This is a genomic window from Bacillus sp. A015 (genome assembly GCF_053851875.1).
The window spans coordinates 57,672-114,887 of the sequence record NZ_JBSPZB010000005.1 but is presented as its reverse complement, the minus strand read 5'-3'; the positions used below and the strand labels follow the sequence as shown (position 1 = coordinate 114,887).

Below are 57,216 nucleotides of genomic sequence, written 5' to 3'. Positions count from 1 at the left end.
GTAAATGCGGCATCATCTCCCTGTTTTGCCCGCTCGATCAATAAGGTCTCCTCTGTCTGCTCCAAACACGCCCCTCCTTTCTTTTTTCTCTTATTTATGAGACGACACGGATGATAACATCGTTTAAAATAGATCCTATTTTTTTAAAAATGTCTCCTTTTCTCCTTGCTGATCCGGTCATTGGTTCGTTTTATATCCAATTTTTTCTTATGTAATGATTATGACATTTCTTTGTCTCTAACAAAATGACGCTTTCGTAATCATCTTGATTTTCCATAGAATGGAGAACCCCTTTCCCATAATCATGATGTCACCCCAATACCTATCGTCAATGGTCCTTATCTCATTTAGATGAAAATAAAATAATCATCGCCTTGGTTTCCTAGAAAATCATGGAATACACAGCGCCAATTCTTAGCCGATGATACCTTTTTGCGTGCTATGCTCTTCCTACATTCCGAATGAGGCGATGCCGGCGAAAGAAGGAGGAGCGTTTGAATCGCAGCTTATTTTGGAAACGTTTACATTAAATCAAAATAGAATGGAGAGGTTGATTTTGAAGAAAAAAGTTCCAATGTTAGCTGGTATGTTAGCGGTTGGTCTCGTGACTTCATTATTTGCACCAAATGGGGAGGCAAATGCGGCAGCCAAATATCCAGAAAGTCCTTCTATTATGGCCAATTTTAATCAGCAAGGATTCTCCACATTGAATGGCGGCACAACAGGCGGTGAAGGCGGTAAAACAGTGACAGTAAAGACCGGAAATGAACTATTAGCCGCCCTCAAAAGTAAAGGAACAAATGAAAAATTAAAAATCGTCGTAGACGGGACGATTACCCCTTCTAATACATCTGCAAATAAAATTGATGTCAAAGATACAAACAATGTCTCAATCGTCGGTAAAGGCACGAAAGGCGAATTTAACGGAATTGGCATTAAGGTATGGCGGGCCAATAACGTGATCATCCGCAACCTGAAAATTCATCACAGCAAAATCGGTGATAAGGATGCCATTGGAATCCAAGGCGGTTCTAAAAACGTATGGGTGGATCATAATGAGCTCTACAACACATTGAACTCTGGTAAAGATGACTATGATGGTTTATTCGATGTGAAAAATGACTCTGATTACATTACGTTCTCATGGAACTATGTCCATGACAGCTGGAAAACGATGCTTATGGGCAGCTCCGATAACGATAACTACAACCGAAAAATTACTTTCCACAACAACCGTTTTGAAAACTTGAACTCTCGTGTACCGTCTATGCGCTACGGGGAAGGTCATGTGTATAACAACTATTACAAAGGCATCCATACAACTGCAATCAACTCTCGTATGGGCGCTAAAATGAGAATTGAGCACAACGTATTTGAAAATACAAACAATGCCATCGGCAGCTGGGACAGCCGTCAAGTGGGTACATGGCATGTCATCAACAACTCTTATATTAACAGCACAGGCAGTCTGCCAACGTCTTCAACAGGTACGTACAACCCTCCTTATAACTACTCTTTGCTTAACGTGAACAATGTCAAATCAGAGGTTGTATCAAATGCTGGTGTAGGAAAAGTAAACCCTTAAACCACAAAACGTTCGGGCAGAGATCACCTGTCCGAACGTTCTTGTCATTCATTTTATTTATATTGTTGAAAACGGTCGATCCATCTCATACAGCCTTTGATAACGCTGTTTTTCTCTCAATAAATCCTGATGCTTCCCCTGCATCTCAATGTAGCCATCTTCAATAAACATGATGCGGTCACACGCCTCGCAGCCAGTCAGGTGATGGGTAATCCAAATGACGGTTTTTCCTTTTAACACACGGAAGATTGTTTGAACCAATTCACGCTCTGTCCGTGGATCAAGTCCGACGGTTGGCTCATCTAATACCACAATCGGTGTGTGTTGCAGCAAGATCCGAGCTAACGCCATACGCTGTCTTTCTCCGCCTGAGAAACGAACTCCTGTCTCCTGTACACCTGTGTGATAGCCTTCTGGTAAAGATTCAATGTAATCGTGCAGCTGCACTTGTCTCGCCGCTTCTTTCACCTGCTCTTCTGTCGCGTCTGGGGATCCTAAGCGAATATTGTTTAAAACAGACGTATCGAATAAATAAGGCTGTTGATTGAGGACAGACACATAAGCTGACACGTTCTCTTGAATGCTTTGCACCGGTTTCCCCTGAATGCTGACAGCACCTTGATTTGGCACGACCGCCCCTTCTAACAATTTTAAAATGGTCGATTTGCCTGCACCGCTTTTTCCTAAGAGAGCAAGTGATTCTCCTTGCTTAAGCGAAAACGAAAATTGCTTTAGCACGTATTGATGCGCATCATATCCAAAGGACACTTGTTCAAAACAGACAGCTTGATCATGAGAAATGATTGACTGATCAACGAATTCCTTCTCAGATTCTCCTTCATACGACTGCTTTTCATAATGATGTAATCTGCTAACAGTATGCTGATAAACAGGAATGTCACCTGCCGCATCTGAAAGCGAAAGAAAGGCTTCTGTTAACGGAAACAGCACAAGCACAAAGGCCGCAATGAGCGTGTGCGGCATAGAACCTGACTGAACAACTGAGCCGCTCCAATACACCACAAGCACAACTGCTCCTCCAATGATCAGCTGCGCAAAAAATTGGCGCAGACGGATAAACCGGTGCTTGGCAGCTTCAAGCGCTAACAGCTGCGCTTCTTTCTGTTCATAGCCGTCAACAAAATCTTTCTGTCTGCCGCTAAACAGCCAGTCACTAACTCCCATGACCGCATCTGTTAAATGGCTGTACAGTTCATTTCTGCCCTTTTTCATTTGAATTTGTCTCGCCCGGTTCACAAGCACTGTGACGTATGGGAAAACAAATACGAGAAGTGCCATATAGAGCAGCATCAATCCAGCAAATGGCCATGAGAAAAGTCCAAGTGCCCCAATCGATGCTGCATATAAAAGCAGCGCACCGATGGATGGAAAGATTGTTTTTAAATACGCATCCTGTAATCTCTCCACATCTTCTGATAAGAGTCCAAGCATTTCACCTGTACCAAGCTTTGTCTGTTTGGCACTTCGTTCAGCCATGTCATACAGACGCACCCGCATTTTTTCAATCATCGTCAAAATGAGCTGATGACTCGCAAGCCTTTCTGCATAGCGAGCAGCAGAACGTGAAATACCAAAGGTACGTACAGCCACGATTGGGACGTAGACCATCAATATATTCTCAGGTCTTGTGGCGGCTTTTGAAATCAAAAATCCCGACGTATACATCAGCAGAGAAGCAGAGAACACCGCAATGCCTCCTAAAAAAAGCACCAAGGCAAACAGCTTTTGATTCTCCTTGATATAAGGTATAAACCAGCCTTTACTGACCATGTGTGACCGCCCCCATTTGCTCCTGTACCAATTGATAGTACACACCTTTTCTTCGCATTAATGATTCATGTGTCCCCATTTCTGCAATGGTTCCATGATCCATGACAATGATCTCATCCATCTCCGGCATCCAATGAAGCCTATGTGTCGCTAAGAACACGAGCTTATCTTCAAACAGCGGAAGCATCGTTTCCTTCAATTCATACTCCGTCTCAATGTCGAGATGCGCCGTTGGTTCATCTAACAGCATAATCGACCGCTGGCCCAGCACAGCTCGAGCAAGCGCAATTCTTTGTGCCTGGCCGCCGCTTAGCCCTCTTCCCTGCTGTCCGATGACCTCATCCAGTCCATTTGGTAGCTGCGCTACAAGCTGAGATAACCCAGCCGCCTGCACAGCTCTTTCCACTTCTTCGTCTGTTGCATGTGGTTCATAAAAACGAATGTTTTCTCTTAATGTCATGTGAAATAAATAGGGGTGCTGCGGCATATAGACGACTTTCTTTTGCCATTCCTTCATCTGTAAATGAACAAGCGGCTGACCGTTTAGCGTCATTTGACCTGAAGACGGTTCAACAAAGCCGCCGAGGACATCGGTTAACGTCGATTTTCCTGAACCACTGGCACCAATGATTCCGATTCTTTTCTTTCCTTTGACAGTCAAATCCACATCCTGAATGGAATAAGGAGCATGTTCATCATGCAGGACACAAATATCTTGCAGCGTAAGCACAGCTTGTTCATTCCACTCGTTTAGCTGCACTGATTGTGTCTCCTGCGCGTGGAAGCCCTTTTCATCTAAAATGACCTGAATAGCCTCATTCGCTTCTTTTCCATTTAACGTCGCATGATAATCATTTCCCACTTCACGTACTGGCAGGAAATATTCCGGAGCCAGCATAAGCGCCGTCAAAGCCGGCAATAACAGAAGTTCCCCTTCAATTAATCGCAGGCCAAGAAATACAGCAACGGTCGCAATCGATAACATAGAAAAGAAATCGAGGGCAAACGATGAAAGAAATGCGACCTTCAGCGTGCTCATGGTCGCCTTTCGATATCGCTTTGACACCTCTGCGATATTACGGGAGTGCTTTTTGCTAATACCTAAGTAACGAAGCGTTTCAAGGCCGCGGAGGGAATCAGTAAAATGATTGGATAATTTCTCATACGATCTCCATTGTTTGGCCGCTTTACGCTGAGCAACAAGACCTAACAAAATCATAAAAACAATTAAAATCGGCAGCGTCACAATCAAAATGACGGCAGATGTTTGATCTAATGTCCAAACATAAACGAGGACCATCACCGGAATAACGGCCATGTTCACCATTTTCGGCAAAAACAGCTGTAAATACTGACGATATTGGGCAATTCCCTCCATCGCTAATGTCACTAGCTTTCCTGTTCCTTTTTTCTTTGTGAAGGCTGGACCTAAACGAAAGAGTTGGTCTAACAGCTGTTTTCTGACGTCTGCTCCAATTCGGGAAGAGTAGGTGAACATCACTTTCTCCCGAATGAAGGTGAGACCGTGCCGCACCAGAAAGGCAGCAAGAAACAGCAAGACATAAGGCGTTGCCTGCGAGAGGCTTTTCCCGTCAAACAGCGTTGTAATGGCATGTGCCAGCCACTGTGCTTGGAAAATAATACTTGCTCCTTGGATGAGTGACACAATACCTAAGAGGGCAAGAAGCCCTCTCATTCCTTTTAATTGAAGCAAACGTTTATCCATTAGTAGGTCATTGGCTCCTTACCGCTTACACGTTTACGGAAGACGTAATAACTCCAAATTTGATACCCAAGCACAAAAGGCAGCAAAGAAATGGCGACAATCGTCATGACCGTCAATGAATAAGATCCTGATGCAGCGTTGTGAATGGTGAGGTCAAACGCATGGTTGATCGAACTAATCATGACCCGCGGGAACAATGCAGTGAAAAGCATTGTCACAGTCACCATGATGCCCGCACCTGTGAACAAGAATGTCCAGCCATCACGTTCTTTTTTCATAAAGAATAGAGCCGCTACGTAACAAACCACAATCAGCACGGTTAAAGGAATGGTGATGATCGGGCGCACTGTGTAAATGTCTGTTTCCATGATGGACACACCGACAAATAGGACAAGCACTGGCAGTGCAATAAGCAGGACACGCTGACCAAGCTTTCTTGCACGGTCTCTTAAATCACCCTCTGTACGAAGTGTGATAAAAATCAATCCGTGCAGGAGGCAAAGAACCGTCACTGCTACCCCGCCGATCACTGAATAAAGATTCACAAAGTCCGTGAAACCAGCGTACATGTTCATGCTTTGATCAATTGGCATCCCGCGTAAAATACTTGTGAATAGCACACCGAGTAAAAACGGTGGCAGCAGACTGCCAAAGAAGATGACCCAGTCCCATGCTTTGATCCAAGAGGCTTTCTCAACTTTCCCTCGGAATTCAAAGGCGACCCCCCGCCCAATGAGCGCTAATAGGAGAACCGTAAACGGAATATAGTATCCGCTGAACATCGTGGCATACCAGTGAGGAAATGCAGCGAAAATAGCACCGCCAGCTGTAATCAGCCAAACCTCATTCGCATCCCAGAAAGGACCAATCGTATTGATTAAAATGCGGCGCTCATGCGCATCCTTTCCAAGCAGCTGCATGGACATCCCTACACCAAAATCAAATCCTTCTAAGAAGAAAAACCCAACAAACAATACTGCGACAAGAATAAACCAAATCTCGTTAAGATATGCCATGATATGCGCCTCCATCAAATGGATCTGTAGACAGGTCCGTTTCATCCTTTTGTTCTGTATCCTCTTCAGAATGTGCACCTTTTTTAATTTCTCGAATGAATAAGTAGGCAAGCAAGATGGCAAGAATCAGATAAATGGTCGTAAAGCTAATGACTGAGAATAATAGCATGCCATAGGATACGTTTGGTGAAATCGATTGAGCGGTCGTCATCATGCCAAAGACGGTCCACGGCTGACGCCCGATTTCAGTCATGATCCAGCCGGCTGAGTTTGCAATAAACGGGAACGCAATCATCCAAACCATAAAGCGTAAATACCATTTGTTTGATTCAAGTTTCTTTCTAAAGCTCAAGTACAAGCCAATCATACTAGCAAAAATCATAAGCATTCCCGCACCGACCATGATTCTAAAGCTCCAGAACGTTGTTTTCACTGGAGGAATGTAGTCTCCTGGGCCAAACTTAGCTTCATATTCTTTTTGAAGTGTCAGCATACCTGGAACATCTCCACTGAACTTCGAATAAGCCAAATAACTTAAAGCAAACGGAATGTTGATTTCTGCAGAGTTTTCTTTTTTATCTGTGTCAATGTTGGCAAATAGTGTCCAAGCCGCTGGATCTCCACTATCCTTCCAAAGGGCTTCACTTGCTGCCATCTTCATCGGCTGTGATTTCATTAAATGCTTTGCTTGGTCATGTCCAGAGAACGCCACACCTAAGCCAGAAATTAAAGCGAGTACCATGGCAATCTGGAATGATTTTTTGAAAAAGGCGATTTCTTGTTTTTTGATCATTTTATAGGCACTAACACCTGCAATAAAGAAAGCGCCTGTTGCCAGCGCACCGAACAGAACGTGCGGGAACTCTACCCAGAGCTGCGGATTCGTGACAAGAGCGCCAAAATCATTCATTTCTGCACGGCCATTTTTAATGACAAATCCAACTGGCTCCTGCATAAATGAGTTAGCTAGTAAAATCCAAAACGCCGAAAAGATCGTACCAAGGGAAACAAGCCAAATACACAATAAATGAATTTTTTTCGGCAGACGATCCCAGCCGAAAATCCAAAGTCCAATAAATGTAGATTCAAGGAAAAAGGCCAATAGTGCTTCAATGGCAAGCGGTGCACCAAAGACATCACCGACAAACCTTGAATAGTCAGACCAGTTCATCCCAAACTGGAATTCCTGCAGAATCCCTGTCACCACACCTACTGCAAAGTTGATTAAGAAAAGGTGACCCCAAAACTTCGCCATCTTTTTATAGATGTCTTTTTTCTTCACTACATAAAGGGTCTGCATCAATGCGACGATAAACACCAAACCTATAGACATAGGAACAAAAATAAAATGAAATAATGTCGTTGAAGCAAATTGAAATCTTGCTAAAAACAGCTCACTCACAGCCTTACATCCTCCCTTACTTTCACATGCCGAATGATTCAAGATCTTTATGCTCACCATTTCACAAAAATTTCACTGCTTGTTCAATGATTCACAATTAACAGCCTATTTGAAATGGTTCACTCAATGAAAATTTACTCTTGAATTTCATTTGGTTAGTTATTTATACCTGTACTTTACACCCATACGCTTCAAAAATAAAGTAAATTTTACCTAAAAATTGGATGGTATTGTGTCAGTTGTTTGAATACTTTGTCAAAAATATGTGACGGAAAGAAAAAAACCGCAAAAAAATAGCGCTGCATCTCGGCGGCAGCGCTGTAATGAAATTTAGGCTTTTTTCTGTAAAGCTGGTCTTGTCACTTGTACTTCATAGTACGTAATTTTGTTTTTTAATAGTCCTTCAGGTTTCGCTTTTCCATGAGCGTGCGCATCACCAAACGCCTGAGATTTTGTCCAGTTCACAAAGTCTTCTGTTAATACTTCTGTTGGTGCCCCTATTTGATTTTGATGCACCTGACCACGCTTCATCGCAATGAGGCGGTCACAATACTTTGCTGCCTGCTGCAGGTCATGAAGAACCATTAAAATGGTGATCCCATGTGTCTCATTCAGCTGTTTGAGCAGCTCTAATAAATCAAGCTGATGCGCAATATCTAAGTAAGTTGTGGGCACATCCAGAATAATAGTCTCTGTTTTCTGAGCAAGCGCCATCGCAATATACGCCTTTTGCCTTTCTCCGCCTGACAATGTATGCAGCATCCTGTTTTCATTGCCGCGGCTGTTTGTCACATCAAGCGCCCACTCAATCGCTTCATGATCTGTCTTCGAGCTCTTTTTCCAGATTGAACGATGCGGACTGCGTCCAAGTGCAATCAGCTCACGTACTGTCATCGATGGGATGGCCGTTCTCGTCTGCATGAGAACAGCGATCTCCTTTGCCATCTCCTGCGCCGTCATCTGTCGGTTGAAGTGATTGGATGATTTCCATGTCCGGGCTCATTGGGTTACCGACTTCTGGCAGTCCTTTCGATCAGGAAGGGACATGTTCCCCTTTTTTGCTGTTTTTTCGCTCTAAAGACCATGCGTACATTTCACGAATAATCGGTTCTATTTTCTTCCCTTGCGCTGTTAATTTATATTCAATCCGCACCGGAATGTCGGGGTATACTTTTTTCTCAACGAGTCCTTCAGCTTCTAAATCCTTTAGCCTTTCTGATAATAATCTTCCGCTGATGTTCATTTCATTTTCAAGCTGACAAAAACGCTTGGGCCCTGTGAGAAGCTGATTGATGATGAGAATCACCCACTTCTTGCCTAGAATCTCCATGGCATCTGTAATTGGGCAGCCGTCTACTTGAGCCATACCTTACTCCCTCCTGCTTTTCTCTCTTTTTTTCATTATAACACAATTAATTACTTGAAATAAGTAACTAACTATTATATAGTTTAGTTACTAAAAGTAACAAGATATACATTTTTATAGATTTTCAAAAACATTTGAACATGCCGACGCATATATCATGAAGGAGCTGACCGAGCTTGAAGACAATTGAGCAGCTAAGATTGGGTGTAACAGAATTACATGTGTCCAACTTTGAGCGTTCTTTACCTTTTTATACAGACATTTTAGGGTTTACTATATTAGAACAGACGGATTCCGCCGTCACTCTTGGCAGCCATGCAAAGGAACCGATCCTTTTGTTAAAAGAAGATGCACAGCTGAAGGAGAAGCCTGATCATGAGCCAGGACTTTATCATTTTGCTGTTTTATTACCTACCAGAAAAAACCTGGGCACATGGCTGGCACATGTGATCAAAAAAGGCTATCCTTTAATTGGAGCAAGCGATCACTTTTTCAGTGAAGCCATTTATTTAAGTGATCCTGACGGCATTGGCGTAGAAATTTATGCTGATCGTCCTGAGGACGTTTGGGTAGGTGAGCATGGAGAACTGAAAGGTGGCGGAAATGCACCGCTTGATGGAGATGGTCTCCTGCAAGAAGCCGCTGATTCCACCTGGGAAGGACTCCCTGCTGGTACAGTCATGGGACACTTACATTTCCATCTTAACCCAGAAGAAGCTGATTCCTTTTATGTGAACACGCTCGGTTTTCATATCCGAATGGCTCCCCAAGCAAGTTTATTTATCGCTGCTGGTGTGTACCATCATCACCTTGCCTTTAATGCATGGGGACGCGGAAGAAAAGGAGCTATTGATCCACGTTTTTCAGGAATTAGAAGCTATACACTGATTTTCCCTGAAGAAGCAGACAGACAATCCGCCGTCGAACGTCTGACACAAGCAGGCATTCACGTAGAAACGACAGGAAAAAGTAACGCATTTGTTGATCCATTTGGCGTTCTCGTTCGTTTACAGATTGAAGAAACAGACAAAAAAGAAGGTGCAGAATATGGACAAACACACAGGTCTTAAAACAGCTATTTTAAAAGATAAAATCAAACGAGTACAGCAAGAAGACGGATATATATATATCACTGGTCCCATTAAACTGCCAGTAAATTTAGACGGCAGAACCGTGATGTTCAACTGGTATTCATGGTTAAAGGACGACGGAAAACAACCGTTATCAGATGAAGCTTTAATTGAAAGCCTCTCCTCCCGCCAGCTTGCCGATCATCAGCAATCAAGCGTTCTTGTGTATGGGGATTTCGAGCACGCGGATGAAGCCTGTATCCGCATGCATTCCATTTGCCACACTGGCGATATTTTCGGAAGCAAGCGCTGCGACTGCGGTTTCCAATTGAAGCAGTCCATGCGAATGATTGAGGACAATGGAGCAGGTGCCCTGTTTTATTTAGCCAACCATGAAGGGCGCGGCATTGGCCTTTTCAGTAAAGCCATGGCTTACATTCTTCAAGAGAACGGCTATGATACAGTGGAAGCAAATGAAGCGCTTGGTTTCGAAGATGATACGCGTCAATATGAAGAAGCCATTGCCGTTCTTCAAACACTTCGTACAAAGCCAGTAAGACTCATTACCAATAATCCGAAAAAGACAGATGCCATCAGTCATGCAGGTCTTTCTCTTTCTGGACGCATTCCGCTTTGGGGTGACGTCTCTGAATTCAACGAAAAATACTTGCAGACAAAAATTAACCGGTCAGGCCACATGAAGGCGGATCAAGAGGTGCATACGATTGCCACATCATGAGCGATATATGAATCTAGCCCTAGAAAATGCACGTGCCATGAAAGGACAGACATCACCGAACCCCCTCGTCGGGGCTGTGATTGTGCGCGATAATGAAATTGTTGGAGTCGGTGCTCACATGAAGGCCGGCGAACCACATGCTGAAATTCATGCACTCAAAATGGCGGGAGACAAGGCAAAAGGAGCCACGATATATGTGACCCTAGAGCCTTGTTCCCACCATGGCCGCACAGGCCCTTGCGCTGAAGCACTTGTCAAAGCCGGCGTCGAAACCGTTGTCGTAGCAGCACTTGATCCGAACCCGCTTGTCGCTGGCCGTGGGATTGCCATTTTACAAGACGCAGGTATCCAAGTCATCACGGGCGTACTTGAACAAGAATCCATTCTCATGAATGAAGTGTTTAACCACTTTATTACGAAAAAAACGCCGTTCGTGACGCTCAAAGCGGGCATCACCCTAGATGGAAAAATTGCTTCTGTTACGTCTGACAGCAAGTGGATTACGTCAGAAACTTCCCGTTATGACGCTCACCACATCCGCAGTATCAATGATGCGATTTTGGTCGGTGCTCAAACCGTCATTCATGACGATCCTTCATTAACCGCGCGGATTCCAAATGGTCATCATCCAATTCGAATTGTCCTAGATTCTAAGCTTTCGACACCGTTGGCGGCAAAGATCGTCACTGATCAGCTGGCACCTACATGGATTTTTACAACAAAGCAAGCAGATGAGGAAAAACGGGCCGCTTTAGAAGCAGCTGGCGTCAGCGTCTTTATGACAGATGGCGACACGCGAGTGCCTTTACAAGAAGTACTTCAAGTGCTCGGAGAAAGAAATGTCTCCTCCCTTATGATTGAGGGCGGCGGCCAAGTCAACGCCTCATTTTTAGAGCAGCATCTTGTAGATAAATTGGTCATCTACATGGCACCTAAGCTCATTGGCGGACGACTCTCTCCTTCCTTTTTCGGAGGCGAAGGCATACGCCTCATGAGTGATGCAATTGAACTGGATCAACTCGCCGTTGAACAGCTGGGGAAAGATATCAAAATAACGGGCTATCCCGTTTATCAATAACGGATTTTCTATAAAAAGATAAGGCTGTCGAGAAAATCTCGACAGCCTTATTGTTTTTTTGAGAATATTTCCTTAAAACATGTAGGTGTGTTTTCTACTCTATTCTCTCTAAAAATTCAATTCGATTTCCAAATGGATCATCTACATAGAACCTGATTGCTCCATCCAAGGGCTGATCTTCTCTTATACGAATATGATGTTTCACTAATATCTCTTTTAATTTTGATAAACTCTTTACACGAAAAGCTGGATGGGCTTTTTTGGCAGCTTGAAAATGATCTTCAATGCCAATATGAAGCTGCTGATGATTGCCGCATTGAAACCAAACACCACCACGTTTAACTAAATGACTAGGCTTAGGTATTTCCCTCATTCCTAAAATTTCCCCAAAAAACAAACGTGCTTTCTCTTCACTACCCTTTGGGGCAGCTAATTGAACATGATCGATTCCAAAGAAATTTGACATCGTTTATTCTTCCTTTCTTTTCTCAATATCCAAAAAACATTCTGTTTTTTAGTATCACGTTCGAGACCAAGCCTAGATTAAACCATAAAGCCATATGTTGTTGTCGATTCACTTATCTGACTGTGAAACTTGTCGTAAAATGTTTCACATGAAACATCTGTGATCTGACCTCTACGAATGTCCTTCTACCAGCCTGCCAAAACTTTCGGGTGAAAGTCCCGGTGAAATGCGAAGGCGGTGTAAGGACATCATGCCTTGTTCCTTTTTCGCATGTCCTGGTTCAGTGGTGACAGCCATCTGATATCCAGCTTTCTTCGCCAGCTTCAGCGTGTCTTCGTTATAGCGCCCAACCGGATAGCTGACCATTCTCGTACGCTGAGAAAACCGCTGATCAAAGAATGCCTTTGATCCTTTTAATTCCTCTTCCTGCTGCTTCTTTGATAAACGATTGAGCTCTAAATGATGAATCGTATGACTCTCAATGGATAGTCCATGTGCCATCATCTCATCCATTTGATCATCTGTTAAGTGATGCGGACGGCCAATGGATTGCTCAATCATAAAAATCGTTGCTTTCATCCCGTATTGCTTTAAAATCGGAAATGCCTTTGTGTAGTTGTCCGTATATCCATCGTCAAATGTAATCAGGACACACTTTTCACTTGGCTTCGTATTTGTTGTGAAGACGCGGTACGCCTCTTCCGGCGACAGTGTGACATAGTCGTTGTCCTTCAGCCATTTCATATGAGCCGCAAACTCGCTCTTTGGCACACGTAATGAGTTGCCGCTGGAAATGCTGTGATACATCAAGATCGGAAGCTCAATCGGCTCCTTTTGCTCAATCCAGTTTTGTGTATCTATCACTGTCGCTTCTTTCTGCTGAATCTGTTTTGTTTCTTTTGCTTGTAATTGACCCTTTTCCTCTTTGACTACTTGCTGGTTTCCTTCCGTTTGCTCCTTCTTTCCCATACAGCCCGAAATGAGCAGCATCATAAGGCCAACCGCAATCAACATACATATTTTTTTCATTCACCAATCCTGCTTTCTCTCTATCTACCGAATGATTATAACAGAAATTGGTTAATAGCTGACATCTATTTTGACAGGGTGTTCATTTTTTTACACATTTCTATCATCTCAATGGCGAGCAGATGAATGGTCTCTGTTGTGAGCATTTGATCTTCTGCATGTATCAGCAGTAAAGAAAAGGGAAGCTGTTCACCTGCCGCCTCTTTTTGAATGAGCGACAAGTGCAGGTGATGGATGCTTCGAAACGCTTCCTCCCCTTTTTCGATCAACTGCTGCGCTTTTTCAAAGTCATCTGCTCTTGCGAGACGAATCGCTTCTACATAATGGCTTCTCGCCTCACCTGCATGGGCAATGATTTGAAAGGCTGCTCCCTGCATTTCCTCTAATACCGTCATCCGCCTCTCCTCCGATTGCTCAAGATTCATTTGCTAGTTTCAGTGCATGCTCTAGAATTTTTTCTCCGTTCGCTGTTCCATATAATCTCACATTTACGACATCGACAGGTATTTGATAAGGTGCCGCTGTTTTTTCTGCTGCCTTTTTCATAAAGCTAACCTGCGGTCCTAGTAAAATGACCTTCACATCTTCTCCATGCTCTTCTAATTCATCAGCAATGGCTCCTTCAGGTATGGCATAAATATAGTAATCTAGCCCTTTTGCTTCTGCGGCTGCCTTCATTTTGGACACCACAATTGAGGTCGACATTCCTGCTGCACAAGCGAGAATGATTCGTTTCATATCCCATCACTCCTATTTATAGATGACATCTGCTTCAACCTTCAGTTCCCTCGTTTGGATTAATGTCTGGTACCAATACGCTGATGCTTTCAACTGACGATTCCGCTCATTCTCCAGCTGAATTTCTACTAATCCATAGCGGTTTTTAAATGCATTCATCGGTGAGACATTATCCGTAAATGCCCACAGCATATAGCCCTTGCAATTTGATCCTTCTGCTTTCGCTTGAAGTGCCCGCTTCAAATGCTGGCTGATAAATGAAATTCGGTACTGATCATCGATGATGCCATCTTCTTTTTTAAACCGCTCTTCCTTTTCTACACCCATGCCGTTTTCGGCCACAAACCACTCAATATTTCCGTATTCTTCTTTTATTCTCATCCCCATATCATAGACAATGTCCGGATAGATTTCCCAGCCTCTGAATGGATTCATCTTTCTCCCTGGAAGCTCAAACTTATCGTAATAATATGATGGGTGAAAAGGAGTCCCTTCGTTCCAAGCCTTACTCGGCGCCTTGACACGATGCGGATAGTACAAGTTGAGCCCAACGACATCCACCGTATGATCCTTGATGATCTGAAGCTCTTCCTCTGTCGCATCGAAAAGAATGTCGTGCTTTTTCAACACCTCAAGCAGTTCCTCTGGATATTCCCCTTTGATGGAGGGATCTAAAAAGACGCGATTAAAAAATAAATCATACATGCGGGCCGCTTCTTGATCATGTGGTGCAGTAGATCTTGCATACGTCACTTCTGGATTGAGGATCACCCCGATTTTTGCACCCGTTGATTCCTTCAATCCCAGCTGCCGAAACAGTTTCACAACCTTTGCTGTCGCCAAGGCTTTATGATAGTTCCACTGCATCCATTTTTTCGTATTTTGCTCAAAGGGATACCGGATTGCATCTAGATAAACACGTGTCTGGACAACAATCGGTTCATTAAAGCTAAACCAATGTTTGACTCGATCTCCATAGCGCTCAAACACCTTTTGCGCATAGAGAACAAACAGCTCGACGACATGCTTTGATGACCATCCGCCGTACTTCTCTAGCAAAACGGCAGGAAGCTCATAATGCTCTAAGCAAAACATCGGCTCTACACCTGCGGCGATTAATTCATTGATCAGATCGTCAATGTAACGAGCATATGCCTCATCCACAATCCCACTCTCGTAATCAATGAGAAACCTTGACCAATTGATCGATGTCCTGTAATGAGTCAGGCCAATCTCCTTCATTAAGGCTACATCTTCAGGATAGCGCTTGTAAAAGTTCGTTGCACCAGCCGGCCCGTACCCTTCATGCCACACGTGATACCCTTCCTTATACCACACATCTATGTACGAGTCCTGATGCGCCTGCTTTCCTTTCCATCCCTCCGTCTGCCAAGCAGAAGCCGCAGCACCTAGGATAAAATCACTTGGAATCTCAATTCTGTTCATGTCGACACCCTGCCCTTTCTTCGTTTGAATTTGAAGTCCTTCCCATACCATCTAAACTGCATGTTCATTCATGACCCTCCTTCTATTCTGAATCAGGTGCTGCTTCTGGCTTGCGGTTGGACAAGAGAACAAATGGCAAATAGATAAAGACAGCGACCACAATACAGATAAGCTGCGTGATGACAGCACCCATGCTGCCAGCAGTGGATAGCCATGCATTTACAATCGGTGGTGTCGTCCACGGCACCATCACAACCGCTTTCCCAGCAAATCCTGTAGCCGTCGCGATATAACCAATCGTACCTGTCACAAGCGGTGTGACGATAAATGGGATCGCCATCACAGGATTCAGCATGACGGGTAATCCAAAAATAACGGGTTCATTGATGTTGAACAGTCCAGGTCCTGATGAGAGCTTGGCAATACTTCGCATCTCTTCCCTTCTCCCAGCTATAAAAATCGCAATCAAGAGCCCAATGGTCACACCGGAACCACCAATACTCATATACACATCCCAAAACGGCATGGTGATGATATTCGGAATCTCTTTCCCCTCTTGAAAAGCCGTCATATTCACAGCAATAGACCCTAATAACAGCGGCTCCCGTATCGGCTTAATCATTTGGTTGCCATGGATACCAATCACCCAGAAAAATTGTGCCACAAACATCAGCGTTAAAATGCCCGGCAGCCCCTGCACAACACTTTCAAGCGGGCGCTGCACCACGTTATACACCGCTTCGTGCAAATAAATGCCTGTCAAACGGTGAAACGCAAACCCGAATGAACTGATGATCGTAATCGTAATAATCGATGGAAAAAGTGAAGAAAAAGATGTCGCAACATTCGACGGAACAGAATCTGGCATCTTGATTTGAAGCCATTTTACCTCGGTCAGCTTACAAAAGATCTCCACAGATACGATGGCAATGATCATGCCTAAAAATAAGCTTTTTGGATCGGAGAATTGTCTTGCCAGTACATCTACAACCTCACGCATCGATCCATCGACCTCAAGAAGAAGTGTCGTTGGAATAACAGATATAAATGAAATCAATGCCATTAACCCTGGGAAGAGTGACTTGTGTCCGTTGATTTTCCCAAGCTCAATCCCGATGAGGAACACAGCCCCAATCGTTAAAAAGTTCAGCGTGGCATAATTGATTGCTTTCATAATAGGCTGAAGCTCTGCTAAAAACCTGAATATCTCAAAATGAGCAAGCCCCGTTTCCGGGCTCATAATCATATTCGCCACCAGTACAGCAAAAGCCCCCGTAATGATGATTGGCATCAGTGTGACAAATGCCTGTTTAATCGCCATAATATATTTCTGATTGGTGATGCGATAAGCCACATGTCCCATGACGTCTGCCGCTTTCTCCTTGAAGCTCATGATCCGTCTCCCCCTTTACAACAACTCGTGATCATCCTCCTTTTTGATATTATTTTAAAAGCGCTTTCATTAACATCTAATCTTTTTCCTCACAGAAGCGGAAATGGGTGTCCAGTTTTTTCAACTGGCTGTTCCAATACTTGCAGCGCCGCCGTCAGCTCCTCAAATGAAGCGGCTTTGATGATTTGCTCTACCACTTCCTTCCGCTCTGTCAGCCGCACAAGAAATTGATAAAGCGACTGCAATTCTTTTTGATACGTCTTCTGGATACTCAACAAACAAACGACTTGTACTCGCTCTTCTCCCCAAAGCACCGGTTTTTTCAACGTGCAGATTGCACAAAACGTGTCATCTGTTGCCGGCTTAATCGGATGAGGAATCGCGACCAAATGACCGAACGACGTGGGTGACACTCGCTCTCTTTCCAGCAACAACTGTTCAAACTCGTCCGGGATTCGATTTTGTTCGTGTAACACGTTCACGAAAAATTGAAGAACCTCTTCCCTTGATTGGAGGTCTTGCTGAAAAAACGTCATCTTCGGACTGATATACCGCAAAACCCCTGTCTCTTGTGAATCCTGCACAAATCGTTTCAACCGCAATATATCATTGTCACTTAGGATGGTATGTACATCAATCACTGGCACCGGCAGCGTGTTCTGAAGCGGAATGGTACTAATCAGAAAATCAATGTTTCTTAGGTCATACGAAGGAAGGTCGCCGACACTCGCAGTTCCTGCAATCTCGAGCCTTCCGCTAAAAGCCGCCTTGAGCTTATGAAGAAGAAGTTGACTGCTGGCGACACCCGTCGCGCACACAATGAGGCATTTTTTTCTCACATGTTGTGTTTTTGTCCGCTCTATTGCAGCCCCTATATGGAGCGCCAAATACCCGATCTCATCTTCATGGATCTCCACGCCCTCTTTTTCCTTAAGCCATCTGCCCATATAGACACCTGCCTCAAACGCAATGGGATAATGCCTTTTAATGTCTGGCAAATAGGGGTTACGGATGTTCATATCATACCGGAAACGATGAATGGCTGACCTCAGATGAAGACTTAATCCTACGATCAGTTCCTTGTCCGTCTGAATATCAAGTGACATGTGTTCCTCTACATAAGCAAGTAATTGGTGGGTGAAACGAAAATGATTTTCATCAAGCATGTGAAATAGCGTGTGGCCGGCTTCTCCATACGCCATCATCTTTGCCCCCATTAAATGAATCGCAATGTACGCCATTTCAGATGACGGAAAATCAATGCCTAACACGTGGCGAATATCTTCTGCCATTTGTTTAGCAATCTGGAAAACAGGCTGTATTTGAATGTCTTTCAATTCCGCTTCTGGCATCATGACCAATTTTTTCTCTTCAATTCGTTTGCACGCAATGGCGATATGTGTCACTAAATTACTTAAACCGATCTCTGACACATGAAGACCGCTTGCTTTAGTACGTGAACGCACCATATCCTGAATCAATTGGTACGTTTCTTCAGGTAACAGCGCAGGGTTCGGATGCTCCTGCTGAAACACATGCTCTGCCAAACAATATCTTAATTTCATTTCATCCCCTGTCAGCCGCAGTCCATATTTAGGGCGATGAGACACAGAAAGTCCATGTAATGAAAACAAGTGCCTGACTGCTTTCAGATCATTTTTCACTGTGGATTCACTCACAAATAATTCCTCTGTCAATCCATCTAATTTGATATAGTCGTCTGACAGAAGCAGTCTTTTCAGTAAATAAGCCACGCGGTCCTCAGGCTGATTCGGAATCACCTGTTCCTTTTTCTCATTTCTTTCTCTCATCGACTTTTTCAAAAATGTACGAAATGCCCCATAATCCTCGACGTTCAATATATACCCTGCCCCGCGTTTCATCTGAAGTACTGCTCCATGTTCTTCTAATATTGATTTAAGCGCTTTTATATCTGTTCGGATTGTTCTTGATGTGACCCCAATCACGCGGGCAATTTCTTCACTTGTCAGTTCCTGTTCCGCTTGCATCAATCGTTTCAGGAGCTCCTCCTGACGTAGAGATAGCATGGATTCCCCTCCCCGGCAATTACTTTTGCCTATCATCATAAACGAAAATAGAACTCTTTGCCCAGTTTTTCTTTCAGATCGGGAACTTCGATATGGTGCAAACGTATGAATAGGAAACAAGAGGAGGGATGCATCCTGGGTTCTTTTATGTTTGTTGTCATGATCATATTGGCTTCTTTAGGAGCATTCATTGCCCACATTCTCACACCAAAGGATAAACGTACATCTTCTAAGCATTCTGCACATCACAGTTCAACGACAAGTAACTATACTGATTCCTATACTCATCATGCTTCAGATGCCTCCTGCGGGAGTGATTCAGGCGGAAGTAGCGGAGGGTGTGATTAAACAAAAAAACAGCCGCTCATAGGGCGGCTGTTTCGTTTATTGTATTAAAGAGCTTTCCAGCCCCGTTCAATCAACTGTTTAACATCCTTTGCAAAATCCTCGCCCTTTTCCATCACGTCCTGGGCTCTTCCTGCAAAATTACTGGCGACAGCCAGCTCCATTTTTTTCAATTCAAAGTGCAGGATTTTTTGGTCAATCTCAGACATATATTTTTCATACTCATTATTCACGATGTCGTGCATCACACTGTAGGCTTCTTTCCGATGGCGATGAAAGTCTATTCCTCTCTCACCTTTCCATGACGAATCTAGAGCAGGCTTTTTGATTTCCTTTAAGTCTGACTGCGCAAGATCTTGTTCTGTTCGAATATTGCTTTTGGCTGTCTTTAACCGAGAGATCATTTCGTCAAATTCTGCACGTTTGTTTTCAATTCCCATATGCAGATGGTGCAGCATCTCGGATAAACTCATGTCATCCACCTCTATCGGACCTCATACGAAAGCACTGCGTCAGAGCCTTTGGAACCGAGCAGCTCATCTGCTTTTTCCAATCCTGACATTTCTATCGTTCGCTTTCGTTAAGTATAGTATAAGGTGAAAAGCCTTAGGCTTAAATAGGAAAAAGGTGTCCTTTTAACGTAGTGATTGGAAGGAAAACGGAATAATCAAAGGACATAAATCCTGAATTATATATGAGTCTTTGTAACTACATTTCATACTATGTCAATGTAAGCAATAAATAAAACGATTGTGCTGATTTATTTCGCAGCAATCGCTTCATCCTGTTCTTTTAACGTCTTCACATTAGAGCGAGTATCCTGAACATTTTTAATCAAGGCTTCTTTAAAGCTTGAGACCAATTCGCCCACCTCTGCTTCACGTGCCGTCCACTTGGTCACAAATTCAAGGCTGTTTTCACCCGCTTGATCTGCTGCTTTTTTCATTGTTAAAGCTTCGACTGCTTGGGAGACTTCATCTAATTTATCCATGACTGTTTGGTAGTTTAACTTAATTTGTCCCATTGTGATATCCTCCAGGTTTGTTCAGCATGACACCAGCTTTACAAGCTGCTCCATGCTTTTGAGATCAAGCGTTTTGCGTCTTCTACTGCGTCTTCTCCTTTTTCAGCAAGACGTGCGGCGTCTCCAGCTAAGGAACTGGCAAAGGATAAGGCAGCTTGTTCAGCTTCTAATGTATTGATTTTGAATTCAATGCGGCTCACGTAGCGTGGGTATTTGTCGTTCACGATCGTTTTCAGCGCATCATGTGCTTCATTCCGCTCTGATTTGAAATCCTGGCTTCTCTCACCTTTCCAAGAGGTCCCAAGCTTTGGCTGCTTGATTTGCTTTAGGTCTGTTTCTGCCGCATCTTGTTCACGTTCAATCTTGCTTTTCGCCTTTTTGAGTCGAGCGATCTTCTCTTCGATCTCTGCTTTTTTATTTGAAATGCCTCCGTTAAGGGCAGACAGCATATCCGATAAGCTCATAGGGATTCCTCCTCCTGTCAAAATATAAAAACGCTGCTTAGATTCCCTCTAAACAAGCGTAATGGTGAATAGCTTTTTTTCCAATATTGTTATTATAAGGCTCAAAGACTCATGTTTGAATAGGGATTTGTGCCCTTTTTATGGTATAAATATGCTTTTATTCTCCTTCACACCACACCTTAAGACCTCTTTTATAGGGGGTCTAAAATCACAATCACCTGCTTTGTATCACATATAGTCTCTCGGTCCTAGGACAAACAAAAGCCGCCCGGTGAGGAGCGGCTTTTGCAAACGGCTTATGATGCCGATTCTTCTTTTTCTTGTTGATCTTTGACGTACCAAATGAATTTCCCAGTATATCCGTAAATAATTGCAAGACCAATGGCGACAAAGCTCAACCACATAAATGGTAAATAAGAGAATGTCGATACGCCTAGAATTCCCGCCATGTAAATCCCGTTATCTGACCATGGAACCATACCAGACGTAAGCGTACCACCGACCTCAGAGTTTCTGGATAAAACACGTCTGTCTAATTTTAATTTATCATAGCTCTTTTCCATAATTTTTGGCGTAAGAATGATTGATACATACATAGCACAGCCAAAAATATTCGCAAAGAAAGCAACAACTAGTGTGGATAGAGTGACGTTTCCTGCATTATGCAATTTCTTCTCAAACATAGAGACGATGACTTTTAATACTCCTAAATATTCAAGTACACCACCGAAACCAAGACCGAGGATAATCACCACTAAAGATCCTAGCATATTGACAATACCGCCACGGTTTAACAGGGTATTTAAGAAATCTACATCTGAGTTAATGGAAAAGCCATTATAAGCCGTAGCAAGCGCATCTGCCGGATTCATTCCTTGAAAAGCCATGGCCCAAATCGAGCCTAGGAGGGCACCAATGGCGATAACAGGCATTGAAGGTTTCTTAAATACGAGCAATAACACAACAACTACAGCCGGAATAACCATCCAGATATTAATTGTAAATGTATCATGAAGTGCATTTTTCAAAAACTCTACTTTATCTTGATCAATGTTTCGACCGCCATACATAAAGCCTGTAATCGTAAACATAATCGCTGTAATCACAAAGGCTGGTATGGATAAGACCATCATAGCTCTTACATGCGCCAGCACGTCTACTTTAGAAAGAGAAGCGGCGAGTACGGTGCTATCTGATAATGGCGATAATTTATCACCAAAGTAGGCTCCAGATAAAACGGCACCTGCAACAATTGGAAGCGGAATCCCAAGACCTTCACCAATCGCAATCATGGCAATACCTGCCGTTCCAACCGTCCCCCAAGAGGTTCCTGTTGCAATGGACATAATGGCACAAATAACAAGTGTAGCTAATAAGAAAATGTTAGGATGAATAAATTCTAGGCCATAATAGATTAATGTAGGTACAACACCACCAGCAATCCATGTTCCAACAAGTGCACCAACAGCAATTAAGATCAAGATAGCATCTAAACCATTTGATATCCCTTTTGTAATCGCATTTTGAAGATCCTTATATGAATGTCCCAATCGAATCCCTAAAGCGATCACCATAAACCATGAGATAAACAATGCTAGTTGAATATCTAATTTGAAGTAAAGAGTAAATGATAAAACAATTGCTAAAAACAAGCCAAGTACAGACACGACCTCTGTCAAAGACGGCAGACGTGGTGATTTCATTTTGTTTCCTCCCTTTGTGCGTGCGTTAAGCGTTTTCAAAATATTGTGAAAAAAGTGTGCCAATTCGAAAGAAAGTGAATTGCCTGTTTTTCTCTTTGTCACAGGCAATTCGTCATATTGATAAAATAAATTTTTTGATATTATTGTCGCTCTAGCAGCTCTTGACCCGCAATACCAGGCTTTGTCATCTCGTAAGGATTTAAGATAATATCAAGTTCTTCTTCCGTTAAAACATCATACTGCAAGCAAAGATCTCTGATCGATTGTCCCTTCAAAATAGCTTCTCTTGCAATTCTAGCGGCTGCTTCGTAGCCTAAGTGAGGGTTCACGGCAGTGATCACGCCTGCACTTTTTTCTACATATTCTTTCAAACGTTTTTCATTTGCTTCAATGTCCGCTAAACAATGATCTGTGAATGAACGGAATCCATTATTCATTATACTAATAGATTGAAGTAAATTAAAGACCAGAACAGGCTCCATCACATTTAACTCAAGCTGACCCGCTTCAGAAGCAAGACAGATGGTGTGGTCGTTCCCAATGACCTGGAATGCAATTTGGTTAATGAGCTCTGCCATGACTGGATTGACTTTCCCAGGCATAATGGATGATCCAGGCTGACGGGCTGGCAATGCAATTTCAGCAAGACCTGCACGCGGACCAGATGCCATTAAACGAAGATCATTGGCAATCTTAGACATGTTCATCATGCATACTTTTAATGCTGCAGAGACTTCTGTGTAAGCATCTGTATTTTGCGTGGCATCTACGAGATGCTCTGCGCCTACAAGCGGAAGACCTGAGATATCAGCGAGCTTTTTCACCACGATCTCAATATAGCGTGGATCTGCGTTTAAGCCTGTCCCAACAGCTGTCGCACCCATGTTTACTTCATATAAATGCTGCTTCGATTGGTTAATCCGTTTAATATCACGGCTTAGAACGCGTCTGTATGCTTCAAATTCCTGTCCCAAACGGATCGGAACAGCATCCTGCAGGTGCGTACGACCCATTTTGATCACATGATCGAATTCTTTCGCTTTCTTTTGAAATACGTCCTGCATCGCTTGCATCGTCTCAAGCAGAATGTCTAACTGCTTCAACACAGCAATATGGATAGCGGTTGGGAATGAATCATTCGTCGATTGCGACATGTTCACATGTGTGTTTGGACTTAAATGAATGTATTCACCCTTTTGATGTCCCATGATCTCTAGGGCTCTGTTACCAATGACCTCATTGGCATTCATATTCATCGAAGTTCCTGCGCCGCCTTGAATTGGGTCTACAATGAAGTACTCATGCAGCTTACCTTCAATGACTTCATCAGACGCTTGAACGATGGCATTGCCAATTCCTTCATATAAACGTCCAACTTCCATATTGGCTTGAGCTGCTGCTTTTTTGACAATGGCAAAGGCTCTGATAAGTTCCTCATGCATGCGATACCCTGTAATCGGGAAATTTTCTTTTGCACGAAGGGTTTGAACACCATAATACACGTCTGCCGGAATTTCTTTTTCACCAAGAAAATCCTTCTCGTAGCGATAAGTTGCTTGAACCATCTGATATGACCTGCTTTCTATAGAATAGTTAAATCACTAAATCTTCTGCGATTGGCGTTTCCATAATCTTTTTCACTTCTCTTGGATCTGTTGTTTTGCCTAATGCCCACATGAGTTTCGGCACGATGGCTTCTGTGTTCATGTTTCGTGAACGTGCCACCAGTTCTTGATTGATCTTGCGTCCTACTTCATACACACTCATGTCTTCTCCTTCTTCGAGACACTGAGTTGTAATGACAACAGAAATGCCTTCTTCCAGCAATTCGTTGATCTTTTCTAAAAGGTTTCTTCCTTCGAAAGGAATTCCGCCGCTGCCGTAGCTTTCGATGACGACCCCTTTGTACACACCTTTGATCGTCTCTAAAAACTCAGGCTTAAGTCCTGGGTGCAGTTTTAATAGACAAACATCCGTGTTCAAGGATGCATCTAATTTAAGCGGTTTCATTGATGTTCTTTTTACTTTGCTATTGTATTCAATTTGATGGTTTTCAATCGATGCAATATATGGGTAGTTAATACTTTCAAATGCATCGTAGCTTTTCGTTCTTAGTTTGATTGCGCGTGTTCCTTGAATCACTCTTCCATCAAACACGACGTATACGCCGCCTACACCGTCACATGCAAAACGAATCGCATCTGTGATGTTTTTCTTCGCATCTGTTTTCTTAAACGTAATCGGAATTTGTGAACCTGTAATAACAATCGGCTTATCAGGATTTTGCAGCATATAAGATAGAGCTGCTGATGTATAGGCCATTGTATCGGTTCCATGAGTGACGACAAAGCCGTCGTATTGATCATAATTCTCATAAATGGCTGTTGCGATATCCACCCAGTATTCAGGCTGCATATTTGTACTATCTATACTCATCAGGGACTTTGTGTCCATTGTGTACTCTGCATTAATTTCGTTTAAATAGCTTAAAAGGTCCTCAGCTTTAACACCTGGAGCTAAACCATTTTCACTCTCTACAGATGCAATCGTCCCACCAGTGGTTAAAAGCAATAATTTCTTCAACAGGTCCACCTCTTTCAGTAAAATTACTTCGTTTGTCACACATATTATAAGCCAGCTTGTGCTATTCTATAATATACGCTTTACGCGTACCTTCATTGTCATTATAGTCACATATCGCGAATTAATCAAGAAATTATTACGCATAACGCGTACACTCCATGTCAAAATATGATATACTGTTGATGTATATAAAGGAGCGTTCATGTATGATACTCGATCGTTTAACCACCCTTAGAAAAAAGAAAAAATGGTCTCTCCAGCATACGGCAGATCGCCTAGGTATCGCCAAAAGCACCTATGCCGGTTACGAATCTGGGTACCGACGACCTTCGCTTGAAGCAGTGAAGCTGCTGGCTGATTTGTATGATACGTCCATTGATTTTTTACTTGGTAGAACGGACGAGCCAGAGATCCAACGCAAAATCTCTGATATCAAAATTGAACTGACGGAAGCAAAAGAAGGAACCATCCTCGTAGATGGCGTTCCACTAACCGATGAAGAAATCAAACAGCTTGTTGCCTTTATTCGGGCGAAAAACACTCTGAAAGTATAAACAAAGAAAAGAGAGGTCCCTATCATACGGGCGCCTCTCTTTTCTTTTTGATATCAGCTGCTTATGAATAAGGTGAAGACAGCTGGCTTAATTCCTCTAACCGCCGCTTCGCTTCTTCTTTATTAAACGAACTATAATAGCGATAATTCTCATCATCTAAGATACGGTAATGCTGACTCAGCACATTTTGCTGGAGACGAAACGTGCCTTTTTTTATAGAGGTCCGCCACCAAACCTTTCCGCCAATTGTACGTTCAACAGATAGATGCAATTCATCATGTGCCACGACTTCCAAAATCTCAAGCGGGTCATCCCCAAGTGTCCCTTTTAACATGTCACTATCCCTGAATAATGCACATACGGCCGCAGATTGCGTCCAGTTGAGGCGCAGTCTGTTTTTTTCGACCTGCTGCAAATGCCGTTTCGATAAACCAAGTACCTCAGCCATGCGGTCCTGCGTATAATTCTTTTCTTTTCGAATCCGTGCCATTTGTTCTGTGACGAGGTCGATTACCATCTCTTTGTCCATCTCTCATCACCTCTTGAGTGTTCAGTCTTTACTGACATCATACACGATTTTTTCAAAAAAGTGGCGTCCTATCCTATGGAATCATGGCGTAAACAACCTAGTCAATCAGCTCTTCTCCCTGACCATGCTGCTGTCTCCAGTTCTCTTGGGCTGCCCGATTTAAATATGGATAGATGTCTTGTTTGACGGTTTGCTCAAATACTTCTTCATCTAAAATACTGTACGCCGGAATCTTGAGCAATTTCCCATCTATTTTCCGAATGAGCACATCCATGAAGAGAAATCCCCTTATACTGTAACGGTGCCGGCGCATGTCGATTGATTGAATGTCTTGAAAAGGGATCGTTTGCTCTCGATGCAAAATAGCACCATTCTCTCCGCGCTGAATTCGAAAAATCACATTTCCCCTCTTCGTAAAAGCCGGCAGAATCATCAAAAAGGAGATCCAGCCATACACAATACCTAATAGTCCGCCTAAAAATAATGTATAATTCGATTCAAATGTAAGAGCTTCTGAAAATAGCCAAATACCGATGATACCAAAGCCGCCCGTTGCTAAGAATGCCCATACTCTTAGAAAGGGTCTGCTCCTCACTTCTATTACTTCACTTGGATTCAAGCGTCATTCTCCTTTTCTCCATTAGAATATAGAACGTAACCCGTCTCTATGAGCCGTCTCTATGCGAAATTCGTTTTCCTTTATTCCCGACACAAGCCAGGAATGTTTCTCACCTGGTATAACAAATAACATGGACTCCACATCCGGCGTATTGTTTTTGTCATAGGCTACCTTCATAAGGGAATCCATCTTTCCTTTTCTCGCCTGCACATCGGAAACAAATGCCCTCACGAGTTCTTGATTCTCTGCTTTATTGAGAAAGGAAAACCGCTCATCTTTCGCTTCGCTTGCTTGCTCTAATAGCATTTCAAATTCCTCTGCTTGCAGGTTGATAACAGGTATGCGGTGATCACTCATGTGTATGCTCAAAAAGGCTGTCACTTGCTCCTCTGCCTGCTGATTGTCTTTCAGTTTATGGATCTGATGCACTTGTTGATCATAAAGCGTATGATGCGCATACACGCCCGCCTGCGTCGTATGAAAGGAGATACTGACTTCTTCATCTAACTCTCCAAATCTTGAAGCCTTGACGGTATGAGATGCATCATTCATGGCCTGGATGAAATGACGGTATTCTGCTTTATAACGGTATTGTCTGTTTCGAAATTCCAGCACGTCTTTTGCCAGCAAAGAGCGGCACGCAATTTCAAACAAAAACCCAAGACGTTCATCCTCTGCATCAGGATAATAGGCTTCCTTTAAGGACATGCCTTGTTCAAAATAGCCTTCACTGTAAAAACTAAAGATGAGTTCCTCGATACTTAGACTCAGCTGATCCAACTTGATCTCTCCTTATCCAAAAGAAAATACGCCCTTAAAGAAATCGCCTGCACCCTTTATAAGCGAGTCTGCGGTTTCTTTTGTTTGTTCTATCCCTTTATGTATCACCTGATTTGCTTGATCAATGGTGTCATTGATTGCTTTCACACCTTGACCCGCCAGCTCAAATGCTTTTTTCCCTTTATCCACGGCTGCATGAATCGGATCCTTTAATTTCACTGCGACCTGTTCAGCAAAACCGGATGTCAGCTTGGCGACTTTTTCTCCAATAAATTCAACTACTGCTGATCCAATGGCGCCACCGACAACTGTTCCAATCGGGCCCGCAAAGCTTCCGAGAGCGCCGCCGACAACGGCACCTGCGACAGACCCGCCAGCGATAAAGACCATATTATTCACTGCATTTCCAACAGCCTTTGCATTTTCACGCTTTCAAGCAAGTCCTTTTCAAATTGATCATAGGGTGCCGTTGTTTCCTCAAAGCTTTGATCAAATTTATTCCTCGCTTCTCCTTGCCAGCCTGATCCTACTGCTTTCAGCCGATTCTCAAGCAGCTGCTTCCTGAAACTTTTGAGCGAGTGCCAGCGTTTGATTAGAATCCAACTTTCGCACCCCTTTCTCCCAAATTAACGTACAAATGGATGATTTTATATGTCCTCATTATAAATAAAAAGACACCCAAAAAAATCACCCTAAAGAACCATTCAGCACATCGCCTAATAAAAGCAGGCCTTTTTACTCTCTAATTGCCAGAGAAAACCTTTCTTGTTATGAAGCGCATTCAAGACGTGATAAAATGAACATATTCTACAAAAGGAGTGACGTATAGATGAAAGAGGAAATGATCAAGCGTTTCACAAATTATGTGAAAGTAGATACTCAGTCTAATGCAGAAAAAGAAAGCTGCCCATCTACTGCAGGACAGCTGAACCTAGCGAGACAGCTTGTTGAAGAGATGAAATCCATCGGGATTCAAGAAGTAACAATGGATGAAAACGGCTATGTTATGGGAACGATCCCATCTAACACCGACAAAGAAGTGCCAACGATTGGCTTCCTGGCTCATATTGACACAGCTACTGACTTCACCGGCAAGAATGTGAAACCGCAGCTTCATGAGGACTATCAAGGCGGTGACATCACGTTAAATGAAGATTTACATATCGTTTTATCTCCAGCACAGTTTCCAAATTTGCAAAAGTACCAAGGACATACGCTCATCACCACTGATGGCACGACCTTACTTGGTGCAGATAACAAAGCAGGTATCGCAGAAATTATGACTGCCATGCATTACCTCATTCAGCATCCAGAAATCAAGCACGGAAAGATTCGAGTCGCCTTTACTCCAGATGAAGAGATTGGCAGAGGGCCGCACAAGTTTGATGTCGATGCCTTTGGCGCTTCCTATGCTTATACCATTGACGGCGGACCGCTTGGAGAGCTTCAATATGAAAGCTTCAACGCAGCAGGTGCGAAAGTATCAATTAAAGGAAACAACGTCCATCCAGGTACAGCGAAAGACAAAATGGTCAGTGCTGCGAAGATCGGGATGCTCTTTCACAATAAACTCCCTTCAGATGAATCTCCGGAGTATACAGAAGGATATGAAGGCTTTTTCCACCTGACGAAGTTTGTAGGAGAAGTGGAAGAAGCAGAGCTGCAATATATTATCCGTGATTTTGATAAAGAGAAGTTCAACAATCGCAAAGCACTATTTGAAAAGATTGCAAATGACTTAAAAGCGGTCTACGGCGAAAACAGTATCACCCTCAGCATTCAGGATCAATATTATAATATGAGAGAAAAAATTGAGCCGGTTAAACATATTGTGGACATTGCCCATGAAGCAATGGAAAACCGCTCAGTGACACCTGTGATCGAACCTATACGCGGCGGTACAGATGGCTCTCAGCTTTCATATAAAGGTCTCCCAACACCAAACATCTTTACTGGCGGAGAAAACTTCCACGGTAAAGATGAATTTATTTCAGTTGAGAACATGGTGAAAGCAACAGAAGTCATCGTGGAAATCGCACGTTTATTTGAAGAAAAAGCATAGACATGTTTACAACCGTTCCTGTTCGGGAACGGTTTTTTAATAAAAGTTTACAATATTCTGAAACTTTTATGACATTTAATCGTACTAATATAGACAACCCCAGAAAAAATTCTTCTTGACGAGTGAAATAATTGGAAATATAATAGTTAAAAACAACCAGTATTTTAGACCTAAATCAGCGGATCATCTAAACCTTAAGAACTAAACCGATTCTGCTGCTTATTATTTTCAGTTATAAACATCACTCACCCTGTCTACACTGAAAGAATAGGATGAATTGGAGGAATGTCATATGATGATTTTATTGATTATCGCTTCACTTTGCTGCTATTTACTTTTCTCTTTCAAAAAAGATAACCGCACCCAAAAACGAAAAAGCGCAGAGCTTTCGGAGTTTGAAATCTTTCGTATGCGCCGCCACTACAACAGCAAACGCCGCCATCCACTAAACAACGCACCTAAACAAGTATAAATTCAAAGAAAGAGCCTCATCAGGGGTTCTTTTTGTTTGTGTCAGAACATGTTTTAGACACATTAATAAACGACCACATCCAGTGGCCGTTTCTCTTTTTATTTATACACCTTTGCAGGTACTTGAATCATAGGAATTCCTTGATAGTATGGTGCGATTTCATATGGATCAAAGACAACAGCAATCCCCTTTTTCGTGAAGTAATACTGCGTGTTGTAGTTGATTTGAATATCACTTCTCTTCATGTTCGCATAGAATTACTTTTATGCTTCTTTGTATAGTTATAGATATAATCTCTTACTTTTGCTTTCTCCCCTGCTCCTCACCTGGCTGATTGCTGCTGTCCTTCGTGTGTCTTTAGGATCAGCAACTGTCGCAGGTCTCACAGCGGCTGGCATTTCTGCACCACTTATTGGATTAACGGGTGTCAGCCCGGAATTAATGGTGATCGCAACAGGTGCCGGAAGTATTACGTTCTCTCACGTGAATGATGCAGGTTTCTGGATTTATAAAGAATACTTTAACCTGTCAATGGCCCAAACCTTTAAAACATGGACATTGATGGTCACTGTTCTTTCACTTGTCGGACTAGCTGGTGTCCTCGTCGCTGATTTGTTTATGTAGGAAAATAAATTGTAAAAACCATTGACTTTTTCTCGAAAAGATTGAATAATTGTGTTTATTAAGAAAATTGAATCAAAAGGTAACCTTATTAAGAGTGGTGGAGGGACTGGCCCTGTGAAACCCGGCAACCGCTGTTCCTAGGAACAGAATGGTGCTAATTCCTTAAGCAAGCATACGCTTGTTTGAAGATAAGGCAGAGATCTCACAGTATATGATGCTCTTCCTTATCCAAGGAAGAGCTTTTTTATTTGATTTTCAACCTGTAGAAAGAAGGGATTCAGTATGACACAAGTACAAACCATTGGAAAGAGAACAACAAAGCCGCCATTTCGCGCAGATCAAGTAGGAAGTTTACTCCGTTCAGAGCGCATCAAAGAAGCACGCAAGCAAAAAGCAGACGGTACACTGACAGCAGAGCAGCTCCGACAAATTGAAAATGCAGAAATCACACGTATTGTGGAGAAGCAAAAGGAGATTGGATTAGAGGTTGTCACAGATGGAGAGTTCAGACGTGCATGGTGGCATTTTGACTTTCTTGAAGGACTTGATGGGGTCGAAGGATTTGAAGCAGATCAGGGCATTCAATTCCACAACACAACGACAAAAGCTAGAGGTATCAAGGTAACAGACAAGATCGATTTTACAGATCACCCAATGCTAGAGGATTACCGCTTCCTTCACAGCATCGCTGGTGATCATACGGCTAAAATGACGATTCCAAGTCCGAATATGCTCTTTTTCCGTGGAAAGCTTGAAGAAGGGGTGTATGACAGCTTAGAGGAATTCCACCATGATGTGGCACAGGCGTATAAGAAAGCCATCCGTGCTTTTTATGATGCAGGCTGCCGCTACTTGCAGCTAGATGATACGGCATGGGCAGTGTTCTTTTCTGAAAAAGGCCATGAACAAATCAAAGCCTTTGGCCGCGAGGAAGATGAACTTCGTGAGTCGTTTGCAAAAACAATCAATGAAGCCGTTGCCGATCGTCCAAAGGATTTAGTCATCACGATGCACATTTGCCGTGGTAACTTTAAATCAACATGGGCAGCTGAAGGTGGTTACGAAGCAGCCGCAGAAACGATTTTTGCCGGATTAGATCTTGATGGTCTCTTTTTAGAGTTCGACGATGATCGTTCCGGCGGATTTGAACCCCTTCGATATGTGAAGAATTCAAACCTTCAAATCGTACTAGGCCTTGTCACTTCAAAATACGGAGAGCTTGAGCCAGTTGAACAGATTAAAAAACGAATTGAGGAAGCGGCTCAATATGTGGACATTAACCAAATTTGTTTGAGTCCACAATGCGGCTTCGCCTCAACAGAGGAGGGCAACCTGTTAACAGAAGAGCAGCAATGGGAAAAGCTGCGTCATGTGATTGAGATTGCTGATCAAGTGTGGAAATAGGCGGAAACCTACAGAAAAAGCTTACCGTCAAAATAAAGAACCGCTTTTTGGCGGTTCTTTATTTTTTGTCATCTCAATCAACATTATACTAAGTTTAATCGTAATACTTCTATAGTTGAGTTAAGAAGATAATGAACATAAGTTATCTTCTTAAAAACCATCTTTTATACTCATAAGTTGTCTTACAACAAGTTGTGTAGATTGATATACATCTAAGTCATCTTTCTTTCTTGCCAGAATATCCCCTACTGAAATTCCCCTGAAATCGTTTGGCAAATTATTTATCATTGATTTTAATTTTTCTTCTATCTTTTTTCGTTCATTTTCATCCAAAAGATCAATATTCACCAGCTCTCTCCATTCGTCTTTTTGAATCAGTCGATTCCTTAATTCTATTAAAATTAGATCTAGCCAAGCTGGCTGACCGAAGGTAAAGTTTAATGCAATGGTTTCTTCAGAAGAACTAGTTGAATGCCAACAACCTCTTGGAAGAAATAAAAATGAGCCCGTATCTAAAAGCAATTCCCTTCCATTAGATAAATTTTCATCAGGAAATTCACCATTCCAATACGACTTTAATGGATCTGGCAAATGAGGAGCCTCGATTAATTCATAATGTTGAAGTGGATTTATTGTATTAAAATTTTCAGCCAACTTCCATTTCTTTTTCCCTTTAAGTTGAAAAATGAAATTGCAATACGCATCAAAATGTGCTGAAAATCCAGCTGATTCTTTAGCAGCGTACAATACTGCTTTTGCCATTGTTCCCTCAGGCAAACCTAACAGTGACTTTAGTTTGTTAATAGATTCACGAAGCTCTGGTATAAATATATCTGTGAAATCAAATTCTAAGGCAGCTCCTTTTTCATACCAACTCATTGCCTCTTCAGGTGGAACTAAAAACTTGTTAAGGATCCCCCCTGTCTCCTCAATTATTGCATCCCCAACAACCATTACTGGATTTTTATATATCTTTAGAATATTCTCCAAGCTGGATATACTTTCGATTCCAGGAACTGAAAAAAATCGTTCTAAACTTCCTTTGTTATGTAAAAAATAATTTGGCCAATATTCATTTAAAAACTCATCAGAATTCATCTCGTTTAAAACGTCGTCTAATATATTTCCATTTGTTATTTTCATCATTTACCTCCTATGCTTATATTTCCAAATACAATTATACAAAAAGCAAATCCAATTTCAACTAATAATCTTAATATTCAGATAAAAAGAATAGATTATCAAGAGATATCAATAAAAAATAATATGTATACAAGGATCGACAGAATTACTTTTAAAAGACCTATGGACAAATGGAGATTAAAGGTATTATTCGTTAGTACGCATAATCATCACAAACATAAAAGATTATCCTATTCCATTTAGAATACAAATTCAGTGGTTATACAACTCTCTAAAACCATAAACGTCTCTCCAGATTAAAATAACCCATGATTCTAGCCATCTTTTGAATTTTCTCCTATTTCTTTTTCACAAACTCTAATTCTATTTGTAGCAGCGATTTACTCATCACTTTTCACTTTATAGACATAAAAATTTGTCAAAAAAATCATTGTCTAAATATTGAAAAAAATATAAAAAATGTGCTATCATGACTTTCGTTAGGGTATGAAATTGAAATTTAAGACATATATAAGAGGGATATTACATGAAGAAAGTTTATAAAACTCCTCGTCTTGTTGAGATTCGTAATGTAGTTGTTGCTGGTGGACATTAATTTATAAAACCCTTTTAGAAAAGGACAATAAAGGAGGTGAATCACATGAAAAAAGTTTATAAAACTCCTCGTCTTGTTGAGATTCGTAATGTAGTTGTTGCTGGTGGACATTAATCCAATAAAACCCTTTTAGAAAAGGACAATAAAGGAGGTGAATCACATGAAAAAAGTTTATAAAACTCCTCGTCTCGTTGAGATTCGTAATGTAGTTGTTGCTGGTGGACATTAATAACTGTTTTTTCATACCCTAACACTTTATGAAAGGAGTGTACATTCTTTGCTGACTCATGATGAATGTTATTTATATAATGATTTTGTCAAAGAAAATCAACTATACATATACCCGTTGATAGGTAATAAAATTTTAAATCATACCCTTTCAGGTTCTGAAGAGACCATTGTTGATATGGGAACTGGTCCCGGTTATTTAACACATTATTTATGTAACAATTCAAATGCCACTATCTATGCTACTGACATTAATAAAACAATGTTAGAACTAGCCCAAAATCAAATAAATACATGTCTTAATAAAAAAAATGTGATTTTTGAAATACAAGATGTTCATTCATTAACGTATGCAAATGAGTCGATTGATGCACTAGTTTCTTATTCATGTCTACATCATTGGGTAGAGCCAGTAAAGGGATTAAAAGAGTGCTATAGAGTGCTAAAACCGGGAGGTAAAATCATCATTATTGATACTCACCCTATATCTTTACTCTCCTTGAATAGCCTAAAAAAACAAATAGACTCAAAGTATATAAGTATTTTGGAGGAAGCCTTCTTAGAAAGCTATACTGAAAAACATGTAGGTGAAATGCTTACACGGTCAGGTATTTCAAATTATTCATTCCATCCTTTAGAGTTCTCTGTTGAAGAGTTTATGGAAGTTATTGATGAAATTGGAGATATTCCAACAAGTATGGATACAAACGAGCCAAAGCCACAATCTTGGTACCTTGTTATAGAAAAAAAGAATGGAGGGAATTCCAATGGAAAATAATACAATTCTCATAAAGAATCCTGATAATGTTACAAGAAGGTACTTAAAAGGTATCATTATCGAACCAGGCATGTCCCTAAATCAAGTCGCTGCTGATTTTTATGAACGAATTGACGGGCAAAGAGAGTTTATTTCAATAGTAACGGAAATTGCTGAAGAATATGATACAGATGTTCAAACTTGTATCGAAGACCTGCAAGCATTGAGTAAACAATTAATTGAAAAGGAAGTTGTATATGTAAAATGAATAAACTTAATGACGATATTCTAGAAAACATCTATAAAAACATTTCAACTAAGAGAAGCAAAACAATCGTTAATTACATTGCAATGCTAATGGCACTAGCGAGAGATAATGAACTAAACGAGGATGATTTAATTAATTGGATTCACAGTAAATTAAGTGAAATAGGATATTTTCAAGAAAAAAACCGTTTATTTACTCAAAACAAATTAGATGAATTTGTCTTAGAGTTTATTGAAGGAAGAGCACTATTATATGATGATATCAGCATAACTGAAACAAAACAAAACGAATATGTCATCAGTAGCAAACTGTGGTACAAAAAGAATCCACCTGGGAGTTTTTTTTATTTTGGTATTGACCCTGAAGATTTTTCGAACTATGCACAAAAACTTGCTCAAATAAACGCCGAAAAACTAGGCATCTCAATCCATTTTTCTGAGGATCAAGTGAATGACAAAGAAATAGCCCATATCCAGCTGTCAAAAAAATGTTCGCTTTCAAAAGAATTGACAGTAACTCAGCCAAGTTCAAAAGACTTTTCGTGGTTAACATGTTTTTTCAATGAACATTGGGGTGGAACGACTATGGTGTCTAAAGGGACAACTTATAATGTTTTAAATGAAAACATTTTGTTGGCTAAACGTGGAGATTATATAGTAGGAATATTAGTTTACAAAATATTCAAAGAAGAAGCAGAAATCCTGACTTTGGAGGCTCTAGAAAAGTACCATGGTGTTGGAAGTAGATTACTTTTTGAGTTAGAACAAAATCTAAAAACACAAAATATACACTCTATTAATTTAATCACTAGTAATGATAACTTAAATGCAATTAGGTTTTATCAAAGAAAGGGATATTCTTTCAAAAACATCTATATTGGTGCAATTGATAAAGCAAGAATGGTTAAACCTACAATCCCCTCTATAGGAAATTACGGAATACATGTCAAAGATGAATTAGAATTTGAAAAAAGGTTGATACAATGACTATAAAAAGCAGATTGATTGTTATTGCGATTTCACTCGGAGTATTTGCTAGTTCGATGAGTACTACCATGTTATTTATAGCCTATCCTGAGCTAGTTCAATTTTATAATATTGATTATGAAGTCATGCAGTGGAGAAACATCGTTTTTTGGTCTTTCTTCGGGGTTTTCATGCCCTTTTTTGGCATCATGGCTAAAATGACAAATGTTAAAAAAATGTTTTTAATAGGGTTAAGCTTATTCACTATTTCTTGCTTGCTTAGTGCTTTTTCATCTAACTGGGGAATGTTCTTGGTAGGGCAATCTCTTCAAGGGTTAGCTGATGCTATGATTGTTCCAGTGCAAGCTGTGCTTATTAGAAGCATATTTAGTGAAGATAGAATTGGTTGGGCATTTGGATTACAAGGTTCAGTGATGGCCGCATCAGCGCTGTTAGGTCCATCATTAGGCGGTTTGATTATACAGAGTATGAAATGGCAAATGATATTTTTGTTACTAGGGCTAATTGGATTGATAGCACTTGCTCTAGGGTTAATGCTAGTTCCTAATATTGAAAAATCAACTAAATTTATTTTTGGAAATTTACCTATAGTAGGAACTTTAAGCTTACTTATAACCTTTATATCCATTCAAGGAATATTTATTAGTGAAAGTGACGTTTGGATTTTATTTGGTTTTGCAGGTTTTGCTTCATTTTTGTATGTTGAATTTTTCAATAAAGTCCAAACAAAAATCATACCCCAAGATTTATGGAGTAATAGGCCATTTTTGATCAATGCGCTCAGAGGTTTTTTTATTTTTTTATCCATAAATGCTATTGCTACGTTTACCCCGATTTATTTTAGGATGTCTCAAGGGTATGAAGCCAGTATAGTAGGCATGGTATTACTTGCAAGCCCTATCGTGATGATTTCACTAGGTGCATGGGGTGGAAGACGCGTGGATAAGTCATTAAATAAAACGATGATATTTGGTCTAACTTTATTATCAATATATAGTATTGGATGCATTCTCCCCGGTGAAAACTCTTTTCATTATGTATATTTTGTCTTGGTGTTCATTATAGGTGGTATTGGTGCTGTAATGGTTCTGCCGGCTCAAAATAAAGTAGCCTTAACTTCTTCACCAAAAACTGAAACAGGAACCTATATGGGATTATTTCAGATGGTTCAATTTACCACGGCAAGCGTAGCTGGTGTCTTGTTTGCTCCAATCATACAATCAACAACGAATACAGAAATATCAGTATCTGGATATCAGATGATTGGTGTCACATCTACTGTTTTCTTTCTCTGCTCAATGCTTATTGTAATTATAGAAGCGAAAATAAATAGACGAAAAATAGTAGATAATAATGGAGAAATTCAACTTAATAATAAGGAATGATCATTAATGTGCGGAATAGTTGGATTGGTTAAATTTCATTATGATGTTACTTCACATGAAGTTCTTTCTATGAAAAACATGTTGGAAGAAATCAATTACAGAGGCCCAGATGGAGATTTTTATCATATAAACGGAAGAGAAGCATTCGGATTTTGTAGACTTGCCATAAATGATATTACTCATGGTCATCAGCCCTTCGCTAATCATGACGAATCTATTATTGTCATGGTTAATGGTGAGATATACAATCATCATGATCTAAAAAGCAAACTAAAAAGAAAACGAGCTTTCCGTAGCCGGTCAGACTGTGAAATTGCATTATACTTATATGAAGATTATGGAATAAATTTCTTGAATTTTTTAAATGGAATGTTTGCAATCACTATTCTAGATAAAGTTCAACAGAAGCTTTATCTTATAAAAGATAGGTTTGGTATTAAACCTTTGTTCTATAACTTTACGGGAGAACGTATTATCTTTGCATCAGAAATTAAAGCTTTATTGCAATATCCTAATTGTCCACGCACATTTGATTGGATGGAAGCTTTAAGTGATTCTTGGTTAGCTGGGCATGTTTCTAATAACATAACGCCCGTGGGGAGCTTTTTTTCGGGGATTGAAAATATACCAGGTGGACATTACATCGAAGTAAACCTCAGAAATAAAACAGTGAATACAAAAGAATACTGGAACATAACCAAAATTCCTATACATCACCTATCGAAAAATAAAATCATAGAGAAATATATAAATCTTTTAGACTCTTCTTCAACAAAATGTTTAATGAGTGATGTAGATATAGGTTTATTTTTAAGTGGTGGTATTGATTCTGTGTCAATAGGTCATTTTGTAGCAAAACATACAGAGATCAACAGCTTTTCTGTTGTAAGTAGAAGTACCATTGTTAACGGGGATGCAGAGTATGCTTTAAAAGCCGCACAGCATTATCATTTTAATGAACACTTTGCTGATTTTAATGAGTATACTATGGACTATAGTATCGATGATTGGAAATCTCTTTTATGGTTATGTGAGAGTCCTTATTGTAGTGCCGAGCAGCTCTATAAATATCATCTTCATAAATTTGCAAAACACTCCAATCCAAATATAAAAGTTATATTAACTGGTCAAGGTAGTGATGAATTTAATGGTGGATATAGCCAACTTTTTTCTGAAAGAGATCCAGCCTGGGCCACTTTCATGCAATCGTTAAAGATTTTGGATAAAAACAAAGAAATGAATTTACTGAACGACCCGATTAATACATGGGATAATTTATTTCAAGGAAATTTATTAAAAAATAACTTTTTTAAGACCAAAAACAATCCTTACTTAAACTATGTTTATTCCAAATATAGAGATATTCAGATGTATAACTGCTGGATGGAAGACAGAATTGCTGCTGGTAACCATATAGAGAATAGGGTTCCTTTCTTAGACCACAATCTCATTGAACTAACACTTGGTGTTGAAGAAAACAAGTATGCTGATCTTTTTTTTGATAAAAACATACTTAGAGAAGGTCTTCTAAAATATACAGACATTCCCGAAACATTAGTGAAGAGACCTAAAGTTCCATTTTTTTATGGGAAAGGGGTTAAGTCTACTAGACATTTAATTTTGAATATCCTAAAGAAGAATAATTATGAAATAATTGATTATGCTTTTAATAAAAATAGTTTTGTTAATATAGATTCCATCTATCAATTTGCAAAAACCATTGAAAATCATCATGACTTAGAAAACATTGAGTTCTTAACACGGTTAATCAATATGGGAATGTTAGAACAAATGTCGAGTGATTTATCTGTAAAAGTTAAGAGCACAAATAAAATTAGCATTCCACCAAAAAGAAATATACACAAGTTACACTTAAGCCAAGACGATGCTCTAACGATTAATACATTACACGTTCCAATACTAAAAGAAAACATAGATGTTTTAATGCCTCTGCAAGAGGATAACTTATTATATATCACTATTAATAATAACATTGAATACCTTGTTGATTCACGCGATGATTATGAATGGTTTACCTTTTTAAGTCAAATCAATGGTATCAAATCCATAGAGGATATTTTATCTCAAAATAATCTAAAATTTGAAGATATAAAAGAAATACTTGAAGAATCAATATTACTAGGTATTATCGAATTGAAGATCAAAACTCCTCTTCAAAAGCTTAAATAAATATATTCGAAGAGTATATGATTTATTTGAACCACGCAACAATTTAAAGTGTGGTTTATTTTTTATTCAATTTTGTCTTTTTAATAAAAAAAGGCATTATCACCATCATGCCCCTAAAGAAGACCCAAAGAATGATAATGCCTGATTCAAATTGTTTTCGTATTATTTTCACCGTTTCAAGACACCATATGTTCTTAAAGAAACGAAACAATATTTTCTCTGTTTAGTAATCCAAATGCTCACCATTCGTAGCAATCACTTGTTTATACCAATCAAAGCTTTTCTTTTTCTTTCTATCTAATGTACCGTTTCCTTCATTATCACGGTCTACATAAATGAAGCCGTAGCGTTTTTTCATTTCAGCCGTTGATGCGCTGACAAGGTCAATTGGGCCCCAGCTTGTATAACCGATCAGGTCTACTCCGTCTGCGATCGCTTCTCTTGCCTCTAGCAAGTGGCTTCTGAGGTAATCAATTCGGTAATCGTCTTGAATTGATCCATCTTCTTCTACTTGATCAACAGCGCCCAATCCATTTTCTACGATAAACAATGGTTTTTGGTAGCGGTCATACAGCTGATTAAGCGTCGTACGAAGTCCTTTCGGATCAATTTGCCAGCCCCAATCACTTGCTTCCAGGTATGGGTTTTTCACGCCTGCAAATAGATTCCCACCTTCAGCCTGATCAAGGATGGCAGGATCTGTACTTGCTACAAAGCTCATATAGTAACTGAACCCGATATAGTCAACAGTATGGTTTCTTAAAATGTCTTCGTCCCCATCTTGGAACTCAATGTTGATGTCATTTTCAAGGAAGTAACGTTTCATGTAACCTGGGTAATAGCCTCTTGCCTGTACATCTGAGAAGAACAATGTTTTACGGTCTTGATCAATCGCAGCAAACATATCTTCTGGTCTTGAGCTGTACGGATATGTGGTCATAGCTGCAATCATACAGCCAATTTTCGCATCTGGAATGATTTCGTGTCCTGCTTTGACAGCTAAAGCACTTGCAACAAATTGGTGATGCGCTGCTTGATATTGAATGCTTTTCTCGTCTTCTCCCTCTTCAAATACAAGTCCGCCACCAGTGAAAGGCGCATGCAACACGACGTTGATTTCATTAAAGGTCATCCAATATTTCACCTTGTCTTTATAGCGAGTGAACAAAGTTTTAGCGTATGTTTCATAAAGATCGACAAGCTTACGGTTTCTCCATCCGCCGTAATTTTTCACAAGTGCGAGCGGCATTTCATAGTGAGAGATGGTGACAACTGGCTCAATTCCGTGCTTATGCAGTTCATCAAATACTTTTTCATAAAAAGCGAGGCCTGCTTCATTCGGTTCCGCATCGTCGCCATTTGGGAAAATACGCGGCCAAGAAATGGATAGTCTGAAGCACTTGAACCCCATTTCTGCAAAGAGTGCAATATCTTCTTTATAGCGATGGTAGAAGTCGATTGCATCATGATATAAGTTAAGGTCTTTCATTGATTCATCGAATGGGTGCATAATGCCATGTGGTGATACGTCAGCTGTAGATAAGCCTTTTCCACCTTTGTTATACGCACCTTCAATTTGGTTGGCAGCAACAGCGCCGCCCCATAAGAAACCTTTAGGAAATGTTTTTTCTAACTTGTTCATGTTGAATGACCTCCTCATTTTCTTTGACACTGACTGTGAGCAATGTTTCTTTCTCCATAATCGTTCCATCTGTTTTCGCATCAACACGAGCAAAATCGTTTGTGTTGGTAACGATAATCGGTGTGGTGACATCATAGCCTTCTTGCTGAATGCCCTCGATATCAAATTCAACGAGCACATCTCCTGCTTGAACAAGATCACCTGACTGCACATGACTTGTGAAATGCTTTCCGCCAAGCTGCACCGTATCAATTCCAACATGGATAAGAAGCTCTGTGCCTTGATCACTCCTTAATCCAATCGCATGTTTTGTTTGGAAAATGGTTTCAACCTTGCCGTTGAACGGTGCTACAACACGTCCAACAGTTGGAACAATAGCTGCACCTTTCCCCATAATTTCATTAGAGAATGTTGCATCATTCACTTGATTTAGCGGCTTTAGTTGACCTTCAAGCGGGCTTTGTACCACTCCATTTTGAAGCGCTGCCGTCTCTTTCTTTTCTTCTGGTTTGTCTGCTTTTGTATCATCTTTCACTGGTACATCTTTGAATCCTAGTACAAGTGTCATGATCGTTGCCACGGCAAAAGCGATAATTAAGCCAATGATTGAGTAGACAAATGTTTGTCCAATAAATGACGGGATACCTGGAAGACCTGCTGATCCAGAAATGACATATGCTTTTACTTTAAAGATCGACATGAACATACCGCCTACTGCTGCACCAATTAAAGCAGCAATGAAAGGCTTTTTCAAACGCATGTTCACACCATACATAGCAGGTTCAGTAATTCCCATTAATGCTGTGATACTTGTTGACATTGCCAATGATTTGAATATTTTGTTTCTTGATCTTAAGAAGACACCGAATGCTGCGCCTGCTTGTGCCATATTAGCTACAAACATCATTGGCAGAATGTAATCGAAACCGTTTAATGTAATGTTGTTGATCATAATTGGTAAGGTCGCATAGTGCATTCCGGTAATGATCAGTGGTGACATCAAACCACCGATTAAGATGCCAGCTAAAATACCTGCATGTTTAAACAATAAATCAATTCCGCCTGAAAGACCACTCCCGATAATCGCACCAAGTGGTCCTACAGCAATAAGCATAATTGGTACAACGACGAGAATTGTAAAAGTTGGCACTAGGATAATTTTTAATGATTTCGGACTATATTTCTCTGCAAATCTTTCAACATATGAGCCGAGCCAGATCGTGAGTAGAATTGGAATGACCGATGAAGAGTACACAACAGCAACCACTGGTAAGCCGAGAAAATCTGTATTTCCTGCACCAAGTAAAGCAGTTAGCTGAGGGTGCAATGATGCTGCTGCAATGGTTGCTGCGATATACTGATTCGTTCCAATTTTTTTAGCTACGCTTACAGCCAGCAGAATCGGTAAGAAGTAAAAGGCTCCGTCGCCGATGGCTGTTAAAATCGCATACGTGCTGCTCTTATCCGATATCCACTGGAACGTAAGCATTAATGCTACTATTCCTTTGATCATACCGGCTCCAGCAATGGCTGGAAGAATCGGCGTGAAGACACCAGAGATAAAATCGAAAAGCTTTGATAACACATTTTGTTTTGATGCTTCTTCTGTAATGCTGGACTTTACATCTGTTGACAGGCCTGAGTCAGCAATCATCGCTTGATAGACATTTGAAACATCATTGCCGATAATGACATGATATTGACCTCCGCTTTGATTCACACCCATGACGCCGTCTGTTGATTGCAGCTTCTCTTTATCCGCCTTGCCTTCATCGTATAAGTTGAAGCGAAGTCTTGTCATACAATGCGTGACGTGCTTAACATTCTTTTCACCGCCGACAAGCTCTAGAACTTCTTTTGCTGTTTGTTTGTGGTTCATTGTATTACCCTCCAATCGTTGATTAAATCATGATATAGAAAAAACCTAAACATCCATTAATGCCCGAAAAATAGCGATTCAGACATTAATCGATATTTAGGTTTTGCCTGCTTAACCAGTAACAATCCTTCATAGCGATTGATCATTATTGAATTTTATAAGTCTTTAGATATAAAAAAACCTAAATCACGCCTTATCAGAGATAGGGACAATGATTTAGGTTTTGCCTGCTTGACCAGTAACAATCCTAAAAGATTGTGGATTATTTAGTTTATAGTTATAAATTATCATGTTAATTTTGTGATGTCAACGCTTTCTTTTTGAATTTATTTTCTTTTTACCACTCTGTCGATATGCAAAGTTAAGTATAACATCTCATCTTCTATGAGACTTCGGTTGTATTCTTTTTGAACATACTCATTAATTTTTTCGGCGCATTGGAAAGCTGCTGTGTTTTTTTCTTTTACCACTTCATACAGAAATTCATTTTGATTTTCCATTTGTGTTTCGTTAAACAGACGCTGCCCAAAAAACTTTAAATGCGTGACAAAACGGAAATAATTTAATGATTCCTCGTCCAAATCAATTTGAAAGTGATACTTTACGATATTCAAAATATCTTGAATGAGCTTCGTGATTTGAATAACATTTGGCATTTCCTCATTGAGCTCTGCATTGACAATATGCATGGCAATAAAGCCTGCTTCATCCTCAGGAAGATGAATGTTGAGCTTGTCCTGTATGATACGAATCGCTTCTATACCACACATGAACTCCTCTTTGTACAACCGCTTGATTTCCCAGAGCAAAGCATTTTTGATGTCCATTCCTTTTTGGTGACGTTCGATGGCAAAGGTGATATGATCCGTCAACGTCACATAGATGCTGTCATTTAAATTTTTGTTAAGGGTCGTTCTCGCATGATCAATAATCGCCTCACACACTTGCATATACTCGATTGGAATATCATAAAGCAGGGTTTTGAATTTTTCTGATATATCTTTATTTTGAATGGAAAATACTTTTTCGATACGTTCTTCGTCAATCGGGTCTCCGCTTTTCTTTTGAAACGCGATCCCTCTGCCCATAATGACCAGCTCATGCTGCTCGTCATCATACGCACTGACTACATTATTATTGATTACTTTCGAAATGATCAATTGATCCCCCCCAGTACATTCCGCTTTTTCGAGCATTTCATTGTTGATTGATATGTCATTTTATTATTATTTTCAAAAAAGAGGACTTTAAGATGATTTTACATTTTTTTTTGATACGGTCAACTAGAAAGAATGACATATTACCTCTCAAAAATGACGAAATAGGGGTAAAAAAGGCTAAAACCATATACAAAAACACTTTATGAAGAGTGTTTTTTACAAAATTAGGAGCAATCCCAATTATAGACGATATTCTCGAAATTTTTCTGCTTGAGGTCTTCTGGTTTGATAAAAAAGTTGGCGATACCGCAATCTCCCCACATCAGGTCTACTTCATCATCTGAGTCTATCTGCAATAACAGAAGTGTATGATCTTGATCTACATATGTACGCGGGTCCTCTTGTGTAAACCCTGGATACCCGCCTAATTTGTGACCAAAGCCACTCGCTGTATCATAAAATTCATCTAGCAGGGCATCTGCTTCATCAGCATCAACATTCACATCTTCAAATAGGTCCCAGCTTTGTTTGCCTGTGACTTTTTCAAATCGAAAATCTCCTACGCTGATCGTTTCGCTTGATAATTCACCTGTAATCGCGCCTTCTTTCGTGACAGGAAAATAAAAATCATCTGGAATTTTCACAAAAGAAAAATCAGTGAATAACTCTTCTTCTGCTAAGAAAGGTTCCTCAATGAATTTGATCCGAAAATCTTTTTGCTCTGTTTTATGGTCAATATTCATCCCATAAAGATCATCATGCACAGAAATAAAGATTTGCAGAAGTCCTGTTTCTGGATAATCTTTCAGCTTCGGTAGCTGACCGAAATTCATTTGTGCCAAAAGCTTCATAGGTTGTCCTTCACCATCAAGTGGATATTCATCGTTTTTTGGGAAGTAAGGATCACCAGCTATTTTGCTGTCGTATGGTCCTGTTTTTCCTTGTTTCATCTTTAATTGAATCATTGGTTTTTCGGTTTGCTTTAACAACGGACGGTAGGGCGCGAGTATTTCTTGCAGCTTCGCTGATTGTCTCATGATGATCTTCCTCCTTATGAATAAGTCTAATGACCAAACTGGTATCTCTTTTTCTATCATACAGAAGTGTACCCTGCCTGTCAGCGATCAACCGGTCAATATCATAACAAATATCTCACCTTAAAACGTTAAAAAACCTCCGATACAACTGGAGGTTTTGGTCCGGAAGTTTTTATTTCACTTGATAGTTTACTAAGTCGTCTGCCAATGTTTTCATCGTTTCGTTTGTTTCGTGAAGTCCTTCAATAATTTTTGTAAAAGTGCCGACAAGCTCTGCTTGATGTTCAGAGGAAGCCACAATTTGTGAAATTTCTTCTTCCATTCCTTTAATAGAGCTCTGTACATCTTTTAGCGCTGTTTCGATATCAGTTGTCGCTTGCTTCGCGTGAGTTGATAGCTTTCTCACTTCTGTTGCGACCACTCCAAAGCCTGCCCCTGCTTCACCTACTCTTGCAGCCTCTATGGATGCGTTGAGTCCGAGTAAGTTCGTTTGATCAGAGATACCTTTGATGAGATTGGACACTTGATTGATTTTAGAGGAATTTTCGACAGTGGTTTTCGTATTTTGTAGAATTTGTTCACTTGTCGCTTGTAGTTCCTCTGAATGTGCGGCAACTTGCTGTACCATCGCGACTAGTTTTTCGGAAGCTCGGTTGCTCTCCGTCATGATGTGATCTAATCGTTGTTGATTGGTTTGGTCATATGCAACACAGAAGGCAGCGACAACTTGACCCGTCTCATCTGTAATCGGGACGGCTACGATATCCATAGGAATCCCGTATACTTCTTTCGGGATTTGGATAAACGATGGCTCTCTCCCATTTTTCAGCATCGCAAAGTTTTGAAATCCATCAGACACTGTATCACCAGCTTTAAATCCTAAATCAATGTTCCCATGTTGCTGATAATAAAGAACCTTCTCTTTCCCTAAAACAGAAAAGGTTAGTTGCTCTCTCATAGCTAGTCCAATGATTGGTAAAGCGTCTATTATGTTATCAATTCTCTGTGACATTCGCTCACATTCATCCTCTCTTTTTCTCAGTACACCTTCTTTATCGGTTCTTTATATGATCTATTACAGCCTGCAATGTGTACTAATATCAATCAAATGGCCTAAGACATATAAAACACCCACATTCTATCAAGAGAATGTGGGTGTTTTTAAAAAAAGAAAATGCATATGGAGACACTGACACCTATGAAAAAAAGATACAAATAGTCGATCCATGAGGTGCTGATGATATGATAATACGTCCGATCCTTCGTCCCCGTGAAGCCTCTCGCTTCCATTGCAATCGCCAAGCGTTCTGATTTTCGTACGCCCTGCGTGAAAAGGGGTAGTGCATACCGCATAAAGGCTTTCCAGCTGCTTTTTTGCTTATAGCCTCTGATTTTATGCGCAGCCTTCATTTGCTTTAATTCACTTTGAAACAACGGGATAAACCGGAAGCCGGCAAGCATTCCATACGCCCATTTTGGTGACATTCGGCATTGATGAATCAAGCTCATCATAAAGGCCGTCAAATCTGTTGTGGAGGTAAAAAGGAGACCAAATGTCACAAAGCCAAGCATTCTGAGAGATATGGTGAGTCCATTTCTTAAACTCTCCTCTGTGACATGAAACCACGCCCACTTCCAAACAGTATGATCCCCTTTGCCGAAGGCCGCCATCATCCAAAACACAAGCATAAAAAAGATCAAATAAGGGACAAATCTTGTGATAAGATACTTGATATTCCAACCGCCTAGTACAAGCCCGATGCCCAGAGCAAACAGCCAGATGATGAACGTTGTTTTAGGATCAGAAATCGCCATCAGACAGCACATTGCAAGAAGGTGAGCGAGTAATTTCATAACTGGATTTACAGTGGATAGAAAGGAGTGATTACTTTGCAATCGTGAGCACATCCTTTCTTTCAGCCACATAGCGATAATGCAAGGGCACTCTCAGCTGATAAGAATCAACGAGTTCCTGATTTGAAAATAAATCATAAGGCGTGCCATCATACACATGCTCTCCTTGGTGAAAAAGCAGCACCTGATCTGCGCACTCATCGACGAGCTCCATATCATGTGTGACCATCATAATGGTGGTGCCTTGGCGTTGGCGCTCTTTTAAACGTCTGATTAATTCCTTCGCCGTTTTTTCGTCCTGCCCGAAAGTCGGTTCATCTAATATTAATACATCCTGATCAAAAAGAAGCATTGTGGCGACACTTAATCTTCTTTTTTGCCCTAAACTTAAGGTGAAAGGATGTGCTTTCGCATGCTTCTCTAAGCCGAACTCTTCCAATAGCTGATACGTTTTTTCTTGTACAACTGATTCTGGCCAATTTCGCTGTCTTCCGCCAAATGCGATTTCATCAAACACCGTGTCTTGTATAAATTGCAGCTCTGGATTTTGAAAAACAAAGCCTGCTTTTTCATATAGTAATCGGTCAGACCACTTTTTGAGATGTTTTTCTTTTAAGAAAATGTGGCCTTTTTTGATTGGCTCTAAGCGGATTAAATGTTTGAGACATGTACTTTTTCCGCTTCCATTTTCCCCGATGATCGCCACCCAATCTCCTGCTTTTATATCCAACTGCAGGTCATTCATAATCCTTTTTTTCCCGTAGCTTAATTGAAGATCCTCTGTTCGAATGATTGTCTCTCGATCTGTTGATCGGACTTTCTCACGCCGCTCTTTGCTTGCCTCAAAGGTTTGCATAAGTGTTTGACTCAGTGGGTGAAATGGATCTTGAATAATAGTGGACCATTTCTCGGGAAATATTTTTGGACGCCAAATGCCTGCCTCTTTCATTTCTCCCTCATATGCTGTCATCACATCTTTCGGAGATCCATCTCCTAAAATGCGGCCTTGATCATCTAATAAAATAACCCGGTCCATCCATTCGATGACACCGTCTAGCACATGCTCCACAAAAATCATGGTTTGATCCTGATCAGCTGCAAGCTGCTGTAGCAGCTGAAATATCTCCATTCTGCCTGCTGGATCAAGCTGTGCAGTCGGTTCATCAAAGAACAGAACATCCGGCTCTAACGCTAGTAAACAAGCAAGCGCCAATCGCTGCTTCATGCCGCCTGATAATGTGTGAATATCTGTATTCGGATCGACATCCAGTTGTACTTTTTGCATGAGATGCTGAATGATGTCATCCATCTCTTCACGAGGTACGGAACGGTTCTCTAAGCTAAATGCAATTTCTTCATTGACTCGATGCATACAAAATTGGGAATCAGGGTCTTGAAACATGACGCCTGTATGTCTTTGTAACATCACTTCTCCCTGCACGTCTGCTTCCATATGTTCTGGAATGATTCCAGCAAGAACCGAAATGAGCGTGGATTTTCCGCTTCCGCTTGGCCCTAAAATGAGCACCTTTTCCCCTTTTTGAATAGAAAGAGATACTTCATGCAGAACGGGCTTCGACTGTTCATAAAAACGGACAGTGAGATTATTGCACGCGAGAAATGAATCCATGCTGTTCACCTTTGTTTCGCTTTTCTTTCATGATGGCATATTGATTCAGTACACCGGTCTTGGATAATGCATCCACTACAACTTTCGCTAAGCATCCCCCAAGTATCATACCGCTGATGATTTGAGTCACAAGTGTCATGAGTAAAACTTGAGGCGTGTAATAACCAATTCCATTGGCCATCAGGCTATATGCCATCGCTCCAACCGCTGCAAAGGCACCAGACAGCATAAGTGTCCACATGCGATATCGTTTATAACCAAAAAGAGCGAAGGCGATTTCTGCCCCAAGTCCTTGGCATACACCAATCAGCAGAGCTGAAAGACCGAAGTGGCTGCCTGTCAGTAATTCCACGGCGGCTGCGGCTGTTTCTGCAATGAGGGCAGCTCCCGGCTTTTGGATGATATAAGCGACAATTGGACTGGCAATCACCCAAATCCCAAACATGATATTGCCTCCTGCTGGACCCACAAGTGCTGTAATCGGTAAATAAAGAGTGGACCAACCTAAGTAGATCACACCGCACGCCACAGATAGAATCACAGCAAGGACGACTTCTTTCATCTTCCACGTCATGATGAATGCACCTCCAGTTGGACTGGCCACTCTTCCACAGTGAACGCCATTTCCCAGAATTTGTACTCAAGCTGACAGCTTAAGAAGAAGTGCTGCTTCATTTTTTCTTTTTCTTTCTCACTTGCTCCTTCCGCCCACTGATCAAGCCTTTTGCAAAGCTCAACTGTAACAGAGTCAGTTAACCCGCCATAAAACGTGATCCACTCATAAAATGGATGTGCCGGGTCAGGCTGCACGTCTGAAAGCATTCGTTTGCCTATTTCCCAATATGTCCAAGGGCAAGGAAGCAAAACAGCAATAATTTCTCCAAGTGTGCCTTCCTGTGCGACTTGCAGCATGTGATGAATATAGTGGTGAGCACTCGGCGCCAACGAAGCACCTTGGAGCTCATCATATGCTACACCTGCCACTCGGCAAAGGTTTTGATGAGGATGCGTCTCACTATCTAGTACAAAAGCCATCTGCTGATGGAAAAAGACAATGTCCTCTCTGTCTGTACACCTGCTGATCGCTGCCGCATAAATTTTAATAAATGCATGTAAGTATTCTGCATCTTGTTTGACGTAATGAATGATCTGTTCCTTTTCAAGCTTTCCTGCTGCCAGTCCTCTGACAAACGGATGCTGATAAATGGCTTCAAATAATGGTTCTGCTTCTTTCCTTAATTGCGTTGAAAATGTCATAAAAAAAGCCTCCTCTTCTTCAGTTGAATAAATGAAAAAGCCACCCCAAATGGAGCGGCCTTCTTATCAATTCAATCATGAATAAGACAAGGTCCAGCTCCACTTCCCTCCGCTAGTACGAACTAGATCAGGTTCAAAGGGTCCAAGATTTTCTCTTGTCTCAGTCATACATGACTCCCCTAGTGGACTTTTGTCATTTAATTATCTTTACTCTACACATGTGGCGATTTGATGTCAACCGCCTTTCTTAATTCAATGTTTTAATTGTTGGCAGCTTCTCGATCCCTGCAGCATAGTAGAAATTAAGGACACTGAAGAAATCAATCGGCTTTCCTGTTTTTAAATCAACGGCTAAAATATGATCGCCGTAATTTGTCAAATCATCAAGGTCTAGGCGTCTTGGTGTTGTCTTCCCGAGGGTATCAACAAAGGTATCATGATAATATTGCCCGCTTGCAAACGATGATTGATGGTACATAAACAATGTCTCCACATCTAAGTAGACGAGAATGGCCTCTGAGGAACTCGCATAAGGAGCTGAGTACGAAACTGGTGCCGAAATGCTTTTCACTTTCACACTTGAAATCGAATGGGTTCTCTGTTCATAATTTCCATCATATGAGAAATAAAACACACGCTTCCATTCATAATCTGCTGTCTTCGATTGCTTGTTATATACTTTTGTGCCATTTGCAAATACATCACCATTTGCATACTCAGCGACAAAGTATTGGAGGGTTGATGATAGGGATACAGCACCTGTGAAATTGGGTGGATTTTTTGCATTAACCTGTAACGTGTAGGAGTCTCCGAAGTCCCCACCGCTTGTGATACCAAATGCGTAATCACCAGCTGGTAAATTGGTTAACCCAAGCATACTGCCGGCCGGCTGAATGAGATCCGTCGGGTAGGCTTGTCCTGTTTCATAATCTACAACAAATAATTGGACGAAATAATCAGGATTTGAAGAGGTAATCCGGCTGATGAGTGCCTGAGGTGAAGACGTGCTTAAAAACCATAAATCAACTGGGTCTTCCTCATTTAATACAGCCGATTGATTGATTGCTAGTCCATCAATAGAGCGAACGGCAGACGTGCGCAGCTTTCCATCTGCAGCGGCTTTTCGTTTAATACTCATTCCGTTTTTCTTATCTACTTTAAATGTTTTTTTCACTTGCTTCTGTTGAATAGCGGTTCCTTCATCCTGCTTCAAAAACGACTCTTGCACTTGCTGAATGGCTTTTTCCGTCAGTGGCGACACTTTCCCATCTGATTTTGGCGCTTCTTCTGCTTTTAACGCTGGTGAAAATAAACCTGTTGTCACAAGTAAAACAGACAGTAAAGCTGCGGTGATCTTTACGTAAAATACTCTCACAGGAACATCCCCTTTTCCCTTATTTGGGTTTTTTACCCTGTTATCATTTTACCATTATTCCAGTAATTGTTTTGGTTTTTTTTAGGACATTTTTATAACAAAAAACCAGCCGTATGCGTTACGACTGGTTTTTGGTCATTTTATGCAATGGTTTTGACAAATAGTCGTGCTGTTTCTGCACTTGATCCTGGGTTTTGTCCAGTAATGATTTGTCCATCAACAACAGCGAATGGCGCAAAAGCTTCTCCTTTTTCAAACGCTGCCCCTTGCTCACGAAGCTTTGTTTCCAATAAAAATGGAACCTTTGATGTCAGCTGAACGGCATCCTCTTCCTCGTTCGTGAACCCTGTTATTTTTTTGCCCTCGATCAATGATTTTCCATCTCGATCCTTCACATCAACAAAGGCTGAAACGCCGTGGCAAACGGCTCCGACTGCACCATTTTTTTCTGAAATCGCTAAGATCGCATCGGCTACCAGTTGATTGGACGCAAAGTCGATCATTGGGCCATGTCCTCCTGCAAAAAAGATCCCATCATAATCAGCTGGGTTCTCATCTGTTAGCGCCTTTGTGTCTTGAAGTAATTCATACACATCCTGATATTGCGCTGGAACACCGTCAGGAATTGAGTTTTTATCTATCGGTACAGTTCCACCTTGAATGGAGACAATTTGTACGTCTAGTTCATTTTCTTTAAAGATGTGAAATGGCTCCGCCAATTCTTCTAACCATAAGCCTGTTGGGTGTCCGTTCATTTCCGGGCTGCTTGTCGATACTAATAAAACTTTCTTACTCAACTTGATCATCCTTTCGATTCATCATGTGGTTATTTTATATTTTGCAAAATTAAATATCAAGCAATTAGACTTGGATGCAACTCTTTATGTTATACCCGATTTTCTAAAAAATATGGCATCACTTCAAATCTAATGATTATGTCACATTCTATTGACAGGGAATTTCATGTAAAATTGCCATTGAGTGATATAATATGAGGAAAGATTGACAGACCTCTCGTGCTGGAGGGGACTTTTAAAGGAGTGGAAAAGAGATGAAAACCTATTCGATTGTGATGATCATCATCACGCTCTGTATCATATTGGCCGTCTTCTTGATGAACCTAACAGGGGTCATGTACGGAAAAATCATTTTGGCTGTTGCTGTAGCTCTTTGTCTGACATCCATTATTCGTTTGATGGGTCTTCGAAAAAGATAAAGCCGCCCTTATCAGAGCGGCTCAGATTGTTGACAAAGGGCGAAAATGAACTTTATTTTAGCCGAGCGAATTTGAGATTCGTGAGCACCGGCACGCAGGACTGACACCGAATGCGAGGGTTTGTCTACACGCTGAAAGTCACCCTTATCGGGGCGGCTTTATTTAAGATTAACTCGCCAGCATAAGCGCAATTAATGCGAGCAAGGCTGGTACTCCTTGTTTGATGATAATGGATTTATTGGATGTTACACCGCCAAATACCGCTGCGATGATCACACAAAAAATGAAAAATAGCTGAATCATATATCCAACGGTATTCGATCCGAGAATGAGCCCCCAAATGAGCCCTGCAGCTAGAAACCCGTTATAAAGTCCTTGATTGGCAAACATCACTTTCACATTTGGATCTTTTTGTAAGTGTTCAGGGAGCCGAAAAGATCTCTTAGCCATCTTTGATTCCATAAAAAACATTTCTAGTAACATGATAACAATGTGTTCTAACGCGACAATTCCTACTAAAATCATTGCTAAAATATTCAATTTAGTTAATTCCTTTCTGATAGACGATCACGAATCTCTATTTTGTCCGTGTATAAATCAAAGTCTTGTATTAATTCTAGCGCTTCAGTAAACCGACTTTGTGGAATGTCTTTCATTTTCCTTACACCGAATTCCTTTTTAATAAAAGCCATGATGGTATTGATATGAAGCTTACCGTGGCCATCATACTCCAAATGGCTGCAAAAAGTCTGCATCGTCCCTCGAATCACCTTTAATTGCTTGGCAGTGACACAACTCATTGGTAACGCTCATCCTTTCCTGTTTTTTAACAGCTAAAAAGAACCGTGAATGAAAGAAAAACCTTCCAGTCTCTATTATATAATGGTTTCATTCGGATATCAAAATAAAAAAGAACAAATATTCGATCAAAAAACGATCATGTGATAAAAATCCTTATCTCAACACATCAAAAAGCCGGATTCAATGGTAGAATCCGGCTTTCTGTTTAGTTATTTTTAGAAATTAATACCTTTCCAACAGAACGATCCTTACTTTGTCCAATGACTTTAAAGGATAGACCATATGTCGGCACATCGCGTCCTGCATCTGGGTTATTTGGATTCACATAATTCTTTTGATCACTAAATGTACGAGTCGGACGAATATAGCGATCTTCCAAGGTTAAGCCTGTTGTCGCTGTATAATCAATATTCAGCTTCGTACTTGGATTCAAAGAGAATGCTGCATCATGTACTTGGAAACCTGTCGCCGCGATGGAGCCGTCACTCCATTTCAATACTTGCTGATCCGCATCTACGACACCAAGGAAGCCGTTCCCTGGATGCTTTCCTACCCAGTTATCACTATACGATTGATCGACATACCACACGACCAAACCGTTATTATAGCTCATCAGACTTGCTCCACGTTTGATAGACTTTAAGCCTTTATCGACATCAGCATAAGAGCGCCACTCTAGTAAATAGTATTGCGCTGCATATTGTTTTCCATTAGACTGCGAGAATCCATTGAAGGTGAAAGTGGACGTTCCCTCGGCATCATCTGACCACACTTTCGTTCCATTTGCTGTTACGTTCAGATCATCTACCAACAAGCCTGGTAGCGAATAGCCTGCATCGGTTGTGTATCGGAATTGCAGATCGATTTTCTTCCCTGCATAAGCAGAAAGATCAAAGGCTGCATCTACCCAGCCGTCTGATTTTCCGTCGATCCCATTACCTTCGTTAGCACCTGCTTCATTTCGGTCATTCGTCATGTTACCAGCAATGGTTTTCCATTGATCGGTTCCAGTTTCACGAACTTCTACATACGCATAATCATAACCTTCTTCGATATCGTACCATGCTTTAAACGTAAGCTCTGCTTTGCTTCCCTTCGACAAATCAATACCTGTTGTCGTCATGGTTGCATTCAAATTGTCACCCGTCCCGCTGAAATACGCGTATTTCCCCTCGGCAGGCTTTGTGACCACAATCTCTTTATCTGGTAAATCTACGCGAACCGCATCATGGTTGGTTCCTTTTGTTGCTGCTTCATCGATTAATACTGTTTTGCTTTTCTTTAATGTTTTACCATCAATGGTTTGTCCTGAAAGCCAGTTGCCGCCATGCAGGTTTTGAAGCATTTCTTTTGCATATGGACTAAAGCCTGTTGGTTCCGTACCAGGTACTTTACCTGCCCAGCTCCCACTTGACATGATAGACCAGTAAGAAACGGGCTCTCCTTTACCTGTGTATTGTGTATCGTACTCATCAGGAAGACCAAGATCATGCCCGAATTCATGTGTGAAAACGCCTGCTGCACCATCTTCAGGCTCAATGGTGTAATCTAATGCTCCTAATTTTCCGCCTTGACCCGCTTCAGATTCAGTGTTCGGAATTTCAAATACATCACCAAGTGACCAGCGGTGCGACCAAATGGCGTCAGAGCCGAGCTGTCCGCCGCCTGCCTCTTCACCTACGCCAGCGTGAACGACCATGAGATGATCAATGATGCCGTCTGGCTCGTTATAAACGCCGTCTCCATCAACATCATAGCGGTCCCATTGATCATATTCACCGAGGTCAAAATTCGGATCTTTTGCTGCTGCTTCAAGGGCTTCTTTCACCAATTCACGCGGTCTGCCATCACTGCCTTCAGCGTCAGGGACATTCCCGCCGTAATAAGCTGCTTCATGCTTGGCTGTATACCAGCCAGCAACTGTTCCACTGACCGTGTAACTGCCGCCGGACTGCTTTTCATAATATTGCTTCATGGATACTTTTCGTTTTCCATCTGGACCGATGTAGCCATTTTTTCCGAAAAGCATATCTTGATAGTGCTGTTGATCGTACTTGTCATAGTACATATCAGTCTCTTCTTTTTTAATACTATTATGCTTATAATCTTTAAAATCTACTAATAAAACCAATACTTTATCATTGCGAACGTCGCCTTTATACTTTTCCTTTTTGACAGGTTTTACTTGGTTGCCTTCTTTTCCTTTATGCTTCTTTAACTTTTTCTTTTTGGCTAGTTTGTTATGTACTTCTTGTTTGTATTCTTTCAGGAATCCAGGCTCTTCTGTTAAGGTGCTTGCGCTTTGTTTCATCGCAGCTTCTTCTTTTTTCTTTAGATAGTTCTTTAATGCCTTTTGGGTTTCTGCCTCATTGGCATTGTTTTTGATTTTCCCTTGTTTTTTCAAGGCTTTGATGAGGCGGTCTTCATTCACGACACTTGCATCGAATGGAATACCTGAATAATGACCACCATCTGAGGATGTTGATTTTTCTGAGGTGTGGGCAGATAGAGGTGTGCTGAAAGCTGTCAATGTGCCTAAACTGAGGACAGCTGTTAGTGCTATGCTCGTCCATTTCCCTTTTTTCATATTGGTTCCTCCCTAATTTGGTAATAAATAATATCTAATTCTAGCATATTCCAATATACTTAAGTCGAAAAACATTTTATTTTCAGAAACTTTGTGGAAAATGCACAATACGGGAATGAAATGGGCGGAACCAGGTGTCGAAAATAAAAGAACCCTAGGCAATAAACGCCTAGGGTGATTGTTGTTTTCTATGAAAGCTGCTCGCCTTGAAAGGCAACAACATCAAGTGGAGCGGCTAAAAATTCTTTTGCCTTCGCTACGAAAGCTTGGAAATGTGCACTTGCATTATGGCTCTGAACCGCTGCTTCATCTTTCCACATTTCCACCATTAAAAAGGCATTTTCTTTTTCCGTATCCTTGAACAGTTTGTAGGATACATTGCCTTCTTCCGCTTGCGAAGCTTTCATTAATGCGTTAATTTCTTCTAGAAATTCGTTTTCTTTTTCTGGATGAATGGTCATCCCTGCATGAGTAATAATCATATAATCGTCTCCTTTTGAAATGATATTATTTCCACTCTGTAATACGATCAATCGGTAAGCGGTAAGATGCATAGCCTTCGTCAGCAGCTTTCCCAATTGATAGTAGCATAACTGGTACATAACGTTCTTTATCCCAGCCAAATGTTTCAGCGATGACTTCTTTATCATATCCACCAATTGGATTTGTATCATAGCCGTGTGCACGTGCTGCAAGCATAAGCTGCATAGACACAATTCCACCGTCAATTAAGATCGTTTCGCGATTGACTTGCTCTGGAAGAGCGTCAAAATGTGCAGTTAGTGCAGCAATTTGTCTTTCTTTCACTTCTTGCGGCATGAAGCCATTCTCTACCGCTTTTGAATAAATTTCTTCTAAGTATTCATTGTTTTTCATATCTGCAAATACTGCAATGACAGCTGCTGATGTTGACACTTGAGTTTGGTTGAATTTTGCAAGTGGTGCAAGCTTTTCTTTTCCTTCTGGGCTGTCAATGACCATGAAGCGCCAAGGCTGTGCATTCACTGATGATGGTGCTGTTGTTGCCTCTTCTAAAATCTCCGTCATTTCTTCTTTGCTGATTTTCACAGCTGGATCATAGTTACGAATCGAGCGGCGCCCTTTCATAATGTCCATAAAATCGTTTGTTTTTAATGTTGTAGCCATGTGTAACACTCCTTTAGGTTGTTT

At 40.9% G+C, this 57,216-nt stretch carries 58 protein-coding genes, 3 pseudogenes and 2 riboswitches (2 of these 63 running past the window's edge); of the genes and pseudogenes, 16 read left to right on the top strand and 45 right to left on the bottom strand.

Going from position 1 to position 57,216, the window contains the following annotated elements; genetic code table 11:
• A protein-coding gene (gene sigY, locus ACSLGF_RS06325; protein WP_230031596.1) for an RNA polymerase sigma factor SigY crosses the window boundary here: on the bottom strand, window positions 1–65 show its 5' end (the start). It extends 469 nt beyond the left edge of the window; 65 of the gene's 534 nt are visible here — the first part of the coding sequence; it begins with the start codon at window positions 63–65; its stop codon lies beyond the left edge, outside the window.
• Between the two features lie 476 nt (window positions 66–541).
• Here sigY and ACSLGF_RS06320 point away from each other — a divergent pair, with 476 nt between their 5' ends.
• Window positions 542–1,585: a pectate lyase family protein gene (locus ACSLGF_RS06320; RefSeq protein ID WP_456003762.1), complete on the top strand. Its 1,044-nt coding sequence runs from the start codon at window positions 542–544 to the stop codon at window positions 1,583–1,585.
• A 57-nt stretch (window positions 1,586–1,642) separates the two neighbouring features.
• On the opposite strand, the gene cydC is transcribed toward ACSLGF_RS06320, so the two are convergent.
• The 7 genes from cydC to ACSLGF_RS06285 all read right to left on the bottom strand — a co-directional run bounded on the left by cydC (window position 1,643) and on the right by ACSLGF_RS06285 (window position 8,886).
• Window positions 1,643–3,376 carry a thiol reductant ABC exporter subunit CydC gene (gene cydC / locus ACSLGF_RS06315; protein WP_456003498.1) on the bottom strand — a complete coding sequence of 578 codons (1,734 nt, stop codon included), beginning with the start codon at window positions 3,374–3,376 and terminating at the stop codon, window positions 1,643–1,645.
• The gene (cydD, locus tag ACSLGF_RS06310) at window positions 3,366–5,102 is read right to left on the bottom strand and encodes a thiol reductant ABC exporter subunit CydD (protein ID WP_456003495.1); all 1,737 of its coding nucleotides are present in this window, start codon (window positions 5,100–5,102) and stop codon (window positions 3,366–3,368) included. Before cydD ends, cydC begins: the two co-directional genes overlap by 11 nt.
• On the bottom strand, window positions 5,102–6,118 hold the full coding sequence (gene cydB / locus ACSLGF_RS06305; protein WP_456003492.1) for a cytochrome d ubiquinol oxidase subunit II: 1,017 nt from the start codon (window positions 6,116–6,118) through the stop codon (window positions 5,102–5,104). The genes cydD and cydB overlap by 1 nt, the downstream gene beginning before the upstream one ends.
• Window positions 6,105–7,520 (bottom strand): cytochrome ubiquinol oxidase subunit I, encoded by a 1,416-nt coding sequence (locus ACSLGF_RS06300; RefSeq protein ID WP_456003489.1) that lies wholly within the window; start codon window positions 7,518–7,520, stop codon window positions 6,105–6,107. Before ACSLGF_RS06300 ends, cydB begins: the two co-directional genes overlap by 14 nt.
• A 330-nt stretch (window positions 7,521–7,850) precedes the next feature.
• On the bottom strand, window positions 7,851–8,441 hold the full coding sequence (locus tag ACSLGF_RS06295; RefSeq protein ID WP_456003486.1) for an ATP-binding cassette domain-containing protein: 591 nt from the start codon (window positions 8,439–8,441) through the stop codon (window positions 7,851–7,853).
• Complete coding sequence (locus ACSLGF_RS06290; RefSeq protein WP_456003483.1) at window positions 8,401–8,523, bottom strand: hypothetical protein; 123 nt, start codon at window positions 8,521–8,523, stop codon at window positions 8,401–8,403. The genes ACSLGF_RS06295 and ACSLGF_RS06290 overlap by 41 nt, the downstream gene beginning before the upstream one ends.
• A gap of 30 nt (window positions 8,524–8,553) precedes the next feature.
• A complete protein-coding gene (locus ACSLGF_RS06285; RefSeq protein ID WP_230031607.1) occupies window positions 8,554–8,886 on the bottom strand; it encodes a winged helix-turn-helix transcriptional regulator in 333 nt (110 codons plus the stop codon).
• A 176-nt stretch (window positions 8,887–9,062) separates the two neighbouring features.
• Between ACSLGF_RS06285 and ACSLGF_RS06280 the strand changes: the two genes are divergently transcribed.
• From ACSLGF_RS06280 to ribD, 3 genes are read left to right on the top strand one after another with little or no spacing between them, the layout of a single operon-like run.
• Window positions 9,063–9,956 carry a VOC family protein gene (locus ACSLGF_RS06280; RefSeq protein WP_456003479.1) on the top strand — a complete coding sequence of 298 codons (894 nt, stop codon included), beginning with the start codon at window positions 9,063–9,065 and terminating at the stop codon, window positions 9,954–9,956.
• Window positions 9,934–10,695, top strand: coding sequence for a GTP cyclohydrolase II (locus ACSLGF_RS06275; protein WP_456003476.1), 762 nt, complete (start codon window positions 9,934–9,936; stop codon window positions 10,693–10,695). Before ACSLGF_RS06280 ends, ACSLGF_RS06275 begins: the two co-directional genes overlap by 23 nt.
• Complete coding sequence (gene ribD / locus ACSLGF_RS06270) at window positions 10,682–11,773, top strand: bifunctional diaminohydroxyphosphoribosylaminopyrimidine deaminase/5-amino-6-(5-phosphoribosylamino)uracil reductase RibD (protein ID WP_456003473.1); 1,092 nt, start codon at window positions 10,682–10,684, stop codon at window positions 11,771–11,773. The genes ACSLGF_RS06275 and ribD overlap by 14 nt, the downstream gene beginning before the upstream one ends.
• Before the next feature lie 94 nt (window positions 11,774–11,867).
• Here the strand turns inward: ribD and ACSLGF_RS06265 are convergent, their stop codons facing one another.
• The 7 genes from ACSLGF_RS06265 to ACSLGF_RS06235 form a co-directional block, all read right to left on the bottom strand.
• Window positions 11,868–12,239, bottom strand: coding sequence for a VOC family protein (locus ACSLGF_RS06265; protein WP_456003470.1), 372 nt, complete (start codon window positions 12,237–12,239; stop codon window positions 11,868–11,870).
• Between the two features lie 171 nt (window positions 12,240–12,410).
• A complete protein-coding gene (locus tag ACSLGF_RS06260) occupies window positions 12,411–13,268 on the bottom strand; it encodes a polysaccharide deacetylase family protein (RefSeq protein WP_456003468.1) in 858 nt (285 codons plus the stop codon).
• 65 nt (window positions 13,269–13,333) lie between these two features.
• Entirely contained in the window at window positions 13,334–13,663 is a 330-nt protein-coding gene (locus ACSLGF_RS06255) for a PTS lactose/cellobiose transporter subunit IIA (RefSeq protein ID WP_144461484.1), read from the bottom strand.
• Window positions 13,664–13,682: 19 nt separating this feature from the next.
• Window positions 13,683–14,006: a PTS sugar transporter subunit IIB gene (locus tag ACSLGF_RS06250; RefSeq protein WP_456003465.1), complete on the bottom strand. Its 324-nt coding sequence runs from the start codon at window positions 14,004–14,006 to the stop codon at window positions 13,683–13,685.
• A gap of 12 nt (window positions 14,007–14,018) precedes the next feature.
• Complete coding sequence (locus tag ACSLGF_RS06245; RefSeq protein WP_456003463.1) at window positions 14,019–15,452, bottom strand: glycoside hydrolase family 1 protein; 1,434 nt, start codon at window positions 15,450–15,452, stop codon at window positions 14,019–14,021.
• Between the two features lie 82 nt (window positions 15,453–15,534).
• Window positions 15,535–16,845, bottom strand: a complete 1,311-nt coding sequence (locus tag ACSLGF_RS06240) for a PTS sugar transporter subunit IIC (protein ID WP_309219336.1) — start codon at window positions 16,843–16,845, stop codon at window positions 15,535–15,537.
• An 89-nt stretch (window positions 16,846–16,934) separates the two neighbouring features.
• Entirely contained in the window at window positions 16,935–18,893 is a 1,959-nt protein-coding gene (locus ACSLGF_RS06235) for a BglG family transcription antiterminator (protein ID WP_456003461.1), read from the bottom strand.
• Between the two features lie 105 nt (window positions 18,894–18,998).
• Between ACSLGF_RS06235 and ACSLGF_RS06230 the strand changes: the two genes are divergently transcribed.
• Complete coding sequence (locus tag ACSLGF_RS06230) at window positions 18,999–19,241, top strand: hypothetical protein (protein ID WP_456003459.1); 243 nt, start codon at window positions 18,999–19,001, stop codon at window positions 19,239–19,241.
• Window positions 19,242–19,285: 44 nt separating this feature from the next.
• Here ACSLGF_RS06230 and ACSLGF_RS06225 read toward each other — a convergent pair whose 3' ends face one another.
• The 6 genes from ACSLGF_RS06225 to ACSLGF_RS06200 all read right to left on the bottom strand — a co-directional run bounded on the left by ACSLGF_RS06225 (window position 19,286) and on the right by ACSLGF_RS06200 (window position 25,012).
• Window positions 19,286–19,711 carry a YwqH-like family protein gene (locus ACSLGF_RS06225; RefSeq protein WP_456003457.1) on the bottom strand — a complete coding sequence of 142 codons (426 nt, stop codon included), beginning with the start codon at window positions 19,709–19,711 and terminating at the stop codon, window positions 19,286–19,288.
• A 287-nt stretch (window positions 19,712–19,998) separates the two neighbouring features.
• Window positions 19,999–20,262 (bottom strand): YwqI/YxiC family protein, encoded by a 264-nt coding sequence (locus ACSLGF_RS06220; protein ID WP_456003455.1) that lies wholly within the window; start codon window positions 20,260–20,262, stop codon window positions 19,999–20,001.
• 38 nt (window positions 20,263–20,300) lie between these two features.
• Complete coding sequence (locus ACSLGF_RS06215) at window positions 20,301–20,726, bottom strand: YwqH-like family protein (protein ID WP_456003453.1); 426 nt, start codon at window positions 20,724–20,726, stop codon at window positions 20,301–20,303.
• A gap of 296 nt (window positions 20,727–21,022) precedes the next feature.
• Window positions 21,023–22,429: a Na+/H+ antiporter NhaC gene (gene nhaC, locus ACSLGF_RS06210; protein WP_456003451.1), complete on the bottom strand. Its 1,407-nt coding sequence runs from the start codon at window positions 22,427–22,429 to the stop codon at window positions 21,023–21,025.
• Window positions 22,430–22,569: 140 nt separating this feature from the next.
• Window positions 22,570–23,994, bottom strand: a complete 1,425-nt coding sequence (gene aspA, locus ACSLGF_RS06205; protein ID WP_456003449.1) for an aspartate ammonia-lyase — start codon at window positions 23,992–23,994, stop codon at window positions 22,570–22,572.
• A 28-nt stretch (window positions 23,995–24,022) separates the two neighbouring features.
• Complete coding sequence (locus tag ACSLGF_RS06200) at window positions 24,023–25,012, bottom strand: asparaginase (protein WP_456003446.1); 990 nt, start codon at window positions 25,010–25,012, stop codon at window positions 24,023–24,025.
• A 206-nt stretch (window positions 25,013–25,218) separates the two neighbouring features.
• On the opposite strand from ACSLGF_RS06200, the gene ACSLGF_RS06195 reads away from it, so the two are divergent.
• Entirely contained in the window at window positions 25,219–25,566 is a 348-nt protein-coding gene (locus ACSLGF_RS06195; protein ID WP_034321796.1) for a helix-turn-helix domain-containing protein, read from the top strand.
• Between the two features lie 61 nt (window positions 25,567–25,627).
• Here the strand turns inward: ACSLGF_RS06195 and ACSLGF_RS06190 are convergent, their stop codons facing one another.
• The 5 genes and pseudogenes from ACSLGF_RS06190 to ACSLGF_RS06170 form a co-directional block, all read right to left on the bottom strand.
• Entirely contained in the window at window positions 25,628–26,095 is a 468-nt protein-coding gene (locus tag ACSLGF_RS06190; protein WP_456003443.1) for a helix-turn-helix domain-containing protein, read from the bottom strand.
• Between the two features lie 97 nt (window positions 26,096–26,192).
• Window positions 26,193–26,714 (bottom strand): YfjD family protein, encoded by a 522-nt coding sequence (locus ACSLGF_RS06185; protein WP_456003440.1) that lies wholly within the window; start codon window positions 26,712–26,714, stop codon window positions 26,193–26,195.
• Between the two features lie 21 nt (window positions 26,715–26,735).
• Entirely contained in the window at window positions 26,736–27,494 is a 759-nt protein-coding gene (locus tag ACSLGF_RS06180) for a hypothetical protein (protein WP_456003437.1), read from the bottom strand.
• 12 nt (window positions 27,495–27,506) lie between these two features.
• A pseudogene (locus ACSLGF_RS06175) lies at window positions 27,507–27,926 on the bottom strand (hypothetical protein); the annotation flags it as partial.
• Window positions 27,923–28,097, bottom strand: a pseudogene (locus ACSLGF_RS06170) (WXG100 family type VII secretion target); the annotation flags it as partial. The pseudogenes ACSLGF_RS06170 and ACSLGF_RS06175, both read right to left, overlap by 4 nt.
• A 226-nt stretch (window positions 28,098–28,323) precedes the next feature.
• On the opposite strand from ACSLGF_RS06170, the gene pepT reads away from it, so the two are divergent.
• A complete protein-coding gene (pepT, locus tag ACSLGF_RS06165; RefSeq protein WP_456003434.1) occupies window positions 28,324–29,556 on the top strand; it encodes a peptidase T in 1,233 nt (410 codons plus the stop codon).
• A gap of 292 nt (window positions 29,557–29,848) precedes the next feature.
• Window positions 29,849–30,028: a hypothetical protein gene (locus ACSLGF_RS06160; RefSeq protein ID WP_456003776.1), complete on the top strand. Its 180-nt coding sequence runs from the start codon at window positions 29,849–29,851 to the stop codon at window positions 30,026–30,028.
• A 98-nt stretch (window positions 30,029–30,126) separates the two neighbouring features.
• On the opposite strand, the gene ACSLGF_RS06155 is transcribed toward ACSLGF_RS06160, so the two are convergent.
• The gene (locus ACSLGF_RS06155) at window positions 30,127–30,273 is read right to left on the bottom strand and encodes an RsiV family protein (protein WP_456003431.1); all 147 of its coding nucleotides are present in this window, start codon (window positions 30,271–30,273) and stop codon (window positions 30,127–30,129) included.
• A 61-nt stretch (window positions 30,274–30,334) separates the two neighbouring features.
• Here ACSLGF_RS06155 and ACSLGF_RS06150 point away from each other — a divergent pair.
• Both ACSLGF_RS06150 and ACSLGF_RS06145 read left to right on the top strand, forming a co-directional pair.
• Window positions 30,335–30,652: pseudogene (locus tag ACSLGF_RS06150) on the top strand (GntT/GntP/DsdX family permease); the annotation flags it as partial.
• A gap of 82 nt (window positions 30,653–30,734) precedes the next feature.
• Window positions 30,735–30,847: riboswitch (SAM riboswitch) on the top strand.
• 87 nt (window positions 30,848–30,934) lie between these two features.
• Window positions 30,935–32,056, top strand: a complete 1,122-nt coding sequence (locus ACSLGF_RS06145) for a 5-methyltetrahydropteroyltriglutamate--homocysteine S-methyltransferase (RefSeq protein ID WP_456003429.1) — start codon at window positions 30,935–30,937, stop codon at window positions 32,054–32,056.
• A gap of 150 nt (window positions 32,057–32,206) precedes the next feature.
• Here the strand turns inward: ACSLGF_RS06145 and ACSLGF_RS06140 are convergent, their stop codons facing one another.
• Entirely contained in the window at window positions 32,207–33,199 is a 993-nt protein-coding gene (locus ACSLGF_RS06140; protein WP_456003427.1) for a JmjC domain-containing protein, read from the bottom strand.
• Window positions 33,200–34,071: 872 nt separating this feature from the next.
• On the opposite strand from ACSLGF_RS06140, the gene ACSLGF_RS06135 reads away from it, so the two are divergent.
• From ACSLGF_RS06135 to asnB, 5 genes are read left to right on the top strand one after another with little or no spacing between them, the layout of a single operon-like run.
• Window positions 34,072–34,800, top strand: a complete 729-nt coding sequence (locus ACSLGF_RS06135) for a class I SAM-dependent methyltransferase (RefSeq protein ID WP_456003425.1) — start codon at window positions 34,072–34,074, stop codon at window positions 34,798–34,800.
• Window positions 34,790–35,047, top strand: a complete 258-nt coding sequence (locus tag ACSLGF_RS06130) for a PqqD family protein (protein ID WP_456003423.1) — start codon at window positions 34,790–34,792, stop codon at window positions 35,045–35,047. The genes ACSLGF_RS06135 and ACSLGF_RS06130 overlap by 11 nt, the downstream gene beginning before the upstream one ends.
• A complete protein-coding gene (locus tag ACSLGF_RS06125; protein ID WP_456003421.1) occupies window positions 35,044–36,033 on the top strand; it encodes a GNAT family N-acetyltransferase in 990 nt (329 codons plus the stop codon). Before ACSLGF_RS06130 ends, ACSLGF_RS06125 begins: the two co-directional genes overlap by 4 nt.
• Window positions 36,030–37,418, top strand: coding sequence for an MFS transporter (locus tag ACSLGF_RS06120; protein ID WP_456003419.1), 1,389 nt, complete (start codon window positions 36,030–36,032; stop codon window positions 37,416–37,418). The genes ACSLGF_RS06125 and ACSLGF_RS06120 overlap by 4 nt, the downstream gene beginning before the upstream one ends.
• A gap of 6 nt (window positions 37,419–37,424) precedes the next feature.
• A complete protein-coding gene (gene asnB, locus ACSLGF_RS06115; RefSeq protein WP_456003417.1) occupies window positions 37,425–39,608 on the top strand; it encodes an asparagine synthase (glutamine-hydrolyzing) in 2,184 nt (727 codons plus the stop codon).
• A 223-nt stretch (window positions 39,609–39,831) separates the two neighbouring features.
• Here asnB and ACSLGF_RS06110 read toward each other — a convergent pair whose 3' ends face one another.
• From ACSLGF_RS06110 to ACSLGF_RS06060, 11 genes are all read right to left on the bottom strand, one after another.
• Window positions 39,832–41,250 carry a glycoside hydrolase family 1 protein gene (locus ACSLGF_RS06110; protein ID WP_456003415.1) on the bottom strand — a complete coding sequence of 473 codons (1,419 nt, stop codon included), beginning with the start codon at window positions 41,248–41,250 and terminating at the stop codon, window positions 39,832–39,834.
• A complete protein-coding gene (locus ACSLGF_RS06105) occupies window positions 41,222–43,129 on the bottom strand; it encodes a beta-glucoside-specific PTS transporter subunit IIABC (RefSeq protein ID WP_456003413.1) in 1,908 nt (635 codons plus the stop codon). The genes ACSLGF_RS06110 and ACSLGF_RS06105 overlap by 29 nt, the downstream gene beginning before the upstream one ends.
• 326 nt (window positions 43,130–43,455) lie before the next feature.
• Window positions 43,456–44,289 carry a BglG family transcription antiterminator LicT gene (licT, locus tag ACSLGF_RS06100; RefSeq protein WP_456003410.1) on the bottom strand — a complete coding sequence of 278 codons (834 nt, stop codon included), beginning with the start codon at window positions 44,287–44,289 and terminating at the stop codon, window positions 43,456–43,458.
• A gap of 224 nt (window positions 44,290–44,513) precedes the next feature.
• Entirely contained in the window at window positions 44,514–45,326 is an 813-nt protein-coding gene (locus tag ACSLGF_RS06095) for a YwqG family protein (RefSeq protein WP_456003408.1), read from the bottom strand.
• Window positions 45,327–45,498: 172 nt separating this feature from the next.
• Window positions 45,499–46,338 carry a methyl-accepting chemotaxis protein gene (locus tag ACSLGF_RS06090; protein WP_456003405.1) on the bottom strand — a complete coding sequence of 280 codons (840 nt, stop codon included), beginning with the start codon at window positions 46,336–46,338 and terminating at the stop codon, window positions 45,499–45,501.
• Between the two features lie 149 nt (window positions 46,339–46,487).
• On the bottom strand, window positions 46,488–47,222 hold the full coding sequence (locus ACSLGF_RS06085; protein ID WP_456003403.1) for an energy-coupling factor transporter transmembrane component T family protein: 735 nt from the start codon (window positions 47,220–47,222) through the stop codon (window positions 46,488–46,490).
• The gene (locus ACSLGF_RS06080; RefSeq protein WP_456003401.1) at window positions 47,212–48,810 is read right to left on the bottom strand and encodes an ABC transporter ATP-binding protein; all 1,599 of its coding nucleotides are present in this window, start codon (window positions 48,808–48,810) and stop codon (window positions 47,212–47,214) included. Before ACSLGF_RS06080 ends, ACSLGF_RS06085 begins: the two co-directional genes overlap by 11 nt.
• Entirely contained in the window at window positions 48,785–49,384 is a 600-nt protein-coding gene (locus ACSLGF_RS06075; RefSeq protein ID WP_456003399.1) for an ECF transporter S component, read from the bottom strand. Before ACSLGF_RS06075 ends, ACSLGF_RS06080 begins: the two co-directional genes overlap by 26 nt.
• Window positions 49,381–50,067, bottom strand: coding sequence for a thiaminase II (gene tenA / locus ACSLGF_RS06070; RefSeq protein WP_456003397.1), 687 nt, complete (start codon window positions 50,065–50,067; stop codon window positions 49,381–49,383). The genes ACSLGF_RS06075 and tenA overlap by 4 nt, the downstream gene beginning before the upstream one ends.
• Window positions 50,068–50,154: 87 nt before the next feature.
• Window positions 50,155–50,258: riboswitch (TPP riboswitch) on the bottom strand.
• 56 nt (window positions 50,259–50,314) lie between these two features.
• Complete coding sequence (locus tag ACSLGF_RS06065) at window positions 50,315–51,442, bottom strand: hypothetical protein (RefSeq protein ID WP_456003394.1); 1,128 nt, start codon at window positions 51,440–51,442, stop codon at window positions 50,315–50,317.
• Between the two features lie 140 nt (window positions 51,443–51,582).
• Complete coding sequence (locus ACSLGF_RS06060; protein ID WP_456003392.1) at window positions 51,583–52,239, bottom strand: type 1 glutamine amidotransferase domain-containing protein; 657 nt, start codon at window positions 52,237–52,239, stop codon at window positions 51,583–51,585.
• 254 nt (window positions 52,240–52,493) lie between these two features.
• Here ACSLGF_RS06060 and ACSLGF_RS06055 point away from each other — a divergent pair, with 254 nt between their 5' ends.
• Complete coding sequence (locus ACSLGF_RS06055; protein ID WP_003214630.1) at window positions 52,494–52,658, top strand: hypothetical protein; 165 nt, start codon at window positions 52,494–52,496, stop codon at window positions 52,656–52,658.
• Between the two features lie 168 nt (window positions 52,659–52,826).
• Here the strand turns inward: ACSLGF_RS06055 and ACSLGF_RS06050 are convergent, their stop codons facing one another.
• From ACSLGF_RS06050 to ACSLGF_RS06025, 6 genes are all read right to left on the bottom strand, one after another.
• On the bottom strand, window positions 52,827–53,198 hold the full coding sequence (locus ACSLGF_RS06050; RefSeq protein WP_456003390.1) for a DUF1304 domain-containing protein: 372 nt from the start codon (window positions 53,196–53,198) through the stop codon (window positions 52,827–52,829).
• A 5-nt stretch (window positions 53,199–53,203) separates the two neighbouring features.
• Window positions 53,204–53,458, bottom strand: a complete 255-nt coding sequence (locus ACSLGF_RS06045; protein WP_012011773.1) for an ORF6C domain-containing protein — start codon at window positions 53,456–53,458, stop codon at window positions 53,204–53,206.
• 206 nt (window positions 53,459–53,664) lie between these two features.
• Complete coding sequence (locus ACSLGF_RS06040) at window positions 53,665–56,046, bottom strand: immune inhibitor A domain-containing protein (protein ID WP_456003388.1); 2,382 nt, start codon at window positions 56,044–56,046, stop codon at window positions 53,665–53,667.
• Window positions 56,047–56,234: 188 nt separating this feature from the next.
• Window positions 56,235–56,528 (bottom strand): putative quinol monooxygenase, encoded by a 294-nt coding sequence (locus ACSLGF_RS06035; protein WP_456003386.1) that lies wholly within the window; start codon window positions 56,526–56,528, stop codon window positions 56,235–56,237.
• A gap of 25 nt (window positions 56,529–56,553) precedes the next feature.
• Window positions 56,554–57,192 (bottom strand): nitroreductase family protein, encoded by a 639-nt coding sequence (locus ACSLGF_RS06030; protein WP_456003384.1) that lies wholly within the window; start codon window positions 57,190–57,192, stop codon window positions 56,554–56,556.
• A 13-nt stretch (window positions 57,193–57,205) separates the two neighbouring features.
• Window positions 57,206–57,216, bottom strand: partial view of a MarR family winged helix-turn-helix transcriptional regulator gene (locus tag ACSLGF_RS06025; protein ID WP_456003759.1) — the 3' portion only. The gene runs 433 nt beyond the window's last position; 11 of the gene's 444 nt are visible here — the last part of the coding sequence; its start codon lies off the right edge, out of view; the stop codon is at window positions 57,206–57,208.

What these genes read in the sequence shown, in the direction of transcription:
- ACSLGF_RS06320 (WP_456003762.1), top strand. Translation starts at nt 542, where the DNA reads ATGGAGAGGTTGATTTTGAAGAAAAAAGTTCCAATGTTAGCTGGTATG.
- cydC (WP_456003498.1), bottom strand. Translation starts at nt 3,376, where the DNA reads ATGGTCAGTAAAGGCTGGTTTATACCTTATATCAAGGAGAATCAAAAG.
- cydD (WP_456003495.1), bottom strand. Translation starts at nt 5,102, where the DNA reads ATGGATAAACGTTTGCTTCAATTAAAAGGAATGAGAGGGCTTCTTGCC.
- cydB (WP_456003492.1), bottom strand. Translation starts at nt 6,118, where the DNA reads ATGGCATATCTTAACGAGATTTGGTTTATTCTTGTCGCAGTATTGTTT.
- ACSLGF_RS06295 (WP_456003486.1), bottom strand. Translation starts at nt 8,441, where the DNA reads ATGCAGACGAGAACGGCCATCCCATCGATGACAGTACGTGAGCTGATT.
- ACSLGF_RS06290 (WP_456003483.1), bottom strand. Translation starts at nt 8,523, where the DNA reads ATGAGCCCGGACATGGAAATCATCCAATCACTTCAACCGACAGATGAC.
- ACSLGF_RS06285 (WP_230031607.1), bottom strand. Translation starts at nt 8,886, where the DNA reads ATGGCTCAAGTAGACGGCTGCCCAATTACAGATGCCATGGAGATTCTA.
- ACSLGF_RS06275 (WP_456003476.1), top strand. Translation starts at nt 9,934, where the DNA reads ATGGACAAACACACAGGTCTTAAAACAGCTATTTTAAAAGATAAAATC.
- ACSLGF_RS06265 (WP_456003470.1), bottom strand. Translation starts at nt 12,239, where the DNA reads ATGTCAAATTTCTTTGGAATCGATCATGTTCAATTAGCTGCCCCAAAG.
- ACSLGF_RS06260 (WP_456003468.1), bottom strand. Translation starts at nt 13,268, where the DNA reads ATGAAAAAAATATGTATGTTGATTGCGGTTGGCCTTATGATGCTGCTC.
- ACSLGF_RS06255 (WP_144461484.1), bottom strand. Translation starts at nt 13,663, where the DNA reads ATGACGGTATTAGAGGAAATGCAGGGAGCAGCCTTTCAAATCATTGCC.
- ACSLGF_RS06250 (WP_456003465.1), bottom strand. Translation starts at nt 14,006, where the DNA reads ATGAAACGAATCATTCTCGCTTGTGCAGCAGGAATGTCGACCTCAATT.
- ACSLGF_RS06245 (WP_456003463.1), bottom strand. Translation starts at nt 15,452, where the DNA reads ATGAACAGAATTGAGATTCCAAGTGATTTTATCCTAGGTGCTGCGGCT.
- ACSLGF_RS06240 (WP_309219336.1), bottom strand. Translation starts at nt 16,845, where the DNA reads ATGAGCTTCAAGGAGAAAGCGGCAGACGTCATGGGACATGTGGCTTAT.
- ACSLGF_RS06235 (WP_456003461.1), bottom strand. Translation starts at nt 18,893, where the DNA reads ATGCTATCTCTACGTCAGGAGGAGCTCCTGAAACGATTGATGCAAGCG.
- ACSLGF_RS06230 (WP_456003459.1), top strand. Translation starts at nt 18,999, where the DNA reads ATGAATAGGAAACAAGAGGAGGGATGCATCCTGGGTTCTTTTATGTTT.
- ACSLGF_RS06225 (WP_456003457.1), bottom strand. Translation starts at nt 19,711, where the DNA reads ATGAGTTTATCCGAGATGCTGCACCATCTGCATATGGGAATTGAAAAC.
- ACSLGF_RS06220 (WP_456003455.1), bottom strand. Translation starts at nt 20,262, where the DNA reads ATGGGACAAATTAAGTTAAACTACCAAACAGTCATGGATAAATTAGAT.
- ACSLGF_RS06215 (WP_456003453.1), bottom strand. Translation starts at nt 20,726, where the DNA reads ATGAGCTTATCGGATATGCTGTCTGCCCTTAACGGAGGCATTTCAAAT.
- nhaC (WP_456003451.1), bottom strand. Translation starts at nt 22,429, where the DNA reads ATGAAATCACCACGTCTGCCGTCTTTGACAGAGGTCGTGTCTGTACTT.
- aspA (WP_456003449.1), bottom strand. Translation starts at nt 23,994, where the DNA reads ATGGTTCAAGCAACTTATCGCTACGAGAAGGATTTTCTTGGTGAAAAA.
- ACSLGF_RS06195 (WP_034321796.1), top strand. Translation starts at nt 25,219, where the DNA reads ATGATACTCGATCGTTTAACCACCCTTAGAAAAAAGAAAAAATGGTCT.
- ACSLGF_RS06190 (WP_456003443.1), bottom strand. Translation starts at nt 26,095, where the DNA reads ATGGACAAAGAGATGGTAATCGACCTCGTCACAGAACAAATGGCACGG.
- pepT (WP_456003434.1), top strand. Translation starts at nt 28,324, where the DNA reads ATGAAAGAGGAAATGATCAAGCGTTTCACAAATTATGTGAAAGTAGAT.
- ACSLGF_RS06160 (WP_456003776.1), top strand. Translation starts at nt 29,849, where the DNA reads ATGATGATTTTATTGATTATCGCTTCACTTTGCTGCTATTTACTTTTC.
- ACSLGF_RS06155 (WP_456003431.1), bottom strand. Translation starts at nt 30,273, where the DNA reads ATGAAGAGAAGTGATATTCAAATCAACTACAACACGCAGTATTACTTC.
- ACSLGF_RS06145 (WP_456003429.1), top strand. Translation starts at nt 30,935, where the DNA reads ATGACACAAGTACAAACCATTGGAAAGAGAACAACAAAGCCGCCATTT.
- ACSLGF_RS06140 (WP_456003427.1), bottom strand. Translation starts at nt 33,199, where the DNA reads ATGAAAATAACAAATGGAAATATATTAGACGACGTTTTAAACGAGATG.
- ACSLGF_RS06130 (WP_456003423.1), top strand. Translation starts at nt 34,790, where the DNA reads ATGGAAAATAATACAATTCTCATAAAGAATCCTGATAATGTTACAAGA.
- ACSLGF_RS06125 (WP_456003421.1), top strand. Translation starts at nt 35,044, where the DNA reads ATGAATAAACTTAATGACGATATTCTAGAAAACATCTATAAAAACATT.
- ACSLGF_RS06120 (WP_456003419.1), top strand. Translation starts at nt 36,030, where the DNA reads ATGACTATAAAAAGCAGATTGATTGTTATTGCGATTTCACTCGGAGTA.
- asnB (WP_456003417.1), top strand. Translation starts at nt 37,425, where the DNA reads ATGTGCGGAATAGTTGGATTGGTTAAATTTCATTATGATGTTACTTCA.
- ACSLGF_RS06110 (WP_456003415.1), bottom strand. Translation starts at nt 41,250, where the DNA reads ATGAACAAGTTAGAAAAAACATTTCCTAAAGGTTTCTTATGGGGCGGC.
- ACSLGF_RS06105 (WP_456003413.1), bottom strand. Translation starts at nt 43,129, where the DNA reads ATGAACCACAAACAAACAGCAAAAGAAGTTCTAGAGCTTGTCGGCGGT.
- ACSLGF_RS06095 (WP_456003408.1), bottom strand. Translation starts at nt 45,326, where the DNA reads ATGAGACAATCAGCGAAGCTGCAAGAAATACTCGCGCCCTACCGTCCG.
- ACSLGF_RS06090 (WP_456003405.1), bottom strand. Translation starts at nt 46,338, where the DNA reads ATGTCACAGAGAATTGATAACATAATAGACGCTTTACCAATCATTGGA.
- ACSLGF_RS06080 (WP_456003401.1), bottom strand. Translation starts at nt 48,810, where the DNA reads ATGGATTCATTTCTCGCGTGCAATAATCTCACTGTCCGTTTTTATGAA.
- ACSLGF_RS06075 (WP_456003399.1), bottom strand. Translation starts at nt 49,384, where the DNA reads ATGACGTGGAAGATGAAAGAAGTCGTCCTTGCTGTGATTCTATCTGTG.
- tenA (WP_456003397.1), bottom strand. Translation starts at nt 50,067, where the DNA reads ATGACATTTTCAACGCAATTAAGGAAAGAAGCAGAACCATTATTTGAA.
- ACSLGF_RS06055 (WP_003214630.1), top strand. Translation starts at nt 52,494, where the DNA reads ATGAAAACCTATTCGATTGTGATGATCATCATCACGCTCTGTATCATA.
- ACSLGF_RS06045 (WP_012011773.1), bottom strand. Translation starts at nt 53,458, where the DNA reads ATGAGTTGTGTCACTGCCAAGCAATTAAAGGTGATTCGAGGGACGATG.
- ACSLGF_RS06040 (WP_456003388.1), bottom strand. Translation starts at nt 56,046, where the DNA reads ATGAAAAAAGGGAAATGGACGAGCATAGCACTAACAGCTGTCCTCAGT.
- ACSLGF_RS06035 (WP_456003386.1), bottom strand. Translation starts at nt 56,528, where the DNA reads ATGATTATTACTCATGCAGGGATGACCATTCATCCAGAAAAAGAAAAC.
- ACSLGF_RS06030 (WP_456003384.1), bottom strand. Translation starts at nt 57,192, where the DNA reads ATGGCTACAACATTAAAAACAAACGATTTTATGGACATTATGAAAGGG.